Raw genomic sequence first — 57,671 nt, 5'->3', positions numbered from 1 at the left:
AATTATTCCTTTCACCATTATGATTTGGTTATTTGATAATAGTAATCAATCATTTTTGTTCTCAATTCAGGATTGAGCGGCTGATATGGTCTAAAATTTATGTCTTTGTTTTCTTTTATATCAAAAATAGAAATTGCTTTTTGATCTTGATTTTTATTGCTATCAATGAAATAAGTTTCTAATAAAAAGAACTTTATAGTCTTAAAACTAGGTGTGTAATTTATTACATCAAAGTTTGCAACATTTTGTAAATTTTCGTTTGAAAAGGCATTTCTAAAAAATCTATAGTATTTTTTATAAAATGATAAATCAATGTCTTTTAATGATTTGGCAATTTTATTTTTATCTTTTTTGTTAAAAAGATTTTTTTCTATTTCTTCTTCTGAAATCCCACTATTTTTAATTTCTTTATAAACATTATTTATGTATTTATTATATATTTGTTGGTAGCTTAAACTAACATCCCCAAAAACAAGGTTTTTTAGTGTTTCTAGAAGAGCGTCTGATTCTTTATCATCTGTGTCTTGTGAAATGATTCATGCATCAATATTTTTATATGTATTTTTAGGCCGAACAAACGATATATTATTACTTTGATTTAAATTTGCAAAGTTATCCTTTCCATAATAAGCATCAAGTGCATCGCCATTATACATTATTGCAACATCAGCTTTTCCACGTGCTGGCTCAATTATGCCCGATACAATTTCCTGTCCATCAGTTATAAGTTTATTTCTTTTTGTGTCTTTTATATTGTTGCCAGTTGAAACATTGACAAATTTTGCAAAGTGATCAATAATATTTTTGTAGTTCTCTTTGTTTAAATCCTTTCATTTTCCGAATGAGTTTTTTTGGCTTCCATTGTCAATTAGATTTTTATAAAATTGACCAATCATGGCATTGTCAAGAAATCAATCAGTTCAGTAAAATTTTGGATTTTTATATTTTTTTGATAATGAATTTATTAGATCAAATCAATTTTTTCCGTCTTTAATATCACTAAAATCAGCATTTTCCTTAATATTATTTCTTGTAGATTTTGAAATTTCTGAATTTTCAGGATTATAGGCTATACCTTTGTCAAGAGTAAAATAAGGAATTAAAAATTCATAAAAATGGTCCATACCTTCTTTATTATCTGCTTCAAAGCCAATAACTTCCTTATCTTTATAATAAAGAAAAGGTTTAAAGTTTAACTTGTCAATTTTATTATTTGGATTAATTCTCTTTATTTCCTGTATTATTCAACTATCAAAAAAATCAAATTGTTTTTTTACGTCATTAGTATAAAGATTTAATATGATCTCTTTTTTATTTTTTGCATCATAATTAACATCAAAAACTTTTTTAAAATTAATCTTTTTTAATTTGTTTTCAACGATAAGTTGAGCTATTTGATAATCAGAATTTACCCCTGCTACAGCTTTTTTATTTTTTATTGCTCTTGTAAATTCATCAAGATTCTTAAATGTATGATATGAATAGTTTTTTTTGATCTTGTTAATAGTATTTTTATTAAGGTATGATTCATAGTTATAAATACTTATTTTATAAGGGTTGCTTATTTTTAAAAAAAGTATAATAATAAAAACTACAAAAATAATGCTGATTAAAATAAAGAGGAGTGAAAGCTTTAATTTATGAGTTATTTGAATTTTCATTTTAATATCCAGCTTTCTTAATTTTTTCCTCTTTATCCACTCAATCCTCATCAACTTTAACTCTTAAAAACAAATTAATAGGATGTTTTAAAACACTGGCGATTTTTTCTCTTGAGGACATTGAAATTGTTTTTATTTTTTGTGCCCCTTTACCAATTACAATACCTTTTTGTGATTCGCTTTTTACATAAATAGTAGCTGAAATTGTATACGGAATTGTTTTGCTATCATTTTCTTTAAATTCATCAATTAGCACAGCGATTGAATGCGGCACTTCATGATATAAATTTTTAATTGCATATTCTCTAATAATTTCTTTAGCTATAAATCTAAGAGAGACATCGCTTAATTGGTCTTCCTCAAAAGGCAAATCATCTTCATAAGAATATTTTTTAATTTCATCAATTAAATCAATATAGGATTGTTTATAATCTTTGCCAATACCCAAAACGGTATTAATTCCTAAACTTTTTAATTCATGAGCTTTTTCATCTAATTTTATTTTGTTATCAATTAAATCAATTTTAGTTATTATTGCTATTATTTCGCTATCTGTTGTTTCCTTAATTTTGTTAATAATAAATTTATCGCCTTTTCCTATTTCTTCATTAGCTGGCGTTAAAAATAAGACAATATCAACAGCCTTCATTGTTTCATAACTTTTTTGATTTAGTTTTTCCGATAATAAGAATTCTGCCTTGTGGACTCCAGGGGTATCAATAAAAATTATTTGGACTTCATCATCATTGTATATACCTTTAATATTATCTCTTGTTGTTTGGGCAACATTGGAAACTATTGCTAACTCAAAATCTAAAATGTTATTTATTAGCGTACTTTTTCCTACATTTGGTCTTCCTACTAAACCAACATAACAAATTTTTTTCATTTATAAACCTCATAAAAATTTTTATTAATATCTAGTGATGTTTAAACGTTTCATAATGTTTTCTACATGTGTATTCATAACTAAAGTTTCTGCTTCTGTTTGGTGGTCAAAACCAAAAAGGTGTGCAACTCCATGGGCAAAAATATAGCAATATTCTCTTTTTAAACTATGATTAAATTTTTTTGCTTGTTTTTTTATTTTTCATGGCGAAATAATTATTTGACCAAGCTCTAAATTTTCAAGAAAATCTAACTCATTAGCTGCTTCTAGTGGGAAGCTTAAAATATCAGTTGTATAGTTTTTGTTTCTATGCAAATTATTAAGTTTTTTCATTTTGAATCTATTAACAAAAAGAAGGTCAACAGACAAATCTTTTGTACTATTAAACTCTACCTTTGCTTCATTGAGTATATTGCAAAAATCTTTCTCAAATTTAAACGTGCTAAAACTGTTATTTTTAATGGTTAATTTATTCATAAAAATAATTATAAATTAACACAAAAAAAATGAAAAAAATTGAATTTTATTTTTTTAGAAAAATAGTTGGGGAATTTTTTAGTAAAAATCTTTTATTATGGCTTGTTTCAATAATAATAGAATTTTCTTGTTTTTTACATATTAATCTAGATATAAGTTCAAACATTTGCTGTGATAAAAATTCAAAACTTTCATCAAGCAAAACCAATTGATATTTTTTTATTAATAGAGGCAATAATTTTATAATTTGTTTTTGTCCCATAGAAAACTTATTTGAGTTTAAAAGTAGATTAGAAAATATATTTATATTTAGCGAATTTATAACACTGATGAAATCTGTATCTTTTAATATTTTTTCTTTTTCCTTATTATTAACATCTGAAAATAAATATGTATATAAATCTATGTTTGGCATATTAAATTCATTGCCTGAAAAATAAATTTTTTCCTTAAATCAAGACTTATTTATCTCTTTGATTTCAATATTATTAAAAATAATTGACCCTTTGTAATTTAAATAAAAACCACTTAATAATTTAAACAAAGTACTTTTTCCGGAACCGTTTGGGCCTTGCAATTTCGCACCTTTATCAATAATAAAATTCAAATCATTTATTATATTGTGACGTTCAAATCCAAAGCAAAGCCCTTTGAATTTAATTGTTTTTAAATCTATTATATTATTAATAGAATTTCTTAATCTTGATTGTGGAATATTGATTATAAAATTTAATCTAGTTGAACCGTTCTTAAAAATTTTTCATCCTATAAAAAATTCTTGAAGATTATTGCTTGGTTCAGAAATAATTGTTTGTATTTGCAAAATAAAAAATAATTGGCCTAGGTTAGATGTTTTTTGTAATAAAAAAAAGCAATAAATTATTATTGTGGTTATCAAATTTAAAAACCTTAAAATTAAATTTTTTATTGAACTTAATTTATTAATATTAAGATCAACATTTCTATAACTTTTTATATTGCTTAAAAAACTTTGTTTTTCAAAATTTTCTCACAGCATTAGTCCATAAGAATCTTCATTTTTTACTATAAACGAAAGTTTATTTATTTCTTCAACGCTTTTTTGTGTTAGCTTTTTTGATAAATGGCTAATTTTATTGTTTATAAAATAGCTAATCAAGGTCTTAATTATATTAACAAGTATTACTATTAATATGAATTTTATTTTTATAAAAAATAATAAAGGTATAACTAAGATAATAGAAAATAAAAAGGAAGAGATAAAAGAAATCATAAACGATAAAAAACCGGCTATTGATTCAATTGATAGATATCTTAAGAGAATTTCATTCTTGCTAATTTTTAAAATTTGTTTGTATTCCGCTCCTTCAACGCTATTTATAAATTGTTCTTTTATTGTTGTTGATATTAAATTTTTTAATTTTGTTAATAAAAAATTATTTAATAAGGAAACAACAAGCAAAACCATTGAAATTCAAAAGAAAAACATTATTGTTTTTTGTCCTTCTGATATTTTTATTTGTTGAATACTTGCAAATATATTTTTATTAATAAATGAAAGTAAAAAATTTAAAAAGATAGTAATGAAACTAAATAGGACGCCAATGACTAATGACTTTAAATTAAGTTTAAATTTAAAAGAAAAAAACTTTTCATAAATATTTTTTTGATTACATTCTTGCTGTTTTTTAACTATTATAATTAGGCCAGTAAATTGTTTTTTAAATTGCTTAATCTCTATTTTTCTTTTTCCTTTTGTTGAATCTAAAGTAAATACAAAATTATCACTTATGTTTTCAATAATTACATAATGTAGAAAATTGTCTATCTTTGAAATAGCAATTAATGGAAAAGAAGTTTTGAGTTTTAATATTTCTTCTCATTCAATTTTAAATGCTTCTGTATGGAGGCCAATTTTACTAGCCAACAAACAAAGGTTGGTAATATTAATCCCATCCTCAGAATAGGTTGATTCATATTTTAAAAAATTTATATCAACTCATTTTTTTCAATAAAATTTGTGTAATGATTGTAATACATAAAGTCCACAATCTTTAATATCTTCTTGGAACCGAATTTTCATATATTCAATTGTTTCATTATTTAATTTTAACTATGTCTAAATAAAGAAAAAAAAGAGAAATTCTAATTACTTAACAACATTAAAATTTTAAATTTTAGTAAAATTAATAATTATGAAAAAATCTAAAATTAAAAGAAAAATGTTAATTTTTTCTTTATTAGGATCATTGGGCGCGATCTTAGCTCCCTCTGTTTTATCAGCGGCTTGCACGTTTGATTTACCGGTTATATCAATTGTTGATGATCCAAATTTTGTTAGCATAAATGAAAAAGGAGAAAAAATAATTAAAAAACGTAGTGCTAGTTCATTTTACGAATTAAATTCAAAACGTTTATTCAATCCAATTAGCCAGTTTGATGATAAATATAGGCTATTCACAAATGATAGGAAATTAAATAATACACATGATACATCTCATGTTTATAAGATTAAACCTGATTTTCAGTTTTTAAAATTTGCTAATTTATCCGGTCAATATGATTATCGCCTTTTTTCATTTAGATATGATGAATTAGTCGCAAACATTCCTGGCGCTGCTATTCCCAAATATTCTCAATATAAACATAACCCTAAGGCAGTTTTTATTATGTTATATTGAATTAGAAAAAATGTTGAAGCAGCACCTAATTTTATTAATGATGTTATTAGTCCATCAAAATCTCGATTTCCAGAATCTCGCCCTGAAATTGAAGAAGCACCATGAGCTTTTGTTAGAAATACTTCACCTTCGTTAAAAGGTTTTTGACAAGATGTTACTGAACCATTAGTTTTACTTTTTGAAGAGGAATAATTATGAAAACAATAAGAACAAGATACGCCCCAAGTCCAACAGGTTATTTACATATTGGCGGTGCTAGAACCGCTCTATTTAATTATTTATTTGCAAAACATTTTAATGGAACTTTTATTTTTAGATTAGAAGATACTGATGTTGCTAGAAATGTCGAGGGTGGGGAAGAGAGTCAGCTTGAAAACCTTGCTTGACTGGGTATAATACCAGATGAAAGCCCGCTAAAACCTAATAAAAAATACGGCAACTATCGACAATCTGAAAAATTAGCAATTTATAGAGACATTGCTAATAAGTTAATTGCCAAAGGTTTCGCGTATAAGGCATATGATAATTCACAGGAATTAGAGCAACAGCATAAAGAACAAGAGGAAGCTAAAATTGCTTCATTTAGATATGACCCTAATTGATTGAAAATTTCTGATGAAGAAAAGAAACGCAGGGATGAGAATAATGAATATTCAATAAGGCTAAGATTGAAAAAAAATACTATTTATGGATGAAACGATTTAGTTAGGGGTTGAATAGAAGTTAATAGCGATGATATTGGTGATTTTGTTATTATCAAGAGCGATGGTTATCCGACATACAACTTTGCCGTTGTCGTCGATGATCACCAAATGGAAATTAGCCATGTTCTAAGAGGCGAAGAACATATAACAAATACGCCTAAGCAATTAGCAATATATGAGTCTTTAAATTGAACTCCTCCTGTATTCGGACATTTAACCATTATTACTAATATGGAAGGTAAAAAACTTTCAAAAAGAGATAAAACTTTGAAGCAATTTATTGAAGATTACAAGAATGAGGGATATAACAGCCATGCAATTTTTAACTTTTTATCTTTATTAGGTTGAACTTCAAAAGATAGCCAAGAAATAATGAGTCATGAGGAATTAATTGAAAAATTTGATCCAGAAAGGTTATCTAAATCACCTTCTAAATTTGATATAGTTAAGATGGATTGATTTTCAAAACAATATATGAAAAAAGTGGAAAACCAAGAAATTATAAAATTAATTAATTCACCATTTTCTGACGAATGAAACAATTTATTTGTTGAAACTTACAAGCAATCAGCGTCAACAATCAATGAGATCAAAAATAATTTAAAAATATATACCAAGCCAAAAGATAATACTACATTGGTGATATCCAATATAGATGTTGTAAAAACATTTAGTAAATTATTGCATCAAAATGATTTTGATATTCAAAACATTCAAATGTGTATTGAACACACAAAGCAGGAATTAAATGTAAAAGGTAAGGATTTATTTATGCCTATTAGAATTGCTGCAACATATGAGGAGCATGGACCAGAATTAGCTAAGGCTATCTATCTTTTTGGCAAAGACATTGTATTTGAAAGACTAAAAAAATGAAGCTAAAATATATTTTAATTTCAGAACAAGAAGGCGAAATATTAAGCAAAGTGGAGACTGATTTTGTCGATTTTAAAGAAAGTAATAGCACTGAATTTACACATATTGAATTTACTGATGAAAAAGTTATGGACTGTATTTTAGATATTAAAAATGATGAAGTAAGAATCTCATATGCCGGTCAATATTTAGAAATGAAGCAGAATGAATTTGTGCCCAATAAACTTATTGTTTCATTTGATCCAAAGAATAAGACAAATAACATTCAGCAAATTCATATTGATATATATTTAATTGAAACAAAAATATCTAATAAAGAAATATCATTTATGTATGACATTTTACAATCAAAAAAAATTCTTGTAAGAAACACTGTTAAACTAGTCTTTGAATAAACAAAAAATCTAATCGATAATTCCGATTAGATTTTTATTTTTTTATACTTAAAGTGGAAAACACAGGAATAAATTAAATGTGATTCCTAATAATTAGGGTTAATTTTAGAAATTCTACAATATCTTAAGAATTTGAAAATTAAAAACCTTGATTTTGAAGATAGTTTTAAAAAATTTATAAGAGGGATTTTGTTTTTTTGATAATCCTTATGTAAAAAGAAACTATACACCGTTTTCAAATAAAACCGTTTTATTAAAACCTTTAAAGAAATCATCTTGTTCAGATAAAATTTTAAGATTTTGTCTGAAAGATTTTTCTTGGTTTGGATATAACTCTTTATTACTTCCATCTATTAAATTATGTTTTGGTCCATAGAATAAATCATTGGAATTTTGAACTAAGAAAGTAAAGGCGCCTCATTTTGTTGTATCTTTAATGTTGGGGGTTAGTGCTGAAAGAGATGAATATATTCCAACAGGCATTCCAAATTCATTTACAGCAAGAGAACCACTTGCCCCATAATATAAACTGCTATTTAGAACTTGTGCCTGTACACCGATGCCATATGATATGGTTTTTTCAGATAATAGATTTTCAACTGGCGCACTACTTAAGAAGCTTTTATTTGTGAAAGTGTAATCTTCGATTTTTATGTTCTTAGGATAGTTTTTTCAGAAGTATTGATTATTTCCACTATCATTATCAGAAGGGAAGCCTGCTATATATATTCTTTTTGCATTTGGACTTAAAATTTCATTTTCGCTATCAAAGTTTTTATATTGTTCCTTGTGAAGATAGGCTGAGTAGTAGTCATATGTAATATAGGGAACTTTTGATTTATCATGGTTAGGATATTGCTTTGATGAAAATAATGTTACATCATTATTAATGCTGTTGATGCCTTTATTAATATGTTCTAGTAATTTCTTTAAATCTTGATTTGTTTCGGCTTGTTTTTTAAGTTCGTTGAATTTAATTTTTATAGCAAATACAGCAAAGTCTTTTCCAATTCTTTGGGTTTTATTGATATTAGGTTGATAGTTTGGATGCTTCTTTAATATTTCTTCATTTGTTTTCTTATCAAAGAAGTCCGTTGCGACAAAAACAGTTTTTGGATTTGAAAAAATTTGATCTCCAACAAGTTTTACATCTCTTACATCTTTTTTATATTTTTGATCATTTGAATTTATAAAATAGCTAACAATATTTTCATTGCCTTCGTGTTTTCCTGACTCGATAGGTTCTAAATTAGCATCACCCAGAGGTATGCCAATACCAAATGAAACAACTCTAGCATCTTTTTGCTCTTCGCCAGTAAAATATTCCGGGAACGTTTCTTTTAATTTATTGTCTAATGCATTGTATGCATATTGATATACATGAGCATTTGTTGCCATATATAACATTAGTTCTTCAGAATTTTCAACTCCATTTTTTCAAGCATAATCAAGTATTCAACCAGTTCCAGTTGATAAGAAAGGAATTTCATCTTTATCTCTTTTTCCATCATCAAGACTTTGTGTAATGGTATTAAATGAAATAGCAAAAGATCTGTCTAATATTTTTCTATATGCTTCAGTTTGTTTTATCTCCAACTCCGGTTTATTAATTGCTGGTTTTGGTTTTTGCAATCCTGGAAAGTTTGGCGGTATTATAGGGAATTGAGGCAATTGCGGGGTGCTATTGTCTTTTTTACTATGCGGATTTAATGGATTTTCCGGCGAAGATTGCTCTTTAGAAATTTCGGGTTGCTTAGGTGTTGGCAACGGTAACGGAATTGGTTTTTGGTTTTCTGATTTTTTGTTTGAATTTATAGAATCAGTATTTGTATTATCATTATTTTCTTTTTTGTTATCATCTTCAGACTTCGGTTCACGGTTTGGTTGTTTAGTTTCGATACATGAAGTGGTTAACAGTGCTAATGTAGGAATTCAACTAAGTAATAATAATTTCTTTTTCATATTGCTCCTATTTTTACTTATTATTTTTTTACAATAATTTTATATTATTTTTTCTAATAAAATAATTTAGGTTTCCTTAATTTGGCCAATCTTGTTTTTTACACAATAATTAATAAAAATATTTTAGTATTTAAAAAATATTTAAATAAAAACATAAGTTGCTCTTTTTTAAAAAAATAAAACATAATTTTTTGTTGTATTAAAATATGTGTTATGAAATCAATAATAAGAAAATCTTTATTTAATAAAAAATTGAGTTTTTTATCGATCGGGTTATGCATAGCAATTAGCCCTGTTTTGATATCATGTGCTAATTCTAATAAAATAGATGATAGTCAGCGACAAAAACCTATGTTACTTAATGCTTCGCAACTATCAAGCATTAGAAATGAATTTGTTTTTAAGTTATCTGATGAAGCACAAAAAGAATATAATGCCGAACAAGATAATGCAATGGCGAGATTTATTCAAGTAATAGAAAAGCTTAACAAAAAATACAATAATAAGAAACATGATGATGGTGATAAGATTGCTAATGATGTTGAATTTAAAAAGTATTTTTTTCTTCATAAACCCGATATAACAAAAGTTAGCAAATCTCATCGGATTGATATTAGATTTAAGGTTGATACTATTACGAGACAGATCGATTTATTTTATGATGTAATTTGTTTTGATTTACGTGTTAACGAGGAAGTTAATGCAAAAATCCCAATGGAAATTGATTAAGTTTTTTATTTATTTTAATAGCTTGCAGTCAATTGGGCTACAAGCTATATTTAATAAATTTTTTTAGACCTATAGTAGAAGTTAAAAGAATTCTTGTTGGTTGTTTTCTTCAAGATTAGAAACTATTAAATCAATATTAACGTCAAGATTTACATGGTTGATATTGTCATAAATGAAAATTTTTGCCTTGTGATATTCATTTAAGAAGTTTTTAAGTTCTTGTTTCTTTATCATGTTTGATATTTGCACTAGTTTTTCTTTTAAGGCAATCATTAAATTTTTAATTGGTATTTTTTTAGCTGCGTAAATGTTATCAGCAAAATCCTTGTTATAGATATATTGTTTAAAATCATCATCTAGTTTGCTAGTATATTGGTCTTTTGTTAGTTTTTTTAAGTTATCATTATCAAATCTGAATTGTTCCAAATAAAAATTAAGATTTGATAGAGATTTAATAGCTGAATTAAAAAGATTGTAAAAATCATCAAGTAGCTTTGAAAAATCATTGAGTAATTTAGGATTTTTGTTATGTCAAAAAGAATTGTAATATTTTGTTAGCCCATCTTTATTTTGACTTATACTTTGCTCTTCAATTAATTCTTTTAGTTTATCTTTGACTATATCATAGTTTTCAAAAAAGGTATAGTAAGCATAATTAAAAGTCCGCATTGTTTTTTTTATTTCTAAAGCAGTTTTTGTTATTTTTTTATCAAATTGCATTTCTAAGGGATTGAGATCTTCATTTGCCTTAAAACCTTGTACATTTTTTGACGATTTTATTTCGATGCCGCTTGTTGCGTTGCATGAGATAGTTAGTAACCCGATTGAAGGAATTAATAGGGAAGCTAAAATATTATATTTTTTCATTATAGTGTCCTTTAGAAACAATTGTAAAAACTGGTGTTTCGTTACTAAACTCAAATAAATTTTTTACTTTTATATCTATATAGTAAAAAGGTTTCTCGCCCTTGTTTTTGTAAAGAAAATCCTTTTCTGAGTTAAACTTGTAAAAATAAAATTTTAAAGTAGTTTCATCTCCAACGGTTTCATTTTTGGCTAATTCTATCTTTTTGATTCCGCTATTAAGATTTGAATTTTGAATTTCGAGAGCATATGCAAGAAGGTAATTGTTCAAATAAGCAGTTAAGAGTTTTAATTGATCCTGTGTATTGCTATTCGGATTAATAATGTGTTTTTTTCAATTTATTAAGGCATAATTTATTAGCGAATTAAATAAGGGGTTATTAACAAAATCATCTAGTTTTATGCCGTTGAAGGTTGGTTTTTTTTCTTTTCTATATATTGCATAGTCGCTACTTTCTAATTTATCAACAGCTGCCAGCTTAGTTGATATAGCCTTTAAAAAGTGTCCATGGTCGTCAAAGTTTGAACTTAATAGTACGTAGTCTTTTGTTGTTTTATCTTTTTTAAAAACTCTAATAATCATTTTGATTAATTGGCTAGTTTCATAGTAATTTGTAAATTGAATATCTATTACTTTATATTTTTCATCAATATTCTTATATATGTCTGGAATATCGAATTCTAGGTAATCTTTAAAATTAGAAAATAAATATACCAAACCTCTCGAGTTTCAATAATCGATGCTATTATAGCCTTTGATAAATGAATTTATATCCTTTCCAAGGTTTATGTTTTCATTTTGTTTTATGATTAAAAATGGATTTTTTACATAATCATTAAATAAAGGTAGTGTTTCGCTAAGACCATTATTGCCAACACCGAATTTTTGTTCAGTGGCATAATTTCTAAAACCATTAATATAAAAGGTTTTATTTTTAATTGCATTATTTACAATGTTTTTATCATCAAAATCAATAATGTCTTCAATTTGAAAACTAATAAAACTTTGGTTTGAAAAATCATTTTCCTGAACTCTTGCCTTTGTTCAATCTATGTTAATTTTTTTAATATTAAGATCAAATTTATTTAAATATAAAATAAGAAAATTAATAAATGTATTTCTAAAAATTTCATTTTCAGGCCTTAATCAAGAACTGGCTTGAATGAATTCGTTGTTAAAAATATTACGCGTAATAAAGGCTTCACCCACTTTGTTTAGAAGGGAATTTTTATTCATTAATCCACTGTTTGTTTTTATATCGTTAACAAGACGAAATATTACTGTTTGAAAATCAAAAAAATATGGATCATAAACACGGTAATAATCTGTATCTTTGTTTTTGTTAGCAAGGAAATAAAATCAAAGGTTAGAATATCCTCCTGCTTTTCTTATTTCCTTAAAGTCATATTGAGTAAATAAGTCATCAAAATTTTTAAAAGCAGAGTTATTTGTCCGTTCTATTTTGTAATTATCATATTTGGTTCTTATCTGTTTTCACGATTTTTGCAATTTGAATTCTGGTTTAAATTTGAGAGTGGGGTTAAATTCTAATTCATTGTTATTTGTAATCTTTTTAACTTGACCCAAATATTTTAAATAAGTTTTGCTAGATTGGTTTTGATTAATAAAAATGGGTTCAAAATTGTGCAGTGATGCTAGTTGTTGAGCATTTAGCTTTGTTAAGTATTTAGTGTTAATTTTTGATTCATCAATTAGAATTTTTTGTTGTCTTGCGCATGATATAGAAATAATTGGAAGCGCTAAACTTCCAATTATTCCGGCAAGTATTAATTTACTTGTTTTCATATTATTTATCAATAGGTAGTGTTAAATCTACAAAACCATGCCCTTCAGTTTGCTTTCCATCCAAACATTTAATTTTAAAGAAGTAAAAAATATTTCTTTTTTCGCTATTATAACCGAAGTAGCATTTTACATTATGGTTTCCAGCAAAATATTCTAAATTAGGAATATAAACTTTTATGTATTCATTAAAATCTGCATTGCGTAAGTCTTCAGGTGTAAAAAAGAATCTATCTTTATCATCTGAATTTTGATTTTTAGAGAATCATTTTATAATTTTTTCTCATAAACCATTAATATATTCATCTCTTGCAATATCATCAGTAAGGCTGCTATACTCATCCCTAGCCTTGTCAGTCATAGTGAAGTTAGCGTTAGCAATTGTATCATTTACTTTAGCTCGTAATTCTTCACCAATTAAAGAACCATCGCGATTAATAGAAGCATCAATGCTATTGCTTTGTTGAACACCGTTATCTTTTTCTTGTTTATTTGTAGTTTGACTACAACTAGTTAGCAAAATAGCTCCTGTAATAACAGGCGTTGCAGATAAAAAAAGTTTCAATATAGTCTTCTTCTTTTTAAATGTTTTCATAATTTAATACCTCTTTTAACATAATTATAAACTTTTTAGAAAAGATATATAAAAAAATAAAACACTGAAATTTTGGAAAATATGCATTATTTATTAAAGCACAACTAGATTATATTTGTCAAACTGTTAATATTTTTATTATGTAAATCTTATATTGGGAAACGAATATTGCTTAATTTAATTAAGAAATTTGTATCATGCTTTTTTAAAAGATATCTTAATTTTAATTGAAAAATTGTTATTATTAATATATTTATTATAAATATTTTTTTGTTTAATCTGGTCGATTTTTGTGTATAAAAAAATAATATAGTTTAAAATATATTTATATTTTACAAATTGCTGAATGTTATTTTGTACAAATATAAAATAAATTAAGAAAGGAAAAAGTTTATGAAACGTTCAATTAAGGCACTAATTGCCATGGGGGGGCTAACTGGCATTGCACTACCAATAATGGCAATCTCATGTTCAAATCCAAATAATCCAAAATCCACTGATGAAGTAGGGCTAAGAAATACATTTACAAATTTCTTGACTACTGTTCATGGTAGAAAAGCAGGAGATGATAATAACTTTAAAAAAGCGTCATTAGCGACAACAACTCTTAAACACGCCCCTAAAAAACTTTTAAATGATGGAATAAAGTTAGAAAAAGATAAAAGATTAACAACAGAAATAGTTGAAAAGAATTTACTATACAAATTTGGCGAAAAAGTAGATCAAAAAGTTAATAATTATGGTAGCTATTATGCATATAAATATTTAGTTAAAGAAATCGCAGATATGGGTTATACTAATTACACCCCAAATGGAATCACATATCCTGAATATGATCATAAAAGAACTGTGCAATATGATGAAACCAAAGATAAAGCAATAGTTGATTCAATGAAGCAAAATTTAAAGAATGATGGCTTCTTTACACAAGGTTTTTTATTTGCAAATAATGGATACAATAATGTGGGTAATAATATTGTGGTAACAATTAACCCAAGTGCTAAATTAACTGATAATGGTAAAAGAAAAATTAAAGATTTTTACATTGTTTCTCATTATGACTCAATGAATAATGTAGGACCAGAAGGTATTTCATGAGGTGCAACTGATAATGCTACCGGTGTTACTGTTAATTTAAATTTATTAAAGTATTTCTCAGATCCTAAAAATAGAGATAATCTAAGTGTTAGATTACATTTAATTTTTGTTGATGGTGAAGAGCTTGGAAAACTAGGTTCAGAAGCATTCGTAAAGCAATTCTTAAATGGCGAAAAAAATGAATTACGCGATAATTCTTTAGGAATGATTAATATGGATACAGTTGCAGGCGGTGATTATATGTATATTCACTCTCCTAATACTGTTGATGATTTGAATGAGGAGTATGGCAAGGTTAAAAAGGATGAATGAAATTTATCTCCATTACTACGTAACCACATCAATATGCTTTCAAAAGAAAGAGCTAACAAAATAAAGGATGCTGATCAAGAATTAAAAATTCATCCGCAATTTGTTAAAACCGAATATAAAGAAGGTGAAACTGGAGACTGATCAGACCATGCTCCATTCTATCAAATCGCTAAATTACCAGTGGCTTATGTTGAATCAACAAACTTTGCAATTAAGGCAAAATCAGGTTTATATGATGGCTATGCTCAAACTATTAATCCTAAGGCTTGAGTATTAAAAAACGGTAAAACAATAGAAAAATTAAAAGAAAGAAAATTGGAAAATGGCCAAATTGTTCATGATTGACCTGATGGATTAACGAAAAAAGATTTTGCGATCCTTGGAGATATTTGACACAGTGATTTAGATACTCTAAAATGGGTTAATGATAACATTGGTCCAAAATTTTATAAACAACTAGATACTGTATTTCAAACTTTAAAGGCAACAGTAACATCATTACATAAAATTGATGGCGATAACTTTAGTTACATTAAGCTATAAGCTAAAAATCCTTGTTTTCAAAAAACATTGCCTAATTACTAAGCAGGTAATGTTTTTTGTTTAATTTTTTTGATGTATACTTGTCTTAATTTTGAATAATGATTTACTAAAATAATGTATTATTTTATTTATGTTCAATTGAAAATACGTGTGAGTTAATTTAATAATTTTAATACTAGGCTACTTAATTGGCTCGATTAATATTAGCATAATTATTTCAAAAAGAAAAAAACGTGATATTAGAAATTTTGGTTCAAAAAATGCAGGTGCGACAAATGCTTTAAGAGTCTTTGGTTTTAAATTTGCATTACTTGTTTTTTGCTTTGATATTTTTAAGTCTTTTATTCCCACAATTATTGTTTTTACTATCAAAAAAGGGGTAAATAGTAATTTTATAATTCCTTTATTCGCAGGTTTGGGAGCATTGATTGGGCATATTTTTCCTTGTTACTTTAATTTTAAGGGTGGCAAAGGTGTTGCTTCATTTTTTGGAATGATTTTGGCATTTGATTTTCCAACATTTTTATTGCTTGTACTGGTTTATATAACCTTAGTTTTAATCATAAGATATATTTCGATTTCATCCGTGGTTATATCAATTATTTTTGCTTTTTATTCATTTATTCCCTATTTTTATACATCTTGAATTCTTTCGTTTATAAACCATAATATTCCATTATGATCACATAGTTACATTTTAGTTTTTGCTTCTATATTAATTTTGTTGAAACACATTCCAAATTACATTAGATTATCAAATAAAGAAGAAAAGAAACTTAACTTATTTAGTAGTAAAATTAGCAATTAACTTTATAAAGTGCTAAAATAGTGCTAAAATATATATTATTAAATTTTAAGGAGGTGTTTTTTGTTTTATGGAATTAAAGGCACGCCACATAGAAATTTTTAAGATGATTGTTGAAAAATTTTTTGAGACAGGAGAACCTGTTGGATCTAAAAAATTAGTTGAATCAAAACACTTGACTTCTTCATCTGCAACTATTAGAAATATTATGTCTGATCTTGAAAAGATTGGTTTTCTAGAAAAACCGCATGTATCCGGTGGAAGAATACCTTCAACTAAAGGCCTTGAATACTATACGAAATATATTGCATATAATCCAAAGAAGTTTTTTAATAAAAGTTTGAGTGACATTCTTGTAAAGAAAAGATTGAGTGTAGATTCTACATTAGATGAAGCTGCTAATTTGATTAGTAAAATGGCACATTTTACTGTTGTTGCAACTTCCAATAATAAAGATGAAAAATTAAAAAGTATTCAATTGACACCTCTTGATACGTCTTCAGCAGTTATTGTTATTGTTACCAGTAGTGGTAATGTGCAAAATAAAATTTTTGATTTTAGCGATGATATTGCTTTAAATGATTTGAGAATTGCCGTGCGGCTATTTAAAGAAAGACTAATTGATACGCCTTTAATTGAATTGGCCGAAAGAGCTAAGGCTTTGTTACCTTTATTTAAAGAAAGAATAGGCAATTATGAAAAAATATTAGAAAAGTTTGTAAAAACTATTTTCGTTTTTGAAGAAAAGATTCAAAATAAAACCTATAACAAAAACGCAATGATTTTATCAAAAGATATATCTCGTGAAGAATTGGTTGACTTATTAGATCTCATCGAAAAACATTCGGTGTGATCAATGATTGAAAATAATTTGGATGAAGACAATAAAATTAAGCTTGATTTTTCAAGAGAAAATTTAAATATTATTAGTAAAAAAATTGACTTTGAGAACGATAAAAATATTAAGGAAATCTCAATTATGGGGCCTAAAAATATTGATATTGATGAATCATTAGAAACGTTAGACATATTGGCAAAAATAGTGCAAAAAGGAGATAAATAATGTGAGATTTTAAAAAATACGAAAAAGTAAATTTTGAGCTATGTGAGAAAGAAAATCACAAAGAAAAAATAACACACTTTTCATACGTTTGAGATTATGATGATGTTGATCCTATTATTAATGAAATATTAAACAAAGGTAAGAGTGAAGCTGATGATTTACTTAGTTATAGGATTAAGAAAAAAAGTTATGTTCTTAAATTGGTTTCAGTCGCTGATCTGGATGATTTAACAAAAAAAGTAATTGAAAAAAATGCCATTCTTACAAATGAACTTTCAGAAAAAAAAGATAGAATTAAATCTTTGGAAGAAACTATCGAAAAAATTAACAACGAAAAAGAGGAGTTAAGAGTTAAATCAATAATCGAAGCTAATAAATTTAAGGATGAGGTTATTGCAATTCAAAAGAAGGCCCAAGACTTAATTAGTGATCATAAACAAAAAAATAATGATCATCAAGAAAAACAAATTGCTGAAGCAAAGAAATACGCGCTTCAATCTTTTATGGAAAATATAATTCAACCTATAAATAATTTTGAAAAAGCAATTCTTGCTGCTAAAAAAATTGATAATGATACATTGAAAAATTTTATCGTCGGATTTCATATGTTATATAATCAGGTTGAAAATATTCTGTTTGATTTTGGATTGAATAAAATTATTCCAAATGTTGGTGATAAGTTTGATTCTAATATTCATCAGGTTTATGAATTGGTTGCATCAGATTTAGAAAAAGATACAATTTTAGAAGTAAAAAATATTGGTTACAAACTAAATGATAGAACTATTAAACCGGCATTAGTTATTGTTTCAAAATAATTCGCTATTTTTTCCTAAATTAGCAAATAAAAATAATAACGTAAATAGAATTTAATAAAATGAAATGAGGAAAAAAATGCAATTACCTTTTATACCAGTTAAGAAGCAGATAATACTGCCACAATCAATGGATGAAATAAGAGTAGGAAAGAAAAATTCGGTTCTTGCCTTACAAAGTGCATTGGATAGTAAGGAATCTAATAATAAGATATTAATAACTTTTATTAAGGAGCAATATATAAATGCCGAAGTAATTACCTCTTCGTCAATGCTAGAAGATTATGGCGTTGTAGCTCTTATCAAAGAATCATCGGAAAATAAAGGTGTTTATAAAATAAGTCTTGATGCAGATAAAATTGTTAAAATTAATGAAATTCATTCGTCTGATACCAACCCGGAAGCACCGCTAATATATGCTTCATTTGAATACAAAAATGAAAAAGGGCAAAAGGTTGATATTGAAAAAATAAAAAATTCTATTGAATACTTAAATAATTTTGTTTTAAAACTTGAACCGCAAACAGATAAAAATTTTTCGTCAATTTCTAAACAGGTATTTAACTTTGAAAAAGTCAAAGATTTTGCAATGCAAATGAATTCACTGGTTAAATATAACAAGGAAGAAAAAATCGATGAATTGATATGAAAAAATTTTGCAATTATTAGAGAAGCTTTTACTCGAGATGAACTATTAGGTTTTTTGTCTTTAGATATTTACGATCTTATTAAAAATATCGCTGATAGATTAGCTTGAAAAAAAGAGTCAACAAATATTGACATAGAAATAACTAAGAAATTAAATGAAGAAATGGAAAGCTCACAAAGAGATTTTCTTCTTCGTGAAAAGATGAAGCAGTTAAGACAAATGCTTAATGATGAATCACAAAATAATGCCGAAAATATGGAAAAAGACCCAGAAACTAGCCGCAAGTTTCCTAAATATGTAATCGAAGCATTAAAGACTGAACAAGCTCGCTTGGCTGCCATGATGGCTTCGAGCCCAGAGGCAAATATCTCTAAAACATACATTGATTTAATTTTGGCATTACCATGAAGAAAAGTAAGTAAAGAATTAATTGATATAAATCATGTTAGAGAAGTCTTAAATAAACACCATTTTGGACTTGAAAAACCAAAAAAGAGAATTTTAGAATTTATTTCAGTTCTTACTCACAAACAAAATCAAAAAGAAACTGGTGATTATTTGCCTATTAAAAATGATTCTGACCATTTTATTGATACAAAATTATTCGTTCATAAAACTGGTGATACCTTGAATAATCCAGTTAATAATATTCCTATTTTAACCTTGATTGGTCCTCCAGGAACAGGGAAAACCACATTAGCAAAATCCATTGCAGAAGCTTTAAAAAGAAAATTTATCAAGGTATCGCTTGGTGGTGTAAAAGATGAAAGTGAAATTAGAGGGCATAGAAAAACCTATGTTGGGGCAATGCCTGGGAAAATTATCTCCGCTATTAAAAAGGCAGGTGTTTCTAACCCAGTTATTCTTCTTGACGAAATAGACAAAATGTCTTCTGATTTTAGAGGCGACCCAACTAGTGCTATGTTGGAGGTTCTTGACCCTGAACAAAATGCTAATTTTCAAGATCATTATCTTGACCTTGAATATGATTTATCAAAGGTTTTATTTATAGCTACTGCCAACTATTTTGATTCGATCCCACCTGCATTAGTTGATCGTGTTGAATTACTAGAATTGTCAACATATACCACTGCCGAAAAATTAGAAATAGCTAAAGCACACTTAATGCCCAAAGTTTTAGAACAGAATTCGCTTAAGGAATCGCAAATCCAAATTGATGATGAGGTTATAAAATTTATAATTCTTTCATATACAAGAGAAAGCGGTGTCCGTGAGCTTAAACGTTTATTAGATAATATAGCTCGTAAAATAGTTGTGAAAATATTAGATAATGAAATTAAGGATGAATTTAGAGTTTCTAAAGATGTTGTTGTTGATTTCTTAGGCCCAATTAGATTTGAAGATGATGAAAACGAAAATAGAGATCAAATTGGTGTTGTTAATGGTCTTGCATACACAAGCTTTGGCGGCTCTACACTAGCCATTGAGGTTACTACATTTCCGGGCAAAGACGGGATAAAATTAACCGGTCATTTAAAGGAAGTTATGAAGGAATCTGCGCAAATTGCCTTAGGTTATGTGAGAGCAAATGCTGAAAAATTTGGAATTAATTTTGATTTTGATAATAAGGCAATTCACATCCACGTACCAGCGGGCGCTATTCCAAAAGACGGACCATCAGCCGGTGTTACATTTACTACTTCTATAATTAGTGCGCTAACTAGAAAACCGGTTCCCGCAAACATTGGTATGACTGGCGAGATAACGTTGAGAGGTAAAGTATTACCAATTGGTGGACTGAAAGAAAAATCATTAGCTGCATGTCAATTTGGAATTAAAAAAATATTTATTCCATATGACAATATTAAAAATTTAGTCGATGTACCAGAGGAAGTTAAAAAAGAAGTTACTTTTGTACCTGTGAAGTATTATGAAGAAATATTTGATGATATCTTTAAGACAAAATAATTAGAAAAAAAACCTGCTTTAAAGCAGGTTTTTTATTGTTTATTTTATGTTAACTAAATGCTTTAATGTTCTTATATATTGATTAACAAACGACGATTCGTTATCATATCATGCATAAACTTTGTATAATTTTTTGCCATCAACTTCTAATGCTTGAGTTAATTGAGCATCAAATATTGAACCAGCGGTTGAACCAATAATATCACTAGAAACAATAGGATCTTCAGTATAGAAAAAAGATTCTGAACTTGCATTTTTCATTGCCTTATTAATTTCCTCGACAGTTGTATCTTTTTTAAGTTCAACAGTAACATCGATAATTGACCCTGTAATAGTTGGAACTCTTAAAGCAATACCATTCATTTTACCCTTTAGCGTTGGGATAACCTTACCTATCGATTTAGCCGCACCTGTTGTGGTTGGAATCATATTTGAGGAAGCAGCTCTCGCTCTTCTTAAATCTGAATGAGGTGCATCTTGTAATCTTTGGTCTGCAGTGAATGAGTGTACAGTGGTCATGAAGCCTTTTTCAATACCGAATTCATTTTCTAAAACATTTAGAACAGGTGCTAGACAGTTTGTTGTACATGATGCTCCAGAAACAACAACATCGTCTTTTGTTAAAATATTTTCATTAACTGAATAAACTATAGTTTTTACATCTGCACTTTTTGAAGGGGCCGTAATTAAAACTTTTTTTGCTCCAGCATTAATATGCAGTTGGGCTAGTTCAGTTGTTAAGAATCTACCTGTACCTTCAACAACCACATCGACTGCCAATTGTTTTCAAGGTAGTTGAGCAGGATCTTTTTCACTAAATATTGGAAACTCTTTACCCTCTACAATTATTGATTTTTCAGTGTTTGAAACACTAAATGGAAACACGCCATGAGCTGTATCGTATTTTAATAAGTGCGCTAATGTTTTAGCATCAGTTAGGTCGTTGATTCCAACAATTTCAACATCTGCATCATTTCATATTTTTCTAAAGATTAAACGGCCTATTCTACCAAAGCCGTTAATTGCTATTTTTGCCTTCATTTTATTTATACTCCATAAATAATAAAATAATTAATTTAATATTAATAATTATAATTCTAAATAATTCTAAAATAACTTAAAAAAACAAAATATTAGGGATTTTTATAATATAGATAATTCCTTAAATTGTGTTATATTCTTAAACATTAAAATTTAACAAAATTAGCAATTTTGTCTTAAAAATTATAAATTCTATATTTTAAAAGAAAAAAATATTTTGTTTTTTGTTATTAAGTATTTTATTATTACAAATAATTATTTTTCAACTTAAATTAAGCTCTAAAAAAAAAAAAAAAAACATTTTTTAACCCAAAAATTAATTATTTTTTTAAAAAAAGCGCTTAAAATAAGCAAAAAAATGCGAACTTAAATAAGTATTTATTTAAAAAATATGTTTTTTAGTTTAAACTATTAAATGAATTTACAAAAATTTTATTGTATTCAATAACAGTTAAATTTTCAATTTAAATAATGGAGGAGGGCAAAATTATGGACAATGTAAAGCCTGTTCATTTAGCAAGCGAAAAAGCCATAAATCGAAAAATAAAGGTATCAATAATCATTGGAACAATTTTTATCCTTTTATTTCTTGCTTTGTTAAGTGTAGCAATAGCATATTTAGCAGATTACTTGGTTTACATGAATACAGATAGTGATGGGCTATTATGAACCGTAGCACAACGCAGTAAAGGTTTATTTAACTTGTTTGGTTAAATAATAAAGGAGGAAACATGAATGAAAGAAATTTAGATTTAGAAAAGAAGCATAGAAAAGTAAAAAAAGGTGTTATTGTAACTTCTTTATTAACTGCAATACCAGCTATTACTTTAGCTGCTATTGTTCCTTTTCTTCACAATACTGAATATAAGTCAATAGATACAAAAGCTCATGATGACTTGGTTCAAGAGCAAAAGAAGGCTAGAATATTTTTAAATAAGTATGATGAAATGCTTTCGGAGCAATCAAAAAATAAATTACAAACAGCAATTAACTATGCAAATCAATTAATCGCAAATAAAATTAGCAATCAAACAGCTGATGCTGTCTCGGCTATTAGAAATATGCTTGATCAAAGAAATATTTTAAGAAGAATGGTAAGCAGTTTAATGCTTGTTGATTCAAACAGTGCAAAAGTAGCGCGTGATGCTATAGAACAACTAGGCAATTTAGTTAAGTCACCAGATTTAAAAAATGAGTTTAATAAACAACTAGACATCTATAATGCTAGTCAGCAAACTTATGATGATAAACAAAAATTTGCTGATGAGGTTGAAAAAATAATTGCTAAGCAAGACAAGATAGCATTTGATCTAGAATTAAAAATGAATGTTTTTGTCTTAAAGAATATTCAAAAAACAGATAGACTTAATATCAGTATTAAGAATGTTAAGGTTCTAAAATTAATTGATTTTATCAACGGCAAACTTGAACAAAATGTTTTATCTAGGGATAGTGTTGTTGATGTCTTGGATACATTGTTTACAACACAAAGTAATGATTTATTTAAAGATGAATCAATTAATAATGAAGCTGAAATTCAAAAAATTTATTCACAAATTGTTGAGGCAAAAAATCAAGTTGCAACAATGGATTTAGACCAGACAATAAAACAAATCATTTATGATGAACTAGATGCTATTAAGAAGTTTGTAATAGAAAATAAAGGAAATCTATCATTTGAAGTTATAGGACTGCAAGATTCAAAAAAAATAACGGCTTCACAAGTTATCAGTGACTATATATCAACAATAATCAACAAAACATCAGACTATTTTGGCAGTGATGAAACTACCTTAAACAAGGTAAAAGACTTAATTGCACAAGCAGATAAAATTAAACAACAAGTTGATAGCAAGTTTATTGGTGCTATTGATTTTGCTATTATTCAAGCAAATAATAAGGTTAAAGATACAGACCCTTCAACCAACAAATTAAAAACTCCAGCATATAAAATTCATTCCGATTTATATAGGGCGTTAAATGAAATAGCTATTGCGAATAAATTACTTAATGATGCGAAGGAAGAAATTAATAAAATTCAAGATGCAAATTTTAAACAAGAGCTTATTGACAAAATTGAAAATCAAGAATTCAAAAGTAGTGTTGGTTTCTTTGAATATGTTTCAACTATAAATCAGATATTAAGTGATATTGACACTAATAATACCCTTAAAAATTTCTATAAAGAACAATTCAACATATTATCTAAACAGTTGAAATTTACATCTGGAAAAAATAGATACAACAAAACTTTTGTAAATGATGATTCTACGCTTTTAAATGTGCAACAAGCACTTTTAGCTATTAATGAAATTGGCTTTGAGAATACTTCTCTTGCGGATTTAAGTAGTAAATTTGAGGAATATAGCGAATATGAAAGAATTGCCAACAAGAAGGAAATTGAAACTATTATTGAAGGAATCGAAGGAGAAGTTTCAAAAATCGTTAATATAAATAAATATTATCCAACAATCAAAAAAACATATGATAGTTTAAAAACTAAATTATTAGGATTGGCTTCAATTTATTCAACTGCAACACGTAAGGAAATGTCTGTTTTTGAAGATGAAAAGGCTATTTTACCTAATGGTCAAAAAGCGATAACGGGTGGTTTAATCAAGGAAGCTCTTGATTTCTTTGATGTTGCAAGGTTGTCGCATCAATCTAGCCCGATTTTTGAAGACAATAACAAGTTATTGGAAGCTATAAAAAAAGAGTGAAAAAATAATCCTGACTCGCCAGTGGCTAAAGATTTATCATTTAAAACAGCACGTATTAGTGCTGATATTAAATTAATTATGGAAGATTATAAGCTTACCCACGAACAAAAAGAAATAGAGATTGCTAAGCTCAAAAAATTACAGGATGAATATTCTAAGAAAGTGGTTAGTGCTAAAAGATTAGAAAATGCAAAGGATGAAACTGCTCAAATTTTGGCTATTGTTAAAAATAAAGAAAAAGTTAAAACATATTTGGGTAAGGAATTAAATGAAATTCAAAAATTGAAGAGATTAGCTGATGAAGCACTAGCCGATCCAACACAACATGATTTGGATGATATTCAATCTAAATTATCAACAGCTTTGAATGATTTTGAAAATAAACGTTCAAAACTCGAATCATCAACTCAATCAGCAATCATTGCTCAACTTATTGATGATACATTTTCGTCTCGACGCGAAGAAGGTAAAACTACTCCTGTTGAATCTAAATTTTTAGAAACATTAAATAGTCTTCAAGCGGAAGTTGATGCTATTAAAGATAATAAAACTTTATCAGAAAAAGAAAAGAGCGACAAGCGCCAATTAATATCCAATAAATTTGATATTTTACGTGAATCTATTGAGGTTGCGGCAACATTCGAATTGTCTATTAAGCAACTTGAAGTTGAAAATAACGAAGCAAAAAAGGTTTATCATGCGCTAAAAGCTGATTCGACTAATAACAATTTATTTAAAACAATGGAAGCAAGAGATCAAATAAGAACAACAGTTGATAGACTTGAAGTTTTAAATAGCCAAACAGATACTTTAATTGAAAAATATCACACAATAATTGAAAAAGAATTATATAATCCTGAGATTCATAATAAGACATGAATTACAAAACAAAATGTTGATATCGCTGGTCGCACGCAAAAGATTAAATTAGAAGTTGCTAAGGATAAATTAATTAAAGAAAAAATATTATTAGCAAATAATAAACTTGCAGACACAGAATTATTTAATAATTTAAAAATTAATAATGATCCATTTGCATTAATAAATGGTGATATTGAAATATTTGAAAAAGCTAGTCAAGATGGGCTTAATAACATTGATAAGGTTCAAAAAAGTATTGATGAAATGAGTGCAAGCATTACATCTATTCAAGATGAACTTAAAGTATTGTATAGTGATTTGATTAAAGAATCAGATGAAGAAAAAGTTAAAGATATTAGAAGCAAAATTGAATCAAAAAATTTCCAAATTGAAGGTATTTCGCAACGCATTACCTTTGCTTATCAAAATATTATTAACGATACAAATCGAACGGTTGCAAAAATTGCTTCACAACATGATTTACACGAAAAAACTAAATCATCAGCAATTGAATTATCAAAAGTTGATAAAAACAAATATTTGGAACTATATACAGCTTTTACACAAGTTATCAATGTTAATAGAGGTTCGCTAAATGATACATTAGCAGAAATTAATGATAAGATTATTGCCTTAAATGAGATAAATGCAAAAATAGAAATTTCTAAAGAAGTTAAAGATGCTATTGTTCGCCTGCAAGCCGTAAGAGATAATCAATATAAAAATGAAGCAAATGATAAGTCACAAAGATATATTTTTGAAAAAATAGATAAAGAAATTGAAGAGGAAATTATTCAATTTAGTACCTATATTTCTAATTATCGAACCACCAAAGCAGATCTATCCAATCAAAAACAAAGAATTGAATATTTAATTAATCAACATACTGTTAAGAAACAAGAAATTCATAGTCAATTTGAAGATGCTAAGGCTCGTTTAGAAAGACAAATCAATAAGTTCCTAAATGATGAACAAACTGAAAAATTTTCAGTTTTGGTTTCAAATCCTAGCCTAAATAGTGGTTCAGAAATTCAAAAGTTAAAATTGAAATTTGATGAATTAGTTAATAAAACAAAACCTATCCCATCAGATCAAACAAGTAAATCTAATTATGATAAAGCCAAATTTGATGACTTAAAAGCATTATCTTCGAAAGTAGATATTAGTTTTAGAAAAGATGAATTTAAACATACTAAATCATTGGTAGATAGCAAACTAGATAATTTAAAAAATAAGATGAATGAATCGCCAACTATAACTCTACAAAATAACATAACTATTGAGAATTTTATTTCAAATATTAATGAAACTATTCTTCATGCTGATAATGAGGTAACACCGAGAGTTAATGCTATCGATGTGAATGATGTCTTATCTGAAACTCGTAGAATTGAAACCTTAGGAAACTTGATTGATGAACAATTAGCTGTTTCAAAAAGATTATTAGAACTAAAAAATAATAGAAGCACTGATGCATACAATCGTTTAGTAAGTGCTCTTGTTAAGTCAATCCCTGGACAAAGTGCCTCGACAGCACTAATTGAGGATAAAATAACAGAATTGCGGAATGCTTTTGTTGAGTCCGTACCTTTTGAACAATTAAAACAAAATCAAAAGGAAAGATTTGATGCATTTAAAAAGGAAGTAGAAAGCAAGGTTAATACACAAATTCACGATGCTAAAGTAAAAGAATCATTAGTTGGGACTGATGGTTTAATTTCGGAATATGTTAAAGAACTTGAAGCAATTACATACGTAGATGATAAGGCTAAATATATTGGAGAAGTTAATGAAGTTAATAAAAAACTGCAAATTGTAAGAACTAATTTTAAAGCAATTTTATCATTAGCTGAATCCGTAAAAGAAAATGAAGATAAGGTAGCAAAATTAACGGTAGCAGATGGTCCAATTAAGGACGTATTTGATAACCTAAAAGAACAGTTTAAGAAGCAAATTGATGATGCCAAAGCTTCATATAATGATCCTACAAAATATTCAATTTTAAGCCAAAAGAAAGCCGATATATCTTCATTGGTTGTAAGACTAGAAAAGGTTATTGAATTAAATAATAATATTAAAACCTTAAAAACAGAATCAACTCAAATGGCCTATAGAGAAGGTAGAAATACTAATGGTGCTGCGGCTGCTAAGGAAAAGCTAACTAGATATGTAGGAAAATTAGAATCATATGCAAAAGATGCAAAGGTAAATAGTGATTTAAACCAAATGCAAATTTTGGATGAAATAGTTACTAAATTCAAGAGATTAATTACAAAACAAAAAGACATTTTATCAAAATATGATTCACTTGGTGAATGAAATTTTGACAGTCAAAAATATGGCTATGATATTGATCAAAAGAATCTAGGTCAAATTGTAATTGAATCAATTCCAGAAATACCACAAGATACATTTGCTCCAATAACTATAACTTCAAAAATTGATAATGCAACCAAAGTACTTGAAAGCCAACACCTTGCCTATCAATCACTTTACAATACAAGAAAATCTGCATATGAAGAAATTAAAAAGGCTTTTGATAATGAAAATAATATGCTAACAACTTCTGATAAGTATAAAAATCAAGATCAGAAAATATTTGATGAACTTAAAAAAGATAGGACGCAAAGATTTAAAGAAAGATTATTAACCATTTCCCAAATAATGAATGCCACTGATATTAATGCAATTGATAATATAAAATCAGAGGTTTTATCATCACACTCTTTATTTGATAAATATGCTGATTTAGCTGTTGTTGTTGCACAAGCTAAAAAACAAGTAGAAACTGGAAGAAATGCCACAAATAAATCTGATGCTTTAAATAAGGCAATTCAAGTATTGGAAAATGAGTTTAATATTGTGGAAAAAACATCAGCTACGCAATCAAAGGATAATTTTTACTTTGGCGTTTTAATTGCATTAGAAATTGAGGCAAAGCACAAATTAATTGAAAGTAATGCTAAAAAGATAGATATTTTAATTTCTTATTCTGATAAATTGAGTAAATTGAATAGCACAAGTGAAATTAGTGAGGAAGCTAAAAAACCGCTAAAGAAAATTCTAGATGATTTGTTAGTTGAATTAGGTAACCGGGACGCTATTGATGTACGTGGTTTAGAAGCATTAAAAGAAACATATTTAGATGTTGGAAAAAATAGCTTTGAAATTAGTTTAAAAAATAGTATCGAACTAAAAAAAGCTATCACCGCTGCTGAAGCATTTATTCCTACAAACGGTGATAATGATTATAAAACTAAGGAATCGCAAGCGATGCGTAATTTATATCAAGCATTGCAACAAGCTGTTGATGAAGCTAAAAGTAATATAAAAGTTGAACATCATAATGAAGAAAATAAATTAGCTTCTATATTTAAACTTACTAATCAAACGGAAAGTGTAATTCAAAAACTTAAAGATCAAAAACGTGAAGAATTACGAGAATTAAAGGCACAAATAGATGAAGCAAATAATTTTATAACATCATCATATTCTAATGCGGGTAGCGATAAAACAAAAACTCCTTTACAAGATACATTTACAAATGATGCTGTTTCATTATCGGTCGATACTACTTTAGATACACTAGACAATATTAAAGGTGCTAATGAAAAATTATTAAAGGCCAAAAAAGCTCTTGAAGATCAAATTAAGGCAATTGTTAAATATGAAAAAAATCATCTAACTCTTGTTAAAGATAGATTAGATTTATATGTTAAATTATTTAAGTCACAACAAGTTTCGATAGATAATTCAAATAATAAGCAATTAACCCAAGAGCAATCAAAAAAACTTAGTGTTCTATTTAATCTTGATAAACTAATTGATAGCTTTGAACGTAATGTTCAAAAAGCCGGCCAAATTCTAAGCAAGGATACTTCAAACTATAAACTAATTTCACAAGAATTAAGAAATACAACTAATACCCTCGAAAATGATTATCAAACAATTAAGACTTTAACCAAAAGTGCATCCGAACAATTAAAAACGCAAATTAACTCATTTAATGAGGAAATGAAGCAAAATAGTTCAAGTACGAATAATGTTTTTGGAATTGTTAAATTATTAGATGAAAAATTAAATACCTCAAGTAGTGATAATATTAATGGCATTAATGAAATAAAACAAAATATTCAAAAAGTCGAAGAAGCAAATAGCGCACTTCCTGCTAACTTTAATGATCTTGCAGTTCAACAATTGAACATTAATTTTAATAATGATATTAATAGTTCGAATAATGCAACAATAAAAGATGATTTTAAAAAATACTATGAGGCTATTGAAAAATTAATCAAGGCATTAGAAGCTATTGATACATTGATTTATGGTTCAAGTGATTTAAATACAGCCAAGCGTTCACAAGGTAATTTAATTAACTTTTACACAGAAGTGGTATCAAAATCAGATTTTCAAAATATGTTAAGTTTAATTGCTGGAGATCATTTTAAACAGAATAATTCATCAAATACTGTATTTGCCAATATTATTAATTCATACAATACTATTCATAATTCCGCTAAGACACAAATGCAAATTACTGATACTGCTTTAACCAATAAAAATGCCTCTATATCCTCAAAACAAGAAGCATTAAAAGGTATTTTTGCTAATTTGAATAATTTAAATACGTGAATAAATGATCAAGGAAATAATATTTTCTTATTTGATTATATCAATCGCAATGGTGAAGAAAAAATTAGAGAAGTAGAACCTAAATCTACAACATTATATGAAGATTTTATTGAACAAATTAATAAAATCAGTAATCATTCTAGTGCCATGGAACTTGATATAACACAAAATAATGGCCTATTAGATTTATTTGATAAATTTGGAATTTTAAAAAATATCGGCAATTTACCTTACAATACAACTAACGTTAGAGTATATATTACCAGAGCCGCCGCATCAAACCCATGGGCTCCTGAATTCTTGCAAACCGACACTTCAACAAAAAAGACAAAAATCAATTTAAAAGTTGTATATAAAAAACCAACATCACATTCAACGCAGAACTTCTTTAATGATGTAGCAGATAGAACGCTTACATATAATGATGTTTGAATTACATTTAAGACACTATCTTTATTTAGAGTTACTAAAAACGATTTGGGAAGTGAATCTAATACAAAAGAACAAAACAAACAATTTATTAATAGCCATAAAATATTCGAGGCCAAAAAAGCTGGATGAAATAATAGAAATATGAATGTTAACTTAATGAATGCTATTGCAGAGGGAGCAAATAAGCACTTGATTAATCACGATATTAAGTATATTCGTGAGGATGTCACTTTTACTGGTAAACAATGAGATGATTCATTATTTAACAAAGTACAAAAACCAGAAAATCTAGATTTATATAAACTTTCATTAGAAGATGCTATGAAACAAGAATATGCAAATTTCGATCTTTCGAATTCGCATCCTAACTTAAAATATAAAGTACGACTTAAAGAAGAAGGATTATTATTTGATAAAAACGGCGCCGGAAGGAAATATAAACATGCTAAGTTGCCAAACGGGAAAATGTTTTCGTATTGAACACAAACAGGTGCTGACCTTGATTTTACATCCAATTATTTTAGAAATTGGATACCATTTGGTTATACAATACCGGTTGTCTTCGAAGAAAACAATCGACAAGATTTTGGGGTATTGCATATTTGATATGAACTAAAAATTGATAATAATATAAATCAGAATAATGCGTCATTTAAATTTACTGTTTCAGGAAAAGCAGAGTGACATTTCTTTCCTCCGAAAGATGAAGCTGAGAACAATCAAATTAATATGAATCAGTTGGTTATGGAAAACCCTGATAATATCAATATTAAAGCCTATGTTTTTGCTGAAATGTTTGCAGCAAAATGAACTGATAAAACTAAACAAGCAAATAATTCTAATAATAAAGGATATCCAGTTTATAGCAATAATAATCCTAACGGTAGACGTGGTGGTACTGAATGAAATGAGCCACAAATTATTAAAGCATATGATCATTTTGATTTCATGGTAAGGATTCATGAGGATAAAGAAGGGGATAAATAATGAATAGAAGAACAAAAAAAAGAACAACCGCCGTTGTTATGGCTACAATTGCCACTGCATCGACATTAGCTGCGGTATTTTTAACCAAGCATCATAATGATTTTGTGGCCTCAGAAACCAATAATAGATTATTGAAAGAATTTGAAAAAAGTAATTCACTTTTTGAAAAAGTTGTCAAAAAACTTTCTCCAAGTCCAAAACAAATTAAGGAACTTGACAAATTAATTGATGCGGTAAAATTAACATTATCTAACCCCAACTCAACTGCTGTTGAAAAATTTATTTCCCTAGATGACATAAAAAATGTGCAAAAAGATTACATCATTAAGTATGTTAAGAGACTAATAAGTAATAATGAAATCAATAAATATAGTATAAAAGAAATTGAGGAATTATTAAAGGATCAGGCATCAAGAATTAGAGAAATAGACATTAAAAATCAATTTGATTCTATTGATCTTACTGATTTAAAAATCGGTCTTTCTTCTTTTGCAAAATTAAACAAAGAACAACAATTTAATTGAATTAATAGATACAGTGAAACATTAACAATTAAAATTGAATTACAAAGAAGTTTAATCGAAAAATATCTTTTAATACCAAGCAATAGCTTTGATGAAAATATTGTTGAATTAAAAAAGATGCTTCCTACAAAAGCATTACGTGGTGATATTGAACAGGTTATTAATCAAATTGAAAATGACTTGTTATTTAATGATTTTAGAATTAATGATATAGCTATTAATAAACAATTAGTTGAAAATAAAATAATGGATACAAGAAGTACAACTAAGCATGGAGAATTCAATGATTTTTATCAAAAAACAATTAAAGATATTGAAAAAAGTATTGATGCAAACATTTTATTTATAACTTCTGAAATTCTTAAAAAATCTATTAATAGACAAACTGACAAAGATTTATCTGAGCAGTTAGAGCTATTAAGTAACAAAATACTGTTAACTAATTCTGTTTTGCAAAATAAAAATGTTTTTGATCAAATGATTACATTTGTTATAAAAAATAAAATGATTTTGCAAGAAGAATTAAATGAAATACTTAATTATCAAGTAACCAAAAATTATATTAACTTGGTTGAATATTACAACAATATAGTTGCAATCAAAATTGATAGTTCATTAACCATAGCTGATTTGCGATTAGCAAAAGCTAATTTTGATATTTATGAAAAAGCCTTAAATGATCAACAATTATCATCGGAACAAATTATTAATGAATTTAAGCTTTTTGTTGAATATGTAAAAAATGTAAATATCAATAATCTAGCCAATCATTTTGGAGCAATTCTGAATGAAAAGGACTATAAGGTTTTAGTTAATACAAATAACTTTGAAAAAAATAATAAACAAGAAATTATTAATAAAGTTATTGATTTCATGAATCGAATTAATCATATTCAATATTTGGATAGTTACATCACAAATATTATTAATGAATATTCACAAGTACATAAAAACAATCCTAGATTATTAAATGAACAAGAATTAAATATTGTTTTAAATCAATTAGCAGAGGTAGATAATGCTAATATTAATGATGTCCAAGATAAAATATCAGATATTAACGATTCGGTTTCTACATTAGTTGAAACTAGATTAGAACTTGCAAATATCGCCAAAGAAATTGATGATACTATTATTAATATCAACGGATTTAATAGTAAGAATAAAGAAAAATATTTAAGCAAAGATGTATTGCAAAAAGCAACAGATTTAAAAAATCAGATATTAAGCGAAAATATTATTGCTAATTTAACAACACAACAAATTATTGAAAAAAAATATAGTATAAGAGAACAACTAAGAACCCTACAAAAGGCTCAGTTAGATTATTTACAAAAAGCGACATCACTTGAAATTGCAAGATTAAAGGATTATGATTTATTAAGTATTACACAGTTAACTAGTGATAAACTGAATCAAGTAAAATCGCAAAAAGTTGACATTACCTTACTTGCTAAAATATTTGATAAATTAAACATTGAATCTAAAAAAATTACATCAATTAATTACAATCCAATAATTTCAAAAGATATCCTTAATCAAATTCAAAAATATAAATTAATTGCTATCCTCGAAACGACGTATCTGCAAAATAATGCCGCTCAATCACGTATGGACGTTGAAGATTATACATTATTAACATTTAACCCAACTAATGAGCACCCACATATTTATACTGATTATGAACAAACACAACTAGATAAATTAAGCAAAACTAAACAGGATCTTACTGATCGAGCTACAGAAATTAATAATTTATTAAAAGAACTATCAAACGGTAATAGTGTCGATACACAAAAAATAAACTCATTTAGTAATACTAAATCAGTTGAAGATGTTATTGAAATAACAAGTAATATTCAAGAAAGTGCCAAAATAATCAGAAAAGTTAATTCCACTCTCAATGATCTTGATAAGCTTATTGATGAAATTAATGGTGATGATGATATTAAACATCAATTTGTGCAGGATTTTGCAGAAATCGAACAAATTAAAGCAGATATTAAAAAAGCGCTATCTGCTACACCAGTTGATTTTGCTTTGGTTAATAGATTAAGCCAGGAAGCTGATAAAAAACTTGTAAACCTAAGAGACAAGCGAAAAGATAGTAGTCTTGAATCGCAAATTAAAAGTATTGAAAAATTAATTAATAAAAATTATCCACACCAGGATGCATCGGAGCCTGTTTCCGAGGGAGAATCATCGCTACGTTATGCCTATAATGAACTGTTAAATCAGTCGCGTCAACAAGGTTTAACAAAATCGGAAAAAGATGAGATTCTAGATAAGGCTAATAAAATTAAGGCAATGATTCCTTATGTAAAGGATATTGAAAATAATATTGCAAGATATGAAAAAATATCAGATGAATATAATGCCCATATTGATAAACGATCACGTGTTCCTCAAACAATCGCTTCCGCAGAAGGAACCAAAAATGAAATTGATTTGGTAATTAGACAAATTGCTAACATTAATAATTTACCTGATGTTGCAAAAGTAGCTGATTCGGCAAGACTATCAAAATCTATTAATGATGACCTCGATCTCGCTTTTCATAAAGATCAAATTCGTGCACGAAACGAAGCTATTCAAGCCAAAACATATCCGATATCTGCTAATTTAAAACCAATTGAAACAAAAATAAATGATGCTATTAAACAATTGGATGCATATGCTAAAAGCAAGGAAACTACAACATCAGATGTCACTGCACTTGATGCTGTAAAAGTCTTAACAGGACAATCTGAACTTGTTGATATTACTAAACGTGCTATTTTAGAAGCTGATAAAATCAAAAATTCACCTTCATTAGTGGAAACAGAATCAGCTAAGGATGCAAATGCTTTATTAGATGAAATTGAAAAAAATTTACCTGATCATTCTGACACAATTGAATTAATCGGAAAGAAAAAGAAAGCTATTGAGGATGCTATTGTTATTGCACAATCAAAACACGAATTACGTAAGATTGTAATTAATGATTTAGTTAATGTTTTAAGTGAAGATCAACAAAAGTATAGAATCCTTGAAGTTGTTAAGAATAAAGTTAATGCTGCTAAGGAAATATATGAAAAAATTCTTTCTGTCAATTCTTCATCAGGGGGTGAAGCTTATACTCCCGAAAGTCTTGCGTTGAAAGTTGAAGAACTAAATGAATTAGTTAAGAAACTTGCTATCGAACGTGATGATCTCATTAATAAATATAAGGAAGAAAAAGCAAGAATTGAACTCGAGGTTATTCAGTATGATAAAAAGTCATATCATAATCTAGCTAAGCCCGATGCCTTAACAACCTTTGATAATTATGAAAAAGCCCGTCAAAAATATGTAATGGATATTAATGATCCTATTAACTCAACCATTGAATCAATTAGAGAAAATGAAAGAATGATGGCTGCGGGTTATCATAAGGATATAGTTTTAATCACTCTGGAAAAATATAAAAATTTTGTAAAAACAAATGTCGACGCCCTTCATTCTTCATCGGAAAAGAATTTTATTAAAACTTATTCTGATAGATTTTTAGCAAGAATAAATAATCAAATATCAATTGATATCGATTTTCCTATAGCTCAAAATTTAATTGTCAATATTAATGAGATGCTAAAATTCCATGTGTTGCAAATTGGCGTAGCGACAGAATTAGATTTATACCAAAAGGATTTAGATTCAGATGTCAAAACACGCGCCATTGCTGAACTTAAGGCATTATTAAGCGATGAACACGCACCATTAGAAACATTAAAAATTAAGCAACAAAATGAATATGTTCTTAAGGAATTGACTCGTATTAAAGAAGAAGCTGGTCTGAGAGCAAGAAACAAACAAAAGGCAATTGGTTTATTGCAACACTTTGAAAACTTCCGTGCCCTTCCTGGATTGAATAATGGCCAAAATCAAAATCGTGTTTTAGTTAATGAAATTGCTAAGCAAATTTTTGGCACTAAAATAATTGAACTGGGAGATCTAGCTGATAATAGCCTAGCAACAAATTCTAAGGAAGCTATTGATCAAATACTATCATCAAACTTGCAATCAACGACTAAGGCTCAACTTTTACAAGTTAAAAATCGAATTGAAACTATTGAAAAAATCAAGGAATATTATGACATACTCGCTTTAATTATTGGTTCTGCCGAAACAATAATTAGCGCTGCAGGTTCTGCAATTAATGATACTGTTAATTCATATATAACGCAAGATTTAAATCCTTTATTATCACAAGCGAGAGATTTATTTAAAACAGTAAGTACAGATAATACAAAAACATCAGATGAATTGGCTGAAATAAATAAACAAAAATTTGTTGATTTAATTAAAAAAATTCAAGTATCAAAAGAACGTATTTTAGATGTTATCGAAGTCACAGAAAAGATTATCGGTAAGATTAAAGATATTAATAGTGATCTTACATTTTATGATCTTGAATCAATCAGTGGAACAAGAAATAATGACAAAATTGACAGTTGATTGAACTCATTATTAGCCGAAGCTGCTAACAATCTATCTGAAACAACGGATTTACAAAAGTCTCAAAGAATTCAAAAGGTTAAATCAAAAAGTGAAGAGACATTAAAATTAGTTCAATTGTTAAAACAAGTATCTCAAACAGTGGGAATATGAAGACTTGAACGCCAAGGTTCATCAAATTACGATGCAACGCAATTTGATGAAAATAAATTAATCCAATTTATGTGAAATGCCTTGCCTAATATTGGACAAAATCCTGAAAAAGAACAGATTACTAAATATATTAATGAATTAACTACTAAGGTTAATGAACAAACGAAAATACGTCAAACTCGTAAAGACTTATTTGATGCTATTAATAACATTAAGGGTTCTGCAGTATATCAAAACGCTAAACAATATCTGCCCCTAATAACATCATTAAATAATCAAATAGATGATATTATCGATGCATCAACTAATAAAGAGGAAACAAATAGCGTAGAAAAGTTAAATGAAAATCTAAATAAGGTTAATAACCTAAAAGCATTTTTATCTAAGTTAGTCGAACTCGCCTCAAAAGCAACGGAAATTGAACAGTTTGTTAGTGCTTTCGTTCCTTTGGATGTTACTGTGAATACAAATAAGGCTGAGTTAGAAAATGAATTAGCTACTGTTAAAACATTATATGAAGCCAATATTTCATCAGCAGACCAAACTGAGGAAGCATCAAATAAAATTGATAAGAAAATCAAGAAACTTGAACTTCTTAAAGCACGTTTAGAAGTTTATCAACAGCTAGCAAGTGTTAAGTTAAAAATTAAAAATGATACTGTTATTATAGCGAACGAAAAAGCAGTAATTAATAAAAAAATTACAGAATTTGAAAATGAATTAAAACAAGTCCAATTAGATGAAAATACTGATCCTAATACATTTGCAAACTTAGCACAAAAGTGATTGAATGGAACTGGTAATGATTCAATTGAATATGTTTTTGCCAACGCTAAAACATTAGCATACAAATACCAAGACGCCCAAAATATTCTTTCTTATAAACAAACAGGATTAAATGAATTACTTGATTCTGAGGCTGTTAAGGAAGCTTATAATCAGTTGCAGACATTAATTACGGAATCAAAGCAGTTAAACTCTAATACTAATAATGATGAATTAGCTAAATTAGCTCAGATAAAGAAGATTCAAGATAAAATTGATGGTATTGTTAATGAAAAAGTTAACTCAGCAAGATCTCTTCGTACTAAAACTAGCGAGCTTCATACTAAATTATCAAAACCAGGCCAAAATGATGTGCTATTACCAACATTTGAAGCAAATGCTGTTAATTCATTAAACATTAATAATGTGAAAACCAAAGATAATACTTATTCTGAGGCAGTAGAAGCAATTAATAAAACTAATACCGCTTTGAGAAAAGCACTTGATGAATATAAGAAGCAAATTGTTGCTACTTTTGATACCCAACAAACACTTTTAAATACCGAGTTTCAGAAGCTTGTTGATTTCAATGCAAATATAATTAATGATACATTATGGACACAAGGCGCTAAAGATAAACTAATAAATCTAAGAAATCTAAAAACCTCTATTGAAACGTTTATTAATCAAAATAAAAACTTCAAAAACACAGTTGATAGTAAATATATTTCCATCGGTTCAAAAAATTCTTTTATAAATGATTTTATAAATTTAAACCTTGAAAATATCAAACTAGCAAAAGAAGCAAAGCAAAATCTAACACAAAAAATAAAAGATGATATTTCTCAAATGATTGAAGATGGCACTGGTATTATTTCAAAGCTAACTACTACTTTTGATAAATATAATTCTCAATTTTCTAATAATGTTTCAACTAAATTGTTTGAAAAAGCAGGGTTTGAAAATTCTAATAAATTATTTGATGAATTAAAGCCAAAATTTGAATTATTAAAACAAAAAATTTCAACAATAAAAACTACTGAATCGGCTCCTGATTTACAAACTTATGCATTTGATACAAAACAATTGATAAATGGATATGATGAATTAATTAATGAATTTAAGTCAGAATTCAGTAGCCTTTTAAATAAACGTAGAGATTTAACAGAAATTTATCAATTGTTATTCAAAACATCAGTTAAGTGAAAAAATAATAACAACAAACTTACTGCTCTTGAAACTAAATATTCACAGGATTATGAATCATTAAATAGTGAAAAAGATAATTTAGTTAAGGAAAAAAGTGAGGATATTATTAATGACTTATTCTTAGTTGAAAAAACTAATACCGCATTAAACAATATTGAATCTAAGCTAAAAGTTTTATTAGATTGAACTAATACAAATAGCAAACTATTTTATGAAACTATTTTAGGTGAAACTAATTCAAACGATCAAAATGCTAATAAAACTAAACCATATTACCAAATTTCTGCTAAACCAGGAATTACTAGGGAAGAATTTGATAAGAAACTTGAAATAATATTACCTAATGATTCATCAAATGAACTTGATATTACAAATCTTGATGGATTTCTTGAATTATTTGATACATTTGCATTTACCAAAATTGATAGTAATTCAATCTATAATCCCTTAAACTTTAAGGTTAAATTAGTCAAGGATTCATCAACTAGCAAATTTATTAAACCCGGTAGTTCAAGCATTACCGAGAAAACCAATAATCTTAAATTACGTTATGAATTTAAACCAACAAATTTAGAAGTATTTAAGGAATTTTCAGGATTTTCTGTTGAAAAAGATGTAGATATTACATTTAAGACGAAGCAAGATTTACAACTTCAAGCGGGAACCTCAGGATTATTCTTTAAAGATTATAATAAATCTAATCTAGGTAAAAATACTAAACAAGTTATTGGTAAAGCTGATGAATTAGGTTGAATGCAAACAACTGCTGAAGAAGTTAAAAAACAAACTATTAAAACATTTAAAGAAGCATTGGGCCTTAAAAATTCTAATGATGCTGTAATTATTAATTACAAAACTAAGGAAATATTTGATTATAAGAATGCCAATAGTGCAGCTAGTGCCACCGTTACTAAGCGTGATGGTTGAATAGATAAAGCTAACTTTAATATTAAGTTTCAATTCCCTGAATTTGATGTTTATCAACAATCTACATCAGTAACATGAGAATCGGAAAACCAAGTTTTAAGAATAAGAGTTATTAATGATAAATTAATTCAAGTGGAAGCGATATTACCTGGAAAAATATTAGTTGGACCACAAAATTATACTCAAAACCAACATACCATCGTGGACACACAAGGAAATAAAATTACAAATGCAAGTAATAAAACCTACGATCCTTCGAAAACGATGCCTGTTGCTGCGATATATACATTAAGATTAGATGTAGATTATGATCAAAATAGTAAGGATGTTTCATTATTTATTAATCGTTATGAAAGTTTTAATGTTGCCAAAAATAAAGCATTACAAGATAGTTCAATAACACCACTTTCTACATTTACAACTAATTTTAATAATAATAAAATGGAATCTACCATGGCATATGTTTGATCAAATTATGACTTTGCTAAATGGCTGTCTACTCATCCTACAAGTTGGCAAACACCAGATAATGCTGATAGTAGTAATAAATCGCCACTTGATTACCCTAATGACGGATTTAGAAAAAGTGGTGGCTCAAATAAAGAATGAGATCAAATGTTAGGCAATGACCTTTGAGTAAAAAATACAAGATCATCAGGGACTTATATATGAACAAATAATGATCAACAACAAATAATTCAAGATAGCGAAATTGAAAAACTCGCAGTAGTTTATAACTCTGGTATTATTAATTTTGAATTTAAAGATTTAAAGAAATAATGCTTAATTTTAAATCAAAACCTATAAGCTGTAAAGGTTTTGGTTTTTTTGTTTTAACTTTGTCAATAGATCCCTAAATGTCTAAAGAAAAAAAATCAAATAATAAAATTACACCAAAATTTGGTGTAATTATTTATGATATTTAATATTTTTCTTAATGGCTAACCCACGATAAATTTGTTCAATTAACATGATTCTAAATAACTGATGTGGGAAGGTCATTTTTGAAAAACAAATTTTATTTTTAAATTTTGTTTCATCTACGCCATTCGACCCACCAATAATAAAAGTTAAATTATCTTCAATAAGTATATTAGAAAATTCCTCACTACTCATCTGTTTTCCTTGTAATGAAAGATAAAAAACTTTTGAACTTTTTGGTATTTTTGCTAATATTGCTTTAGTTTCCTTTGCAATTTTAATATCAATATTATCATTAATAATTTCTTTAATTTCAATTAAATTAATTGTTGCTAAAAAGTTTATTTTTTTTAAATATGAATCATAAATTTTCTTAATATCTGAACTTAAAGAACCAACTGCAATTAAGTTTATTTTCATTTTTATTTTTTATTTTTTACGGTTATTTAGATAAAACATTAGCATTTGTATGTCGGAAGGGTTGATTCCACTAATTCTTGTTGCTTGTCCAATAGTTGAGGGTCTAATTTTTTCAAGTTTTTGTCTTGCTTCTGTAGCGAGATTATCTACCAAGGAATAATTTATATTTTCAGGGATTTTTAGATTTTCCAGGCGAATCATTTTTTCAGCAGCTGTTTCTTGTTTTTTAAGATACCCAAATAGTCTTACTTGAATTGTTAATTCTTCAATGAAGGGAAAATCATTTCCTAAGATATCTATTGGGTCTGTCTCAGGATTGGCAAGTAACTTAAGGTAAGATTGGCCATTGATAACGTTATATTTAATGCCTAATTCACTCTTTGAAGACACATATTTATTTTTAAGTTCTTCAATTGTTGTTTGAATAAGATTATATTTATTAACAATTTTTTGATATTCTTCTTCATTTATCATTTTATTGTCATAAGCATATTGGCATAATCTTTCATCAACATTGTCATTTCTTAATAATAATCGATATTCCGAACGACTTGTTAACATACGATATGGCTCTGTGGTACCTTTGGTAACGATATCATCAATTAAGACACCGATATAGGCATCGCTTCTTTTAATTTCCATAGAAGGCATATTTTGAATCTTATTTGCTGCATTAATTCCGGCTATTAAGCCTTGGGCTGCTGCTTCTTCGTAACCACTTGTTCCATTAGGTTGTCCGGCCGAAAAAAAGTTTTCTAATATTTTAGATTCTAGCGATTTATATAAATTAAGTGGATTAATAGCATCATATTCAATGGCGTATCCATATTTTTGAATTCTGCAATTTTCTAATCCAGGTACTGATCTAATCATTTCATCTTGGACATCGACAGGCATTGAAGTAGATAAGCCGTTAATGTACATAATGTCACCTTTTTTAGTTTCTGGTTCAAAAAATATGTGGTGTGTTTCCTTGTCTTGAAATCTAACAATTTTGTCTTCAATGCTAGGGCAATATCTTGGTCCGATACCAATAATTATTCCAGAATATAATGAACTTTTATCAAGGTTTTTTAGTACTATTTCTTTGGTTTTGGCTGTTGTATGGGTTAGAAAACAAGAAGTTTGTTCATCTAATTTTATATTACTTCGCTTGGAAAAACAAAGTTCAGTTTTATCTAGAATTTCTCTTTCTACTTTTGTAAAATCAATACTATCAGTATAAATACGACAAGGAGTTCCGGTTTTTAATCTTTGGATTTCAAAACCATATTTAGCTAAATTTTTGGATAGAGTTGAACTATTTTTTTCGCCGTCAGGACCATCGTTTTTAATATCAGTGCCTCGTAGGATGCGTGAGTTCATATAGACACCGGTTGTCATAATTGTGACTTGTGAGTGTATATCGCCGTGTTTTAAAGTTTTAACACCAACACATTTTTTGTCAACTATGATTAGATCAGAAACTTCATCTTCAATTAAAACAATATTATTTTCTTTTTTTACAGCATTTAGAATTATTTGTGAATATTTATCTTTGTCTATTTGGGCCCTAAGCGATCAAACAGCTGGACCTTTTGAAGTATTTAACATTTTAATTTGGATCATGGATAGGTCGGCAAAAAAGCCCTGAACTCCTCCTAGGGCATCGATTTCACGAGTAATAATTCCTTTTGCCGATCCACCAATCGATGGATTACAAGGTAGCATTGCTAAGCGGTTAGTATTTAGAGTTATTAAGGCTACTTTTAGATTTCTTTTTGCTAGTGCAAAAGTTGCTTCGATTCCGGCATGACCACCACCTATTATGATAGCATCATACTGATTGTTCATTTATTAAGTACTATTCTTTAATATCTTTAAGTATTTTTTCAATTCTTGCAGCTTCAGGCTCAACTTTATCAATTAAAAATACTAGTTCTGGTAATTTTTTATATTTTCAACTTTTAGCTACAACTGAACGAATAAATGGCGCCATTGAAGTCACTTTGTCAAAGTATCTTTCCTTGTCTTTAAATAAGGTTATATATACTTTAGCATGTGATCCATCGTTTGATAAAATTACGTCGTTAATTGAGATGTTTGTTACATCAAAATCTTTTAATTCAAAAAAACTATTTCCAATTAATTCTAATAATAATTGAGTTTTTCTTTCATGCATAATTGCGTTCATATTATACTAATACATCCTCATAAAATTTTAATTCATCATCTATATCTATTTTATCAAAATCTTTAATATGGGTACCAAAATCAAAGCCTTTTTCGACAACTTTAACATCATTTTTTTCTCTTTTTAAGGAGCTTATTGAGCCCTTAAATATACTTTTGCCTTTTCTAATTACTTCAACTTTGCAAAGTTCTTTCGCTTGTCCTTCAAGCATCATGCAACCTGCAATTGTTCCTACTTTCGAGTAGAAAAAAAGTTTTATAACAACAGCCTGTCCAATTAATTTTTCTTCATAAACTGGTTCTTTTAAGGTATTGATAATTGCTTCTATTTCCTCAACAATTTTATAAATAATGTTATGAGAAACAATTTTTATTTTTTTAGTTTCAGCTAGTTTTTTAATTTCACTTGATGTGCTAATGTTAAATAGATAAATTCTTGAATTAGATGCTTCAGCTAAGAGTAAGTCTGCTTTAGTTAGTTCTCCCGCTGTTGCTCTAATAACATTAACAGAGATTTCATCATTTTTTAATTTAGATAGCGTTTGTTTAATTGCTTCAGCAGTCCCCTGCACATCGGTTTTAATAATTATGTTTAAGGTTTTTTGTCCATCTTTTATAGCGAAGGAATTTCTTTCACTTAATTCTTTTTGTTTATTAATAAAAGATTTTTCTTCTGCTAGCTTCTTAGCAAATTTTTCATCACTAATTACAATAAATCTATCACCTGATGAGGGATTCTTATTGAGACCTGTAATTATGCAAGGTGTGCCTGGTAAGACTTTTTGCAATGGTTTTCCCTCGGTTGAGGTTAAGCTTCTAATGTTTCCATATTGACCACCAGCGACAATAAAATCTCGAGGCATAAGAGTACCATTTTCAACAATAACCGTTGACACTACCCCTCTACCTTTATCAATCTTTGATTCAATAATAGTTCCAAAAGGATCGCGATTCAGATTAGCCTTTAGGTCTAGTAAATCAGCTTGAAGAAAAATGGATTCTAATAAAGCATCAATATTATTATTCATCATTGCTGAACCATAAATGAATTGGTTTTCGCCTCCTCATTCTTCACAAATAATATTATGCTCACTTAGTTGGCTTTTAATTTTCTCAGGATCTGCATTTGACTTATCCATCTTATTAACAAAGATAATAATTGGCACATTGGCAGCTTTCGCATGATCGATGGCTTCAATAGTTTGCGGTTTAACTCCGTCATCTGCAGCTACAACAATAATAACAATATCAGTTACCCTAGCCCCTCTCGAACGCATTTCAGTAAACGCTTCGTGTCCAGGGGTGTCAAGAAAGGTAATTTTTCTACCATTATATTCAACTTGATATGCACCAGTATGTTGGGTAATCCCGCCAAATTCTGTTGAAAGAATGTTACTTTTTCTAATTTGGTCAATTAGTGTTGTTTTACCGTGGTCAACATGGCCCATAATTGTCACAATGGGAGGGCGTGTTGAAAGGTCGTTTGGATCATTAATAACTTCAAGTTTATCAAATAAATTTTCAGCATCAACTGATTCTTCTTTTTGAAAATCAAGATTATAATGTAAACATATTTCCGCAATTTCTTCTTCATTTAAAAAGGTGTTAATATTTTTCATTATTCCTTTTTTAAAGAAGTAGGTTAAAATTTGCGCAGCAGTTTGGTTAATTTTTTGACTAAATTCACAAACTGTTAGTGGACCTGTAAAAATAAATACCCCATTTTTGACTTTTGCTTCTACAACGTTTAATTTTTCTTTAATATTGTCTACATTTGAAATTCTTTTGTTACATTTTTGCTTAGCCATATATTCACCTCATTTCATAATTTTTTATAAATACAATCATCAATATTTTGTCTAAATGCTTTATTTAGTAAATGCTTTTTAAAAAGGGTTTCGATTTGTTCCTCATTATCTAAACAGTATGTTCCCCGACCACCTAGTTCAATGTTTGGATCAAAATAAAATTCATTATTAATTTTTGCAAATCTAACTAAGTTTTTTATAGGATAAATTTTTCCATCAACAATAGATTTACGACTATATTTTTTATCAATCTTCATCATTTAAATCACCTAAATCTAAATTCTCTAAACCAGCACTTAGGTCATCATCTTTTTTGAAGTCCTTCATTTTTGTTTGAGTTATTTTTTCATAGTCGGCTTCGATTTTTGCTTTGTCTTTAATTTCATTTTGTTTAGTGTTACCTGAGTATACATCTAAATCTTCCATTTCTTCGTTTTCTAATTCATTTTGCATATCAATTCATGTTCTTTCTATTTCCTCATCAGAAATAGATTCATATAATTGTTTTTCAAAAATATGATCTGTTTGTTGTGCTTTTTGTCTAAGCTCAGCTAGGTCTTGGTCAAATTCTGATATGTTGAATGTATTATCAAAGAATGATTCATTGGATTTCTTAGAATTTCTATGATTGCTAATTGGTTTTAGATTTAACTTTTGACCTACATATTTTAATTTAGCTTCTTCTTCAGTAATATTTGCATTTTTAAATGAATATTTTATTTGGAGTTGATCGGCTTGCGCTTGGCTAATTATGTCCAAACGGCTTCTTGTTAATTCTGAGGCAAGTCGAACATTTTGTCCTTTTTTACCAATTGCTAAAGTATGTTGAGCATTAGGAACAATAACAATAAAACTATTGAACTGCGGAGTTGAATCTTCTTTTTCGACAATATCAATAACTCTTGAAGGACTAACGGCATTCATTACAAATTTCTTTTTGTCCTCATCATATAATACAACATCAATTTTTTCGTGGTTTAGTTGTTTCGAAATAGCTTCAATTCTAGCTGAATCTGTTCCGATTACTGTGCCTAATTCTTCGAGAGCAAAAGGCGCTTTTTCTGTTTTTCTTATGGCAACTTTTGCTCTTTCCCCTGGTATTCTAACAACCTTAATAATTTCAATAAATCCCTCAGCAATTTCTGGTATTTCTTGTTCGAATAATTTATTTATTAATTTAGATTCAACTGAGGATACTAATATTTGTGCATTTTTAGATTCAGGTTTTACTTCTTCAATATAAACATCTAACAAATCGCCGGCTTTTAGATTGGATAATAATCTTAAATTGCTTGTAGATGGTGGCATATAAGCAACAGTTCCATCACGAAATTCCATGAGTGTACCAGTTTTGGTAATATTTGTTATTTTAGCTTTAACTATAGTACCTATTAAGCTACTATATTTATTAAAGGTTAATTGTTTTTCCAACTCTCTAATTTGTTGGTTGAAGATACTTAGAATTTTTTGATAATCACGTTTATGGAATAATTCGAAATCTATTTCCTCGGCAATGATATCGCCCTCCTTAATATCTGCATTAATTTTTTTAGCATCGCTTAAAGCGATTTCAATGCAAGGGCAAAAATTATCTTTGTCTTCATATGTTATAGGGTCATTAGTAACGATTTTTGTATGGTTTATTATTTTAAACTGTTTCTTATCTTTATCAATGATAAATTCTAATTCAGCATCAGGATCATATTGACTAAAAATCACTTGTTCAACAGCTTTTTTAAATAAATCAACTACTGCTTCTTCATCAATATTTTTGATCTGTGAAACATTATATATAGCACTAAAAATTTGTGTTGCTTTTAGTTCCGAATCAAAAGTTTTGGTATTCATTTTTATCTCCTTTTTTATATCTTATAATTACAAAAAGGATCGGCCTATGGCCAACCCTTTTTAATCTTAATTAAAAACAGTATAATAAAATTTTAATACATTAATTTATTTTCAAATAATTTTTCCTTGAATTTTTGAGTTTACTTTATCAATATCAATAATTTTTATATTTATGTTATCGCCAATTGAAACTAGTTCATTAGGATGGTTGATATATTGGGAATTTTCCTTCTTCATATTACGAATATGAATCAAAACATTTTCCTTTAGGCCAATATAGGCAAATACACCGAAGTTGGTAATATTTTGAACCTGGCCAATAATTTCTTGACCCAGTTGGATATCACTAAATTTTAAAATTTTGTCATTAACAATATATCCTGGTTTATCATCCCTTATATCCTTTCCAGGTGCTAATAAAGAATCAATAATTAGGTCAATGTCATATTGATTTGCGCCTAGGTTTTTAGCAAATTCATCCTTATTAGTTGAAAGCAATATTTCCTTATCGATATTTTTTAAATCAATAGCTAATTCTTTTATTATTCTATCGGCAAGTTCGTATAAGTCAGGGTGTATATTTGTCTTATCATAAAATACATTAGAATCATAAATTCGTAGAAAACCAACTGATTGTTCATAAGCTTTAGGGCCTAAACCTTTAACTTTTTTAAGATCAGTTCTTGATTTAAATAAGCCGTTCTCATTACGATAATCAACAATATTTTGTGCTAATGATTTCGAAAGGCCAGAAACATACTCTAATATATATTTGGTTGCGGTGTTTAAATCAATTCCAACCATATTGACTGCCTTTCCGACTTTGAATGCTAATTTTAAAGATAATTCTTTTTGATTAACATCATGTTGATACTGACCTACCCCAAGAGATTTTGGTTCAATTTTAATTAGCTCATTCAAAGGATCTTGAAATTTTCTGCCTATATTAATTGCTGATCTAAATTCTAGTTCTAAATCAGGAAATTCCTCTTGCGCAATTTTTGAAGCCGAGTATACAGAAGCGCCTACTTCGCTAACAATGGCAAATTTAGTGTTTTTGTTTAATTCTTTTTCTCTTCTTATTTTTAATAATTTATCAATAAATTCTTCTGTTTCACGGCTAGCGGTTCCATTTCCAATAACAATTAGATCAATCTCATATTTGTTAAGTATTTCATGCATCTTTTTGACTGCATTTAGAAATTCTTCTTTTGAGTTAGTGTGTGGATGGATAACAAAACCTTCTAAATATTTTCCATTACCGTCTAGCATTGCACATTTGCAGCCGTTAGTATATCCAGGATCGATAGATAAAATATTTTTATTTTTTGTGGCTGGAGAAAGTAATAAATCTTCAAGGTTTTGAGCAAAAATTTCAATAGCTTCTTTTTCGGCACGCTCAAATAAATCTGTCTTTATTTCTCTTATTATCGATGGAAATATTAAACGATCTAGTGAATCCTTTATTGCTTCATTAACAATCTTAGCTGTTCTTTTGTTGATGAAAAATTTGTTGTTTAGATAATAAATGATAACTTTTTCATTGAATTCAATTGTATATGAAATGATTTTTTTGTCTTCACCACGAGTAATAGCTAATACACGATGGTTAGGGATATTTTTAACCTTCTCACTATAGTCATAATATTGTTTGAATGTTTCTTTTTCGTCATCCACACTTTTCTTTTTTGTTACGATAACACCGTAGTTTATAAGTTGATTTTTAACATATTCACGAACTGAAATATCTTGTGAAATATTTTGAGCAATTATATATTTAGTTTGTTCTAAAACTTGTTCAACATCTTTTAATGTATCTCCATTAATATATTTCGAAGCTTCTTTAAAAACATTAAATTTTTCATCCTTATTTGTCATAATAAGCTCAGCAAGTGGCCCTAATCCTAACGCAAGAGCTTCGGTGGCTTTTGTTTTTTTGCCTACCTTAAAAGGTTCATATATATTTTCAACTTCCTGCTTAGTTATTGCATCATCAATTTTTTTCGATATTTCAACATCAAGTAGCTTTTTTTCTTCAAGAATTTTTTTAACATATTCTTTCCTTTTTTGAAGTTCTACATCATATTCATAAAATTCGCTAATATTTGCAACTTGTTCTTCATCAAGACCACCGGTCACATCTTTTCTATAACGTGAGATAAAGGGAATTGTAGCACCCTCTTTTAATAATTTAAGGGTTTCACTAACCTGCTCATTACGTATATTCAATCTTTTTGCAACATTTTTTATTGATAAATCAATCATAATTTCTCCAATTTTTATTTATTATCTTTAGTACATTAATTATAAAGAAATTATTTTTTAATAGGTCTTTTTAGATTTTTTTTAAAGCAAATTAATTTATAATTTTTAAGAATTATTGAATTGTAGGAAGAATAAATTTATGTTAAAAATTGGCATTATTGCAGAATATAATCCATTTCATAATGGTCATATATACTTAATTAATAAAATTAAAGAAAGATATCCAAATTCGAAAATTATTGTTGCCTTGTCCTCTAATTTTACCCAACGTGGTGAGATTGCTTGCGCTCCTTTTGCAAAAAGGAAAAAAATATGTATGAAATATGGTGTTGATAAGGTTGTTAAGCTAGATTTTGAAACTTCAACACAAGCAGCACACTTTTTTGCAAAAGGCTCAATTGATATGTTAGATAAACAAAAAATTGATATTCTTTTTTTTGGAACATCCGATAGCGATGAAATAAAAAAATATATAAGTGCTGCCAGGTTATTGGATGAAAATGCGGATTTATATAACAAAAATGTTAAGTTGCTTTTAAAACAAGGAAAATCCTTTATTTTATCCTGTTATGAATCGTTAAAACTATTCTTAAAAGAAGAAGAAATTCCACAAGATATTTTGGGCTTTGAATACACTAAATACATATTAAAAAATAAACCTCATATTAAACTTGATTGTATTAAAAGGTCAATTTCACATCATTCCGGGGAAACAAGTTCAATTTATGCATCAGGAACAAAATTAAGAGAAATGATAAAAAATAATGAGGATATTTCAAATTTTTCTCCACTAAAAATTAAAAGAGTTAAGAGGATTGAAGATACATATAAAAAATTCCAAAGAATAATAAGACATTGGTCACCACAAAGAATCGCCAAAATTAAACTTGTTAGTGAAGGGATGGAAAATTTATTTAAGAAAAACATTGATGCTTTATCCTACGATGAATTTATTGATTCTTGTACATCAAAAAGATATACAAAATCACGTATTAAGCGAACTTATTTGTATGTCTTAAAGAAGTGATTTGCTAAAAAAAACTAGTATATTTTTAATTTTAAATTAAAGCGCAATTGAGGAAAAAAGTTAATTCTAAATTGGATGCAGCAAGTTATTAATACCTCTAGGTATTATTTTTTCATTATTATTGTTTATCAGGGTAATCATAGGCACTTCAGGCGCTTAGAAGGTAAGAAAATACTGAAATAGGGCTCACATTTTTTATAAATCATAATTTAGTTTATTAAGCTAAATATTCAAAAAAATATAATAGGTTATTATAGATTTGAAATTTATAAGGATTTATTTATGAGTGGCTGGCTATTTTGATGAAGCAACACTTGTGCGAAACGAAAAAGTCTAAACAAGGTCATTTTGTTTCATTTGATCTAGCATTGGCATTGTTTTTTACTTTTATTGTTGTTGTAATGTTAATATATACATTTGTTGCAATATAGCTAATGTTGGTCTAGGTTTTGCATTAATTATTTTAATTATAATCTAGTATCTATAGACCTACAATTATTATATTATTAATATTTTATGATAATGCTCTTAGTGAAATTAACAATGAAATCGTCACTATTTCTGAATTTCAATAATATAGACATTGAAGCAAAGTATTATTGTTTATGTTTGAATGTAAACACTTTATTTTTGTTAATAATTGTTGACTTGATCTTGCTAATATTAATACTTGTAGGTTTTATTATCTTTTTTTATTTTAGCTTCAAAAACTTAAAAAAATTTGATTCAATTTATTTAAAATATTTTTTTGAATCTAATCTAGATGAAAAACTTAAATGAGATTTTGTAAAAAAAACATTCAGGTGTATTTTCTGAATGTTTTTTGCCTTCAAAGTCTATGAATTATTTATTGCAAATTTTTAAATTCTTCTGTAGCATTAACTAGTGCTTCGGCAATCTTTTCTTCTTTCGAGGAATGACCTGCAATAACAAAATTTAACTTTGATTTGTTTAGATTTTTATGTAAAAGGTAAGCGCCTTCTGGTCTGCAATCCATATCAAATCTACCATGAATAATTATTGTTGGAATATTTTGAATTTTGTCAATATTTTTTAATATATAGTTATCTTCTAAAAAAATATGATTAATAAAATAATGATTTTCAAGTCTAGCTAATTCTAAATTGCTTTTCTTATTAGATAAAATTTCTTCTATTTCTGTTAGTGGATTCATCGTTATAAGCCCGAGTTCTCATTTAGCTCAATGGTATGCTGCATTGTATGCTAATTCAATATTTGGACTATTTAGATACTTGTGGTATGCCTTGATTAAATTATGTCTTTCTTCAATTGGAATAAAGTTGGAAAATTCTTCATATGCTTCAGGAAAATAGAAAGAAGCACCCTGTTGATAAAGGTAATAATCGTCTTCTTGGCGCCCTAAGAATACACCTCGCAAAATCATACCCAATACATTTTGAGGGTAATTAATGGCATAAATAAGTGACAAACAGGATCCTCATGAACCACCAAAAAGTATCCATTTATCAATATTTAAGTTTTTGCGCAACTCTTCGATATCGCTAATTAAGTTTAGTGTAGTATTTTCTTTTATTTCGGCAGACGGCATAGATTTGCCGCAACCTCTTTGATCGAATAAAATAATTCGGTAATGACTTGGATCAAAATATTGGCGATTTGATTCAGAAATGCCCCCTCCTGGACCACCGTGTATAAATAAAATTGGTTGACCATTTGGGTTACCTACTTCTTCATAATATATAGAGTGAATATCGCTTACTTTTAAAAAACCAGTTTTATATGGTTCAATTGGTTCAAACATAACAATTTCCTTTTAGATAAAATATTAGTACTTAAAATTATATTTTAATATTTTAAAAAGTTAGAGGTTTAATGCGCCCCTAACTCTTATTTTTTATATTAAATAATGTTTGTTTATAAAGTTAACTATTTCTTGCAATTTATTTAAATCCTGTTGAATAAATCCAGATGAGTTTAAGTGCCCACCGCCTAGAAAATAGTTTGCAACTTTTGATACATCATAAGTAGTTTTTGATCTAATTTCACAGCGATAATCACCCTGTTTTCGTTTTAATAATGCTAGTGAAACTTCGGTGTTAGATACTTCTACAAATTTAGCAACAAGAGGTCTTGCAATATCATTTGAAACAATTTGATCAACAATCATATATGTAACTATTCCTTCTTTTTGAGAATTGTTTATTGCATTAAAAATGAATCTGTTTTCTTCCGCATTAAGTTGCATTTTTTTAAGTAAAAGATTATAATCTAGACCTTCCTTTAATAAAAATTCCATACATTTAAAGGTTTCTTGGGTAACATTTCTCTCTTTGAAAAATTCAGTATCAGTAATGATTGCCACAGCAAGGCCTTCGAGAACTTTTTTGTCTGTTTTTAAATTTAGTTCCATAACAAGTTTAGTCATTACTTGTCCGGTTGCGGGTCAAAAATCACCGCCAATTTCAAATAATCATTTGCCTTCCAAAGGATGGTGGTCAATTTTAATTGATTCTTCGGTTTTGACTCTTTGATCAAAGATTCTATTCTTTGTAGATGTATCAACAACCACCTTTAGTGAGTTATTAAAAAAGTCATTATCAACTAATGAAATTTTTTCATCTTCCAAGAACAATAGGTTTCTTGGATAATCGCCGCCAGAAATTCTTACATTCTTATTTTTTAGGTTTATTTTTATAAGATGCTTGAGTGCGACTGCAGATCCTAGGGTATCACCATCTGGTTCAACATGAGTACATAATGTTATATTATTTGCGTTTTTTAGATATTCTCAAAATTTAATAAATTTTTGCTTCATATTTTCCATAATTTAGGCCACCGTTAATGAATAATTGTCAAAATAATGATCAACCGCAATTTTGGCGGATTTTTTAGCTATTTTAGATTTCTTGAATCAGTTTTTCATATTTGCTAGATTTTGAATTGTTCGCATATATATTGTTTTATAAACATTTTTAACATCATTTTTAATTTTAACTAATATTTTTTTATATTGATTTAAATAGTCTATTTTATTTGTCATTAGCCTTTTATAATTTTTTTCATCTGGAATTAAATCATTTTTTAATCAATAATTGTATATAAATAATTGATCCTTCTTGTGTTTTGCAATCATATATTTTGCATATCTTGTTTCATTTTTGAATTCCTCATTGTTCACAAGAGCGACGGCAAGCGACTTAATAATCATATTTTGCTTAATCAGTTTTTTAAACCAAACATCTTGGCCAAAGAAGTATCCAGTTGTTAGTTTTGAGCGAATGATATTTGAAATTTGTTCAATTGCCAATAATACAATAATGGTAAAAATTAGATATGATGAAAGCTTGTCTCAGTCTTCAGTTTTGGATGAGTATGTACTGATTTGGAAACCAAAATCACTAGCTCCTACGGCGCCAATTACTACTGTACTTTTGAAGTTAATTTCAACTCTATATAAGAAGTTAGACAGAGATTGCGGTAATATTGATTTAATAACAATAAATTTGACTTTTTGAAATCATGTTGCGCCTAGTGAGTCCAAGGATTGAAACACCTTGTGTGGAATTTTTTCAACTGACTCCATAATTAGTTTTCCAAGCATACCAATTGAATGTATCCCCAGTGCCAAGACCCCGGCGAATAGTTTTGAGTCTTTTGACAAGATTATAAAAAGAATGGCAAAAGTGAACGCTGGTATAGCACGAATAACAATAATAATCAATTTAAATGGGTAAGAAAAATACTTATTAATATTTTTTGCGGCGAGAATTCCTAATATTAGTGCAAAAAACAAACCAATGACTGAGGAAGCTATTGCCACTAGTAGAGCCGAAGCCCCTAATGGTATAACACTTGTTTTTGATGTTTTTCAATTGCCACCAAACAATGATCAATCCGGATTGAAAAGCTTATTAATTCCATCTTTGAATTGGCTAATTTTTATACTATTTCCAATTTTTCATTCAATTTGTGTTAGCGAAGCAAGGATAAGCGCAAACACAAGAATAATGACAAAAATCTTGAATATATATATTTTTGACTTTTGCTTTTTAAGCTGTTCTAATTGTTTTGCAAATGGAAGTTTTTCATCAATTTGAGGGTGCTTTTGAGAATATTCTAAAATGAATTTTTTAATCATATAGTTTAATGCTTCGATTACTATCATCAAGGCAATTAACACTCATAAAACAATTGACATATGTGATAGGTTATCTGTTATGGCGTATTGGTCAGAAAGAAGTTGTCCAATTGTTGATATTCCAACAATTGATAAAATAGCTGCAAATCTAACAACCATTTCGAATGAGTAGAATCCATATGATACAATTCTCTTTATTAAATAAGGTAAAATTGCGCTTTTAAAGGCAAGAGTTTTATTATTTCCAATCGCTTGCGCTCCCTGAAATGCACTTGTATCATAGGTGTCTAAGTCTTCATATAATCATTTTGTCATTAATGAGCTAACAAATATAGCAATTGAAAACATTGCCGCTAATGATTTTGAAAATAAGAAGAAAAAGATAAATGCGAATACAACTGGGGGGACTGCTCTAATTATCGACATTATTATTCTAAAGGGAAGATAAATTAATTTATCTTTAATAATATTTTTAGAGCTTAATAATGCTAGCGGTACTGATATAAAAATACCAAGTATAGTGCCTAATATTGAGTATGAAATAGTAGTTCATAAATAGGATAAGCTGCGCAAGAAGGTTGCATAAGGCGTGAACTCTGCAGCTCCGATTTGTGCTTTTTTATTAGTCTCAAAAAAGTGCGAAATATGGTTTCAAAAAGCTTTTCAGTTTTGAAAATCAGGTTTAATAGCAGCGATTATTATTACAACCAAAATAAAGATTAGTGCACCACCCAAGATTTTGAACCAAGGGAACTTTTTAGTTACCTTTTGGCCATTGATGTCAACGAATTTAGGATTAAAGTAATTTGTTACTGATTCACTAAATAATTTTAGTTTGCTTTTATATTCAATAGGACCGCTAGATTTGCTTTGCTGTTTATCCATTTCTAGATTTCCAATTTTTTAATTTTTTCTTTAATTTCATTTTGAATAATTAGTCTTTTTCTACGGTTTTCATTGAATTGTTCTTCATCAAATTGTTCCAATTTTTTTCCATATATTTCTTTTAATTGTTCTAAATTAACTTTATCTCAACTATCATTAAAAATAATTTTGCCTTTTTTTACGCCTATTATTCGATCTGCATATTGTAGGGCTAGATCAACATGATGGAGATTTGCAATTATGGTAATTTTTTCAGATTTGTTAGCTATTAAAAAACCATCCATAACACTTTTAGCCATAATCGGATCAAGTGCCCCTACAGGTTCATCTGCAAGAATAATTTTTGGTTTTTGGGCTAGAGTACGTGCTAAGGCCACACGCTGCATCTGACCGCCTGATAAATCTTTTGCTAAATCATAAGCATTTTCTAGAATATTAACTTTTGCTAAACATTGATATGCTAGTTCAATATCGCTTTTACTATAAATTCCAAAAAACGCTCTAAATAAATTCATTTGTGGTAATCTTGCCGAGAGAACATTTTGTAGTACAGTGATGTTTTCCACTAGATTATAATTTTGAAAGATAATTCCAATTTTTGTTCTAAATTGTCTTAATTTTTTTCCTTTTAATTCATTAACATTGTAAGGCCCAACCGTTAATTTTCCTGAGGTAATGGTATTTATTTTGTTTACTGTTTTAATTAGTGTGGTTTTTCCGGCTCCCGATAGACCAATAATTGCAACAAACTCGCCTTGATTAATTGAAAGATTTACATCAATTAAGCCCTTAGTTCCATTAGGATATGTTTTTGATACATTATCTCAGTTTATATTTCAATTATTATTAGTATTTTGTTGTATGTTGCTAATACTTTTTATTTTTAGATTTTTATTCATAATTAAGTTTTATATTAAATTAAGTTTTTGTATTATTCTAAGAAAGATTTAAAGCCTTCAAAATGTTTTTTAAATCATTGTTCAGGGTATATATATGAGGCGGCTGATGTTGTTGAAGTATAACCATAAATTACATAATCCCTTACTTCTGATCATTTTAGTTTTCAATTAGAACCTTGTTCTTTTAGGGCTTTAATAACAATTTTGTAAATTTCAGAATCTTTGCGAACATAAATATATGAACGATAGAAGCCAACGGTTGGAAGTTCTTCTCCTGTTGCCAACGAATCAATATGTGTTTTTAATTCATCGTTGTATCCGTTTGTAGTTGAATTTGGATTTTTAGATGGTTCCTTGTTGATATAAAGATTATTTTTATTAAATATTTTGTAGTTATTAAATGCTTCAACTAGTAGTTTTTCATCATTAAATTTAGGTGTTGATGGATTCTGCTTGCTTATATATGGGTCAATAATTTGGACATTTCTACCAGCTTGAATAATAAAGCTAGAATCTCCAGATAGCTTAGCTCATGTATCGACGGGTAGAAAGGCGACATCGATCGATTTAGCTTTCAAAGCTGTCGCAGCACTATTGTAATCACTTGAAACACTAATTTCAATATTTTTGATTCCTTTTTCCTTTATTCATAATTGTAGTTTCTCTGTTGCTTTTTGTACTAATGCGGCATCAGAAGAAGGGATGAATTGAATTTTAAGGTTTTTCTTTTCATCAACAGTTGTGAATTTACTTGTTTTTTCATCAAAGGAAATATATTCACTATCGCCCTTAGGAATAACTTCATAGGCTTTTTTTGAATCTCCATTTATGTTGTAAACGATATTTGCATCAAATCCAACTGGAGCATAGCCATCATGGTTGTATATTTTGAATATACTTTGGATCTTGTTATTTTTATCTAAGTAAGTTAGATTGCTTTCTTTGTTAGAATCTTTATTATCTTTTACTTGTTTGTTTGATTCTTTTATTGCAGCAATTAAAAGTTGTTGAAGAGCCTTAATATCGCCAAGCTTTAAGTCAGATCTCGCCTGAACACCATCATTTGAAATGTGCGATGTAGCCCCAATAACTGCCAGATCATTAGCATGGTCTTTAGCATAAAAACGAGCGTCTGATCATGCCCCGGCAACAGTGATTGATTTGTTAGCTAGTTTTTGCATAGCATCAGCATAGCCCTGGGTTTTTATTGCTTCGACATTGGAATCTGTTGTACATTGTGAAGAAATTAGACCTATAGCCATCGGAAGAATAGAAGCACTAGTTATAACTGAAGGTAGTAAGAACTTTCTGATTGATTTTTTCATTTGTTTTCCTTTTTGTGTGGATTTTCTTTAATATAAAGTATTTAAATTTACAAACGAAATTATATTAAAAACTCAAGGAGCAATAAAAAAACACTTATTAGAAGAGTTTTTTTAAAAAAATTAACAAGTATGAAAAAAAATAAATTTTTTGTGGTGAAAAATTATATTATAAAATTAGTTTTTTTATGAAATTACAATTTTTTTATTTTGCTGCAATTTAACGTAAATGTTAAAAAAAGTTATTTTATAAATTTTGTGTAATCCCATTTGGTTCGAAAATTTAAGATAAAAGTTTAGTGTATTAAAATTGCAATATTAGCAATAGTAAAATCTTCAAATTTTCGCTAAATTTTAATGATAAAAATAAATATTTCGTTAAATTGCAACAAAAATGAGCCACCTAACATATATAGTAAAATGTTATAGG

General features: G+C 27.8%; 34 protein-coding genes. 13 read left to right on the top strand and 21 right to left on the bottom strand.

All coding sequences use genetic code 4. From position 1 onward, the window contains the following. Window positions 1–17: 17 nt before the first annotated feature. From ACWXVU_RS00170 to ACWXVU_RS00155, 4 genes are read right to left on the bottom strand one after another with little or no spacing between them, the layout of a single operon-like run. On the bottom strand, window positions 18–1,661 hold the full coding sequence (locus tag ACWXVU_RS00170) for a hypothetical protein (RefSeq protein ID WP_438340483.1): 1,644 nt from the start codon (window positions 1,659–1,661) through the stop codon (window positions 18–20). 1 nt (window position 1,662) lies between these two features. After that, on the bottom strand, window positions 1,663–2,550 hold the full coding sequence (gene era, locus ACWXVU_RS00165) for a GTPase Era (RefSeq protein WP_438340482.1): 888 nt from the start codon (window positions 2,548–2,550) through the stop codon (window positions 1,663–1,665). A 24-nt stretch (window positions 2,551–2,574) separates the two neighbouring features. Then, on the bottom strand, window positions 2,575–3,027 hold the full coding sequence (gene ybeY / locus ACWXVU_RS00160) for an rRNA maturation RNase YbeY (RefSeq protein WP_438340481.1): 453 nt from the start codon (window positions 3,025–3,027) through the stop codon (window positions 2,575–2,577). 46 nt (window positions 3,028–3,073) lie between these two features. Next, on the bottom strand, window positions 3,074–5,089 hold the full coding sequence (locus tag ACWXVU_RS00155; protein WP_438340480.1) for an Mbov_0121 family peptidase domain-containing ABC transporter: 2,016 nt from the start codon (window positions 5,087–5,089) through the stop codon (window positions 3,074–3,076). 112 nt (window positions 5,090–5,201) lie between these two features. Here ACWXVU_RS00155 and ACWXVU_RS00150 point away from each other — a divergent pair, with 112 nt between their 5' ends. From ACWXVU_RS00150 to ACWXVU_RS00140, 3 genes are read left to right on the top strand one after another with little or no spacing between them, the layout of a single operon-like run. Further along, the gene (locus ACWXVU_RS00150) at window positions 5,202–5,879 is read left to right on the top strand and encodes a hypothetical protein (protein ID WP_438340479.1); all 678 of its coding nucleotides are present in this window, start codon (window positions 5,202–5,204) and stop codon (window positions 5,877–5,879) included. A 2-nt stretch (window positions 5,880–5,881) separates the two neighbouring features. Then, complete coding sequence (gene gltX / locus ACWXVU_RS00145) at window positions 5,882–7,273, top strand: glutamate--tRNA ligase (RefSeq protein ID WP_438340478.1); 1,392 nt, start codon at window positions 5,882–5,884, stop codon at window positions 7,271–7,273. Then, window positions 7,264–7,662, top strand: coding sequence for a hypothetical protein (locus tag ACWXVU_RS00140; RefSeq protein ID WP_438340477.1), 399 nt, complete (start codon window positions 7,264–7,266; stop codon window positions 7,660–7,662). Before gltX ends, ACWXVU_RS00140 begins: the two co-directional genes overlap by 10 nt. 222 nt (window positions 7,663–7,884) lie before the next feature. Here ACWXVU_RS00140 and ACWXVU_RS00135 read toward each other — a convergent pair whose 3' ends face one another. After that, complete coding sequence (locus ACWXVU_RS00135) at window positions 7,885–9,624, bottom strand: MIP family Ig-specific serine endopeptidase (RefSeq protein WP_456011856.1); 1,740 nt, start codon at window positions 9,622–9,624, stop codon at window positions 7,885–7,887. A 213-nt stretch (window positions 9,625–9,837) separates the two neighbouring features. Here ACWXVU_RS00135 and ACWXVU_RS00130 point away from each other — a divergent pair, with 213 nt between their 5' ends. Then, window positions 9,838–10,353 carry a hypothetical protein gene (locus ACWXVU_RS00130; protein WP_444704873.1) on the top strand — a complete coding sequence of 172 codons (516 nt, stop codon included), beginning with the start codon at window positions 9,838–9,840 and terminating at the stop codon, window positions 10,351–10,353. A gap of 81 nt (window positions 10,354–10,434) precedes the next feature. Here ACWXVU_RS00130 and ACWXVU_RS00125 read toward each other — a convergent pair whose 3' ends face one another. Genes ACWXVU_RS00125 through ACWXVU_RS00115 form a run of 3 tightly spaced genes read right to left on the bottom strand, consistent with a single transcriptional unit; the run spans window position 10,435 to window position 13,616 of the window. Further along, window positions 10,435–11,220, bottom strand: a complete 786-nt coding sequence (locus tag ACWXVU_RS00125) for a hypothetical protein (RefSeq protein WP_456011854.1) — start codon at window positions 11,218–11,220, stop codon at window positions 10,435–10,437. Then, window positions 11,207–13,024: an MAG3240 family lipoprotein gene (locus ACWXVU_RS00120; RefSeq protein ID WP_456011853.1), complete on the bottom strand. Its 1,818-nt coding sequence runs from the start codon at window positions 13,022–13,024 to the stop codon at window positions 11,207–11,209. The genes ACWXVU_RS00125 and ACWXVU_RS00120 overlap by 14 nt, the downstream gene beginning before the upstream one ends. Before the next feature lies 1 nt (window position 13,025). After that, entirely contained in the window at window positions 13,026–13,616 is a 591-nt protein-coding gene (locus tag ACWXVU_RS00115; RefSeq protein ID WP_456011852.1) for a hypothetical protein, read from the bottom strand. A 393-nt stretch (window positions 13,617–14,009) separates the two neighbouring features. On the opposite strand from ACWXVU_RS00115, the gene ACWXVU_RS00110 reads away from it, so the two are divergent. The 5 genes from ACWXVU_RS00110 (at window position 14,010) to lon (ending at window position 20,830) form a co-directional block, all read left to right on the top strand. Next, complete coding sequence (locus ACWXVU_RS00110; protein ID WP_456011850.1) at window positions 14,010–15,569, top strand: M28 family metallopeptidase; 1,560 nt, start codon at window positions 14,010–14,012, stop codon at window positions 15,567–15,569. 130 nt (window positions 15,570–15,699) lie between these two features. Then, the gene (plsY, locus tag ACWXVU_RS00105) at window positions 15,700–16,377 is read left to right on the top strand and encodes a glycerol-3-phosphate 1-O-acyltransferase PlsY (protein ID WP_456011848.1); all 678 of its coding nucleotides are present in this window, start codon (window positions 15,700–15,702) and stop codon (window positions 16,375–16,377) included. Window positions 16,378–16,444: 67 nt separating this feature from the next. Further along, on the top strand, window positions 16,445–17,437 hold the full coding sequence (hrcA, locus tag ACWXVU_RS00100; protein ID WP_438340469.1) for a heat-inducible transcriptional repressor HrcA: 993 nt from the start codon (window positions 16,445–16,447) through the stop codon (window positions 17,435–17,437). Further along, complete coding sequence (grpE, locus tag ACWXVU_RS00095; RefSeq protein WP_456011846.1) at window positions 17,437–18,255, top strand: nucleotide exchange factor GrpE; 819 nt, start codon at window positions 17,437–17,439, stop codon at window positions 18,253–18,255. The genes hrcA and grpE overlap by 1 nt, the downstream gene beginning before the upstream one ends. A gap of 64 nt (window positions 18,256–18,319) precedes the next feature. Further along, window positions 18,320–20,830 (top strand): endopeptidase La, encoded by a 2,511-nt coding sequence (gene lon, locus ACWXVU_RS00090; RefSeq protein WP_456011845.1) that lies wholly within the window; start codon window positions 18,320–18,322, stop codon window positions 20,828–20,830. Window positions 20,831–20,869: 39 nt separating this feature from the next. Here lon and gap read toward each other — a convergent pair whose 3' ends face one another. Next, window positions 20,870–21,871 carry a type I glyceraldehyde-3-phosphate dehydrogenase gene (gene gap / locus ACWXVU_RS00085; protein ID WP_444704865.1) on the bottom strand — a complete coding sequence of 334 codons (1,002 nt, stop codon included), beginning with the start codon at window positions 21,869–21,871 and terminating at the stop codon, window positions 20,870–20,872. Between the two features lie 489 nt (window positions 21,872–22,360). Here gap and ACWXVU_RS00080 point away from each other — a divergent pair, with 489 nt between their 5' ends. From ACWXVU_RS00080 to ACWXVU_RS00070, 3 genes are read left to right on the top strand one after another with little or no spacing between them, the layout of a single operon-like run. Beyond that, window positions 22,361–22,585 carry a hypothetical protein gene (locus tag ACWXVU_RS00080; RefSeq protein WP_438340465.1) on the top strand — a complete coding sequence of 75 codons (225 nt, stop codon included), beginning with the start codon at window positions 22,361–22,363 and terminating at the stop codon, window positions 22,583–22,585. Window positions 22,586–22,602: 17 nt separating this feature from the next. After that, complete coding sequence (locus ACWXVU_RS00075) at window positions 22,603–31,503, top strand: hypothetical protein (RefSeq protein WP_456011843.1); 8,901 nt, start codon at window positions 22,603–22,605, stop codon at window positions 31,501–31,503. Continuing rightward, on the top strand, window positions 31,503–40,334 hold the full coding sequence (locus ACWXVU_RS00070) for a hypothetical protein (protein WP_456011841.1): 8,832 nt from the start codon (window positions 31,503–31,505) through the stop codon (window positions 40,332–40,334). The genes ACWXVU_RS00075 and ACWXVU_RS00070 overlap by 1 nt, the downstream gene beginning before the upstream one ends. Before the next feature lie 129 nt (window positions 40,335–40,463). Here ACWXVU_RS00070 and ACWXVU_RS00065 read toward each other — a convergent pair whose 3' ends face one another. The 7 genes from ACWXVU_RS00065 to ACWXVU_RS00035 all read right to left on the bottom strand — a co-directional run bounded on the left by ACWXVU_RS00065 (window position 40,464) and on the right by ACWXVU_RS00035 (window position 48,988). After that, window positions 40,464–40,895, bottom strand: a complete 432-nt coding sequence (locus tag ACWXVU_RS00065) for a 23S rRNA (pseudouridine(1915)-N(3))-methyltransferase RlmH (protein WP_456011839.1) — start codon at window positions 40,893–40,895, stop codon at window positions 40,464–40,466. Between the two features lie 9 nt (window positions 40,896–40,904). Beyond that, a complete protein-coding gene (gene mnmG / locus ACWXVU_RS00060; protein ID WP_455966392.1) occupies window positions 40,905–42,728 on the bottom strand; it encodes a tRNA uridine-5-carboxymethylaminomethyl(34) synthesis enzyme MnmG in 1,824 nt (607 codons plus the stop codon). Between the two features lie 10 nt (window positions 42,729–42,738). After that, on the bottom strand, window positions 42,739–43,068 hold the full coding sequence (gene rbfA / locus ACWXVU_RS00055) for a 30S ribosome-binding factor RbfA (RefSeq protein ID WP_438340442.1): 330 nt from the start codon (window positions 43,066–43,068) through the stop codon (window positions 42,739–42,741). 1 nt (window position 43,069) lies between these two features. Beyond that, window positions 43,070–44,875 carry a translation initiation factor IF-2 gene (gene infB / locus ACWXVU_RS00050; protein ID WP_456011837.1) on the bottom strand — a complete coding sequence of 602 codons (1,806 nt, stop codon included), beginning with the start codon at window positions 44,873–44,875 and terminating at the stop codon, window positions 43,070–43,072. Continuing rightward, window positions 44,836–45,135, bottom strand: a complete 300-nt coding sequence (locus ACWXVU_RS00045; RefSeq protein ID WP_438340440.1) for a DUF448 domain-containing protein — start codon at window positions 45,133–45,135, stop codon at window positions 44,836–44,838. The genes infB and ACWXVU_RS00045 overlap by 40 nt, the downstream gene beginning before the upstream one ends. Then, window positions 45,119–46,723 (bottom strand): transcription termination factor NusA, encoded by a 1,605-nt coding sequence (gene nusA / locus ACWXVU_RS00040; protein WP_438340439.1) that lies wholly within the window; start codon window positions 46,721–46,723, stop codon window positions 45,119–45,121. The genes ACWXVU_RS00045 and nusA overlap by 17 nt, the downstream gene beginning before the upstream one ends. A 105-nt stretch (window positions 46,724–46,828) precedes the next feature. Continuing rightward, window positions 46,829–48,988, bottom strand: coding sequence for a helix-hairpin-helix domain-containing protein (locus tag ACWXVU_RS00035; protein WP_456011835.1), 2,160 nt, complete (start codon window positions 48,986–48,988; stop codon window positions 46,829–46,831). 139 nt (window positions 48,989–49,127) lie between these two features. On the opposite strand from ACWXVU_RS00035, the gene ACWXVU_RS00030 reads away from it, so the two are divergent. Next, window positions 49,128–50,033, top strand: coding sequence for a nucleotidyltransferase (locus tag ACWXVU_RS00030; RefSeq protein WP_455993779.1), 906 nt, complete (start codon window positions 49,128–49,130; stop codon window positions 50,031–50,033). A gap of 829 nt (window positions 50,034–50,862) precedes the next feature. Here ACWXVU_RS00030 and pip read toward each other — a convergent pair. The 5 genes from pip to ACWXVU_RS00005 all read right to left on the bottom strand — a co-directional run bounded on the left by pip (window position 50,863) and on the right by ACWXVU_RS00005 (window position 57,244). Further along, entirely contained in the window at window positions 50,863–51,798 is a 936-nt protein-coding gene (gene pip, locus ACWXVU_RS00025) for a prolyl aminopeptidase (protein ID WP_456011833.1), read from the bottom strand. A 93-nt stretch (window positions 51,799–51,891) separates the two neighbouring features. Further along, window positions 51,892–52,821, bottom strand: a complete 930-nt coding sequence (locus ACWXVU_RS00020) for a DHH family phosphoesterase (protein WP_456011831.1) — start codon at window positions 52,819–52,821, stop codon at window positions 51,892–51,894. A 3-nt stretch (window positions 52,822–52,824) separates the two neighbouring features. After that, on the bottom strand, window positions 52,825–55,020 hold the full coding sequence (locus tag ACWXVU_RS00015; protein WP_456011829.1) for a PhnE/PtxC family ABC transporter permease: 2,196 nt from the start codon (window positions 55,018–55,020) through the stop codon (window positions 52,825–52,827). Between the two features lie 2 nt (window positions 55,021–55,022). Further along, the gene (phnC, locus tag ACWXVU_RS00010; RefSeq protein WP_438340433.1) at window positions 55,023–55,919 is read right to left on the bottom strand and encodes a phosphonate ABC transporter ATP-binding protein; all 897 of its coding nucleotides are present in this window, start codon (window positions 55,917–55,919) and stop codon (window positions 55,023–55,025) included. Between the two features lie 32 nt (window positions 55,920–55,951). Then, window positions 55,952–57,244 (bottom strand): hypothetical protein, encoded by a 1,293-nt coding sequence (locus ACWXVU_RS00005; protein ID WP_456011828.1) that lies wholly within the window; start codon window positions 57,242–57,244, stop codon window positions 55,952–55,954. Window positions 57,245–57,671: the final 427 nt, after the last annotated feature.

Source organism: Mycoplasma sp. 2575 (assembly GCF_053851635.1).
The sequence above is the reverse complement of the archived record's forward strand: the minus strand, read 5'-3'. Positions and strand labels throughout refer to the sequence as shown.